The following is a 57,671-nucleotide window of genomic DNA, read 5'->3' on the forward strand; positions in this document are numbered from 1 at the left end:
TCGTCGATCGATGCTCGCGCGTTCCAGGATGCTTGGGGAAGTGACGTGAGCATGCACGGGAGCAATAGCCTGATTGGGCGACTGGGGGTAGCCGCGAACTATACGAACTCGTGGAAGGACAGTCAGAGGCGCTCCATGAACGCGTCGTTCTACGGCATTTTGAACGTCTATCAGGAGATGCTCGGTGGGTCGTCGGTGAATGTGGCGGGTGTGAACTTTGACACGAGGACTGACAGAACGTGGATGGGCGCGGGCGTGGGTGGTTCGTATTCGTGGGCGGATAACAAGTACACGGTGTACGGCGAGAGCTCGGTGAACACGTCGGTCAATCACTTTGGTGGTAACTACAACGTGAAGGCCAATCTCGGCTTCAGAATGAAGTTCTAACTCGCGAAGGATAGCGACAACACGAACAGGCTCCCAGCTAACGCTGCGAGCCTGTTGTTCATCTAGACAAGCAACGCAACGCGCGACGGTACAGCTCGATTCGCAGTCGAATGTGGGCAACGTATTCGACTGAAGATGCATTGAGTGAATGCGATGGCCGCCAGTGCAATTGACTGCCCCTCGTCTCCCGTGCCTTCATTAAGATGGGGACCGCATGTGGACGCATCGCGGTGTGTGGGATTCTTCGCATCATCCTGAGTCGCCGCTGCAACGAGGTTTCGTGTGCAATGGAATATTCCGCGATTGGATGCGCTGCGGGCAGATGTATGTGGATAAACCCGCAAAAATGCGGGGTATACGCGCGGTGTGATGCAACGCACCAGCGGCATGATCTGACCCCAATCTAGAACTCTGTGCGTACCGGAGGTCAACGGGCAGATCCATACCTGCCGTCGTGGGAATCCGCTTTGTGCAAAAGGGATCCGCGGGTTCTAATATCTCAATACTGAAGACATAGGGTACTGCCGGAGAAAATTCCGCCTGTGCCATTCGGTTTACGCTAGAGAAGAGTAGTCAATGTCAACGAAGAAGAGTCATCGATCGGTTCAAATGCGCTCGTCCGGGGGGCGATCCAGCGCGCTACTTTTACCGATGCCGAGGAGGGAGGCAGAACGGATCGTCCTTCGCGTGAGGCTTTCACTGGAGCGCCTGCGCAGTGGGGAGGCTAGTCGTCAGTTGATAAATGCTCTGGCTGAAGTCATCTTGATTGCCACGTTCGTTACGGAGGCCGGTCACGGAGAGCTTCATAGCGACATTCTCGAAAGGACGGAGCGCGATCTCGCATCTGTGTTGCTTGTCGCCAATTCGAAAGGGGAATGGGCTGTACCCAGCGAGCTCATGGATGATCTGACGAGAGTGGTTAACGAATACGATCGACAACTAGCGAAGGTTCGGCTTGGAGTGATCGCCGATGCCTGCAAGCGACTTGAGCAGTTGATGGTGGAAAACGCAGCCTAGCCTTCGGTCGTTCGATTCGAGCCATCGTGGGAGCGGTGACTTCGTGAACAGGATCAGCAATCAACAAGCTCGACCGAGGACGTGATAGTAGGTCGATAGCATATCGGAGGGGGATCTTCCCCATTGTCTCCGCTACTGCGTATCATAGGGCTTTCGGGCCAGTTGAAGAAAGCCCAGATTCTTATTCGAGCGGGGCTTTCGTATTCAGATCAGCGCTGACGCAGTGGTTCGGCCTAGCTTCGCCACGAGTACATCGCTCCGCATCCAAGCGAAACCGCCTGCGCGGCCGATTTCCTTATCGAGGTAGCCTTCGTCCTTGAGCGTGCTGAAAAGCCACCACTCATGACAACGCGCAGAATCGCGGAGGCACATCAGGCGGCGTTATCTGACGCTATTCCAGAAAGCAAAATGCCCCGGCCGGGGAAGAGTGGCCGGGGCTTTTGCAGTTCCCACTTCTTTGGATCACATCGCCAATGATCCGAGGCAGATATTGCGCGCGGCATCATGTGCCCGTGTGCTCTTTGCGCAAAAGATGAGAAATACCGTCCGCGAATCAAACGGGGCGGGTGTATATATAGACAGAGGAAATTATCATGAACAACATGTTCAATCCGCCGCATCCCGGTGAGATTTTGCGCGAAGATGTTTTGCCGGCGCTAAGACTTACCGTGAGTCAGGCTGCTGAGCAGTTAGGCGTGAGTCGCGTTGCGTTGTCGCGAGTCCTGAATGGGCATGCCGGCATCTCGATCGACATGGCATTGCGTCTAGAGTTGTGGCTTGGCGTCGAGAATGGAGGTAGAGCCTCTGCGTGGATCGCGCAGCAGTCCGATCATGATCTGCGGCAAGTGCGTGAATACGGTGCGCCCAAGGTGGCTCCGGCCCGTCTTCCGAAGGAGCTTGCGCACGCTTGATATGCGCAATACGCGGTAGCGTGAGCCGCGCATTCATCAACCCGTTCGTTTGTCACGTATTTTGCCCCGCCGTTTGGCGGGGTTTTTTATTTCAACGGACAGATACTGTTGAACTCCAATAGAACCGCTGGGAGTTCTGATCCGGAGTGGCGGAGCGCGGTCAAAGTACGCGGTGTCGCCTTGGCGCGCGAAGGCGCGGCCCAGAACTGTCGCTGCTCAGTATGTATATTACTGAATGTCAATGTCCTGAAGAATAGTGCGTGGCGAGTGACAACTACGGCGTCGCAGAAATGTTCCGCTTCATATCGGGATGGTTTGCCAAGGTTGGGGCATCGGATGTGCGCGCGAGGAACGCCCCCAAATTGAGCGACGTGATCCGAAGGCAGTGCCATATCGAGCCACCTTGCGACGCGTACACGAGTGTCGGCCGAATTTATGAGGAAATTCGTGGAAACCGTCGAGCGCGGCTCTGTTTTTGTTCGTCACGTTGTTACGCTGACTGCGCGTAGGTCTGGTTCTTCCTTTTTGACTCGATTCGGTGTATCAGCCTTGGTCGACTGCAGAAAGGGTAATTTGGAGAAATGCGTGGGCACTGATGCTGAACACTTACTTAGCGAGCGGTTTGCGCTCATTTTGCGAGGGGCGCTTTCGGCGGTCTACGTGATGGTGTTGATCTTGGGGGATCCTGCTAAAGGAGCTCCCACAACGCGATGGGCTATGGCCACTGAATACCCCGAATCGACAGTCTCTGGGGAGGGTCTCTCCGCGTTTGCACGTCTCGTCAAAGAAAAATCCCACGGCGAGATTGAGGTCATACCGTCATTTGGCTCAGACATTTCTTCCGCTCAGTTGATCGCGTCGATTAAGCGCAATGAGACAACTGGGGGAGATGCATTGACGAGTGCGTTAGACGGTTCCAGCTCCATTTTTGAGCTCCCGGCACTGCCGTTCATTACGCAGTCAACGGAGGATGCAGTTCATCTGAATGAACGCGCGCGCCCACTATACGAGGCCGAGTTGCGCAAACGCGGCATAACATTGCTCTACCTCTCAATTTGGCCTGCCACTGGTCTTTGGTCGAAGCGACCAATACGAGCGCCCGAAGGCCTCTCCACGCTTTCCATAAGAACGTATGATCAAACTTCCGAGAGTGTGATGCGACAAGCGGGGGCTTTGGCAAAGCAGATGCCGCTCAAGAAAGTATTCCCATTGCTCGAAGACGGAGAGTTCAACGCTGTGATGTCGTCCGGTGACGGCGGTGCTGGTCAAAAATTGGCTGGCTACCTTTCCACATTCACCGCGATCCGCTACGCGTGCCCGGTTTCCATTGCCATGATCCGGACGTCTAGTCTGACGGCACTTCCAGCCAGGCTGCGACATGCGGTATTGGACGCGGCGGCGGAAACAGAACGTCTGCAACGCGCATCGGCGGTCTCCCGCACGGAAGCCAATTATGCAATGATGCGAGCGCACGATGTGACCGTCGTCGATCCCCCTGATAGTGACCTAAGCGAACTGCTCCGCTTCGCAGCTAAGGATGCGATAGAGGAGTGGCAAGCCAAGGCATCGAAAGATGCTTGGGCGATCTTCCAAGCGTTTTCCAACCGACAGTCGACGAAGGACGAGCGTCAACGGTGATTCCTCTCGCGGAATCGATGATTTGAGGGCGAAATGACCTGCCCGGCAGGGTTTCCTATCCGAAGGGTCGTAATTGAAACTGGTCTGCACTCTGTGCCATGGGGGGGCATCCGTTGATGCCATTCTGGTAAGAGATTTTGGATTGCATGGAAAGCGTTCGATATCGTTACATTGGCATGCGCGCATGCGATCCGGTAGTCTCGACTGAGCCATTTCGCGATACCCGATTTGGCGCCTAAATGTCACATTCGGGTGGGCCGAATTTCCTGTGCAGCCTGTTACATAGGGATAAGGCGCCAGGGGCGCTGAGTAATGCGAGCAATGAGTGCCAAGGCCAATCGTAGGCGCCAAACGCGTTGCGGGTCGCGAACGTGATATAGGAAAGCGTAATAACCCACGCCAACAGTAATGCCGAAAGGGTGATTCCGCCTTTCCATTTCGCGAGGGCGGGAAATACTAGCGCAATGATTGCGCCCGCCAGGATTGCTGGAATGCCGCCGAAAAAATATGATCCAAACGCACAAAACAATGGGCCGAACGTGAGCGTAACGAAAACAGATTCGTGTGACTTCGTCAATACACTGACGGCGACGAAAAGGCCTAATACGCCCCCACCCATCGGCGGGCCTGCGATTCCAAGCCAGATAGCCCCATAGAGCGTGCGGGATAACGTCTTGCTAACCATGTTGACGAATCTTTTCACTACCGGCGAAGCGGGTCAAGAGAGTGGATTTGGTGCGGCTCTCTTTCGCGGAGAAAAGTGCGGTTGATGAGAGGTTTCTTGTCTTCCTTCTCCATCGAGTAAGAATTTGGAACTCGGTTGGCCGGGAGTCGTCGGCACGCGTTGGCTTGCTATAAGGGGGGGGCACGCTTGCTCGGGTGAAACAGATCGACAGGTTCGCTTGGCGCGTTAGGAGAATGTCAAACATGACTACCGCGGGAGGGGCCGGAGTGTTTCGTCCCGAAATGTTTGGCGCATCGTTGAGATGTCGTGTTCCAGCAAATATCGGTAATGCTTCCGAAAGATGGCGGCAAGCAGTGCATGATTGGGGCCAACGACGTCCATTCCGCGATCGTCGTAGGGAAGGGCCATGATCCGCTTTTCGAGATTGAAGAGGTAGACTTGGCAATATGGCTGAGGACGGATGTATCCGAACTGTGTGCTGAGGGCGCACCACAAGAGATTCGGAATCAGCGCAACCTCCGTGCGAAAGGCAACGTTGAGAATAACTTCCTCATCATTCGCATCAAGCCAGTCAATCGGCTCGATAGAGTCCGTCCAAATCGAGCGTTCGTCTGGGATGGTAATACCTGCTGCCAAAATCTCGGAGAGCGTCGCTCGATGTGACATAAGTCCCTCACTTTGACGTGTGGGGCGCCGTAGGCATGCAACGATGGTGTCCGTGGAGGGGAAGAGGTCGAGGCATATCTCGCGTGCTTTTCGCATCGCGGTGAGGAATTGTGGGATAGCTGAGCCACTTTCGGATAGCTCGAAGCGAAGGCCGCCCGGATAGGTGAAGAAAAGCGGTCGACAGAATGCCTTCGCATCGAAGATCGTCTCGATAGTGTCGCGAAGATCCAAATTTTCACCCCCGACTAATGCAGCAAGAGCCCCTCGCGAGCCCTAGTGAGGTAACAGCAGTGCAGCCACCGCATTGCGAAGGTGGCCTAGATGTTGTCAATTCAACAGATCCGAAGTTTCAAAAAATAGCCCCGGCTGGTTGGCGCAGCCGGGGCTTTGTCCTGCGAGATGAATCGCTTCCGTACGATTCAAGCCCGATCGTACTCGAGGGGTGCTGCGATGGATGTCAGCGTTCCGTGAAATGCGAAATGCCTCAACAGGAGGGCGATTTTTTGTGGAGTCCATGCCTGGGTTGAGTGATGCAGCACGTGCGCCGGACAAGGTATTACGATCCGCGCGCAGTTGCCCTTTGGGGCAATATTGGCTCCTTGGGATATCGACGCTGTTCAACGTCGGTGAGGTTGTTCTTGAAGTTTGCAGCAGCGAGGCCATGCCGATTTCGCTAACGCTATAGTGCAAGCGGGTGTGCGACGTTTGCGAGGGCGAGATGAATGCTGGTATTCGTGCCGAGTGACCGGTGACGGCAGGAGATGCTCACTTATGGATCAATCATTTGACAGTAAATCTTACGTGGGAACGGGCAGTCGAGTACTTCTATTCGATAAAGGGACGCAAACCGATTGCCCAACTCTTTGGACCTGGCGCGAGCATCGTGAGTCACAAGCTTGGCGTGATGTCCGTCGGGGAGTATGAGCGGCGGCTGGCGGATTCCGCCGATGAAGTCGATCTGATTCGAATCTGTCGCCGAGATTTCGCGGGGAGTCTCATGTCGCTCTACATCCAACTAGATTTCAAAGTTGGGGGTAAGTTTCAGTATGTTGACGTCTTCGAGTTTGATCGCTCGCTGCTGATCAAGCGTCTCTATCTCTGTAGGGTCTCGGACGCATCGTTTGATGGGGATGAATGCCTGTTGACGATATGAGCCACCGCAAGCATCAATGCTTGATGCTTCGAATTCTCCGGTTCACTAAATGGCTTTTTTCTGTCGTTATCTATGCGGGATAAGGTGTAGCGTAACGGCGAGATTAATTGCCGCCAAAATAGAGTGAGATCATGCGTGTGAGCAATCCACCTGCGTTGGGCGTTCCGGGCATGTCACTACGTCAACTTGACCGACGTGACATCGATGCGTGGTTTTCTTACCTTCGGTTGCCGGAGGTTGTCAAGCATACGAGTTGGGACGTTGAATCAGCTCGCGATCTATGTCCTCTATTCGAGGCGATTGAGTCCGACTGCAGTGATTCAATTGTTCGGCTAGCAATCGTGGATGATGCGTCGGGCGCGCTCGTGGGGACCGTCGGGTTCCACACGATTTCAACAGTGCATCTGACAGCCGAAGTTGCATACGATGTAGCCCCGTCGCATTGGGGGCGAGGCATAGGGCGGGCGGCATGTGAGGCAGTTACGAAGTGGGGATTTGGAATTGCTGGATGGGTGAGGATCCAGGCGGTTGTTCTGGAAACCAATGCGAAATCGATCGCTCTTCTCGAGTCTTGTCAGTTTCGGCGTGAGGGCTACTTGCGCTCGTACCGCATGGTTCGAGGTGTGCCGGGTAACTTTGTGATTTTTTCCCGCTTGCGTCAAGAGTTTGAGAGCTTCCACTGACGCGTATTGTTGATGCGGCGAAGGGGATGAAGAAAGACCTCGAGCCCCTTTCAAGGGGTGTGTTCTGCTATTCCCCGTACTTGATCACGCCGGTTTGCGACGCGAATCGGCGGCCTCGACTCGCTGCCGAAAAGGTGGACATGTGACGTTCCGAGCGGTGGACCGCGCGGGGAAAATTCGGTTTCGTTCGGGACAGGGAAGGAAGAAAGAAAACGCCCCGGACTGCGCGCACAGCCGGGGCCCTTTCGCATTCCAAAGATCCCGAACCATCGACCAAGAGGGCATCGGACATGGAAAATGAATCGGGTCAACGATTCAGGGGCTATTGTGGCCAAATGTTTGGGCTTTGGGCTGGGGCGCATGAGTAAACAAGAAGTACCTTGCCGATCATCGTGAGCTGACGCTGGGATTGACCTCGCTTTTGTGGTTCGACGACGACAATCTGAAGATTGGAGTCTGTCGGGAATGGGGCGTCTGTGTGACGATTCTTTCTGCGTAAGCTCGCGAGCCTTGCTCATTTTGATGGGCAACGGCCATTGCCAACGGAGTACCGTCGTCTAGGCCTGAAGAAGGTGTGCTGCGGAAATTCGCAAATTCGTTGGGGCGCGGAGATATGCTTCACAAAGCCGCGTTACGCTGTGCAAGCGTTATGTTGACTCCTGCCGACCTGACGTATTGTTCTGTTCGACCCCTCCATTGGCCTCTCAGGGGCAATGGATTAATGCCGCTTCCCCAAGGAGCGGCATTTTTTTGTGAGGCCATTGTTTGACATGATATCGATGCAGGGGTGTTCTTGTGCTTTGCGTGAGGTAGTTCGCGAAAGCATCTGGACCGTGGCTGAGGAAACGAGGCCTTGGTTATGATGAACGTGTGTCGTGCGCGCCTCTCCGTCCGCATGGCACCGTGTGCTCCAGTTGCCCTGACCTCCGGGGCAATGGCTTCTCGCCGCTCCCTTTGGGAGCGGTTTTTTTCGGCATGTTTGCTAGATGACCTAGTACTTTTGATGCTGTTGAAGAAACGAACGCCGCGATGACATTCAACTTGCGAACATAGGCGATGCCGGCCTAGTCTGAGATTGACTGCCGCGAAGCTCTGGCTTGAAGGGGCCAGAGTCAACGGGCAGTCGGCGGTGCACCTCCACCGCATCCCTCCCTGCCTTGGCCCCTCTGCGGCATGGAGATTAAGCCGCTCCCGCCAGGAGCGGCTTCTTTTTTATGGGCCGAGGAAAGTGCGATGTGAAAAAGCCACACTGGTGATTCGCTTGGGCGACTATTGCACGCCGGGCTTCAAACTCGGTGGGGTGGCGTTAACCGCTTACCGGGGCGGTCCGGCTCCTGCTGATTTTGGCCACAGACCTTTGCGGGAGATTCCGCTGCGCAAACGTCGCGGTTGTTAAGTTCCGCAATTCTCGTTTTGTCAGCTTCATCTTGTCGCCCCGCCGGTTGCGTACGTAATGCTAGGTCATCGTGACCGATGTGTGCCCGAGTTGTTTCTGAGCTTGCCAGATAGGGGGGGGGCGCGACGTTCAGAAACTATGGGGAAGATCAATCCCCCGACATTCCTGAGAGTCCAACCGGCATGGTCGACCCGGGCAAGGTCGATGCGAAGAGCGTGATGCGCCGTGGGACGGTCTCACACTAGCTGGAATTGCGCCTCCGGCTCGTCGATAGATTGCAGATGCAGAAGGGCTCTCAATCATAGGCCAGAAGTGCTTACGATCCCGGCAGCAGTCCACCTGAGAGAACGAAATGTCCGCCAACTAGGACGCATATTTTTGTGGAAAATCGCATTTTTGCGTGCGCTGCTGGTCGTGTGTGCGGCGCTTCGGCTAACCGAGAAGATCGACACATCGACGGCTGCGGGGAAGCTCATCACAAACGTTTTCGCCAGTCTGACCGAGTACGACAGGAATCTAACGCGAGAGCGGACGATGGCGGGCCTCAAAGCCGGCAGAGCGCGAGGGCGTAACGGGGGCCGTCCCCCGAAGATCGGCCCGAAGGAACTACGCGAAATAACGTGTTGCTGGCTGATCCGAGCATGACGGTCACCGATGTGGCGAATCGATACGGTGTTAGTCGCACGACTATCCATAAGCATGTGAAGGGAGGTGCGGATGCTGGCTAAGTTGTTGTGTGAGTTGATTTACAGCGCGCGAAATCCTGTTCGCATTGTGGCGAAGATCTACGCGTGGTGTACCGGCGTGCAGCTCGGCATTCTCTATATCTTGGCGAGCATTGCAGACGCACCGCTTACGACGTTGCTGCATCCCGCGTTGCGTGCTTTGACGGCGCTCGCGATTCTATTTTTGGTGCCACGGTTGTTCGACGCGGCTCTTAAATTTCTTTATGAGCACGCTTGATGCTGCGCGCTCTTCTTTCGGTCGTGTTGGCGGTCGCCGCCGCAAACTGTTCGGCCGTTCTAGCACAGGCACCCACGAACGAGAAACCGTGGTTGTCGCAGGTCAAGAGGTGGACTGCCAGAAACTCGGCAGCGCAAAGGGCGGCCCCGAGGATCATTTCAGGCCGCCGCTTTTGGCTACGGTTATCGGTGCTGGGCGAGCCTACTTATATTCCGCGCCCTCACCCGAGTGCATGACCAAACGCATATTCATTATTCCTGGCGACGGCGTCACGGTCTACAAGCCTTACAAGAATTGGTGCCAGGTCATGTATATCAACCGCAAAACCGACGAAGATTTCGAGGGCTGGATCGAGGGGCGCCGTCTGCGGTTGGGCGGCACGACAGGTGCTGAGAGCGATCAATAATCCAATAGTCGCGTCCACCGGGATTTCACTTCCAGCGATCGAACTTCCGCTTGCTATGAAAGCCGTGACGAGATACCACCTTGCCGACCAGAAAAAGCACCCCGTAGGGTGCTTTTTCACATTCTCCAATTTTATCGTGAGCCGAGTAGTAAATAGGCTCTGCCGACTGTGGGCACCGTGCTGCGCGGGGCAATCGAAATGGAGAATTCCATGCGCCTTTATATTCAAGAAACCATCATTAGCCAGTTTGCCGGCTGGTCGTCGTCCATGATGCCGCTGGTCACTCTGCAAATGCGTTGTGCAAAGAAAGGCATTAAAGCGGCTCAGTTTGAGGAGGCCATTGATGAACTGGTGAAGGCTGGCCGCTTAGAAAAACCGGCCTTCAACCGTATCAGGCTGCTGTAAGTCTCACCAACCAACAACAAAGGCCGGGAAACGTGCAGCTGTAAGCGGCAGCAGAAATGCGCTTGCCAGCGCGGCGCGTTTACTGCTGGCGGCGTGCGCGGCGATGGCACGCTATGAGGCGCGCCCGTTCTATGGCGAGGCCGGTTGATCTGCTGCGAGGCTTGCATCTCGAATGGCATGGACATCGGTTCGGTGCACATGCACGTCGTCAACAACGTGGACGGCTCCACCCGATCACCTGGACCTGTTATTGCTGCCCGCACGCCACAGGTGTCAGCACAGTAGTATTTCATTGGATTGTCCCTGTCCACTATGAGTCGGCGGGGCGGTCGTGGCCGCAGACCTGCCCCTCAAATTGACGATGCAACGGATCTACACAGGGAAGTCGCATTTCTTCCTGGTGGTCACTCGGCGTGCAATCGTTGTGCCTCACTCTAGGCGTCATCGAAATGATGGGAGACTCACGTGGCGATGTTCATAGAGACGATCGGCGGGCATGCGGTAGCAATCGACGTCGGTGAGCGACGTTGCACTGGCTGCTATGACTGGGAATATGTCGCTCGCCTTGGTGAAGACCTAGTGGCGGCTCGAAACTCCCATCAAGCGCTTTCTACTGAGAGGCGAGCTTTGGAAGAGGCTCGACATCACTTTGCACTGCGCGTTGGCGTAAAGTTGGAGTAGCCGAAGGCCGTGCCAGTATAGGAGAGTGGGCATTTCGCTTCAGGCGCGGCGAAGGGGGGGGCGCAGGGTGTGAGCGGTGTTTGTCGAGATGGATGTCGGCGGCGCTGCGCCATTCAAGAGCAGCGGCTATGGCGATGAATTTTTGTCCTCAGCGCTTGCTGTCCTCGTCGAGAAGACGATCGGCGAAGAATTCGCCGACGAACGGGGTGATAGCGGGAGTATTTGGGCTGGGGCAGGGCGACTAAAACCAGATGTAGGAGAGAAGTGCTAGGTCGAGAGTCGCATGGATTTCTTCGTCAGATAGCTCGTACCCGGTGCCGCAATGTTGGCACCTGACTTCCCTGATCTCCTGCTCGCAAACGGCGGCAAGCGACTGTGCGTTGAGGCGGTGACATGCGGGACATTCAGTGCTTATCGGAACGTCGAACAGGTATTCTGGTTTCAGCCGGTTCAGCAGTGTCTTTAGCACGTCTCAATCTCCAGAACGAGTTGGTGAACCCATGGCGCCGGCCTTGATCGCGGACATCGTCGTTGTTCGACGACAGATGCGCATAGATGGTCACCTAAGTCGCGAAGCCGTTAAATGCGGGAAATCGCAATCTATTCTCGTTCGTATTTGCATTCATGTTTTCAAAGAGCGCCGGCATGCAGAGGCGAGGACGCTCCAGAGGACCGCCATTGCGTCTACCAATAAGGTAGTAGCTTCGGGCGACCGATGGTGGGTAACTGGACCAAGTGAGCAAAGGCGCGGCGAGTATTTGACTCGTGCATGTGCTGAGCTGGTTACGTGTCGAACAGTTGTTCCTGCAAAGGCTTCCACTGCACAATATGATGAATCTGGCCGCTTGCGAACCACCTAGTTGCTTCCGTTGATATGGATGTGTGGTGCCGAGCTCACTCAGTGTGCTCGTGATTGACGGTAGTTCGGATGTGGTCTCGAAAACCTTTGGATAGGTGTTCGCCGAACGGGGGGGCATATATCACCAGTGCGCGACGTTTTCTTCGACGTCGTTGCGGTGCTGCGCATCGGTCTGTACGCAGAGGGCGATGGCGTTGGCCCCGTATTTTGTTAGTGAAAGCACGCAGGGATTCCCATGTTCGCTATTTCCGCGTCCCTTTGGCGGGGGGAGCTCGAGCACGGCGACGGCGCTCAGCCATCTGGCACCGGCGATCGTGTTAGTCCGTTGGCGGTAGGCCGGTAATGCGGAAAATCGCAAATCTGTTTGGGCGAAGAGTTGAACGAACATGCATGCGTTAACGTACGCCCCGCGCGCCTCCCCGGCCCCTCGGTGGTCGGCGCGTGTTGTGCTCTCCGTTTGTCTTCCCCGAGGCGAATGGCTTCATGCCGCTTCCCTGTGAAGCGGCATTTTTTTGTGCGTTTAAAAAATGCCGCTCCGCTGTTGGGGCGGTGCTAGAAGTGAACTCGACGCACGCTCAGTAGTTGCGAATGGTATTGGCGACGCCTATCCTGAAATCGGCCGACTTGCGGTTCTACCCGGGGGGGGGGGATTCGCGATCGGTCAATTGATAACTTAAGTGGTGTGCTGCGAGGATGCCGTCTTCCGGTGGATGGCATCCTCATTTTTTTGCTCTTCGTCCGCTGCGAGTCGTTGTATGACTGCACCAAATGTTGAGATGGCAGTGCGAGCACCTTGGTTCGAGGGCGCAATCTGTCGTATCGCGGCGGCGCTCAGTCTCTGTTTGCTGGCGAACGTGCCAGCGTCGTAGCAACTATTCAAAGCGCTTCGGGCGATTTGCAATTGAGCATTGCGAAAACTGTTGCGCGAGGCAATAGGCTGTCCGACGGTGCCGTACGAACAGTAGCAGCCGGACAATTGTGGGTCTCGAGAGTAGCTACGCGCAACGAACTGAACTTGGAATCGCGGGGGGGGGGGGGCATTGGTGACGAATATCCCAGGCGACTGAACGACTAGCCCTGTATTTCAATAATTTGTTCAAGGATTCGCGGAATCGAAAGCATGAGTAACTCTGTAAAAAAATACTCTTTCAAGTAGCCGTTTCGTTGGTTCCAGCGTTGGTTTCATGCGCCGCAATGGCCGCGGGTGTGCAACGCGATCCTGCGGTAGTGCTCAACGCGCTTAGGGGGCGCATATACTCTGTGGGAGAAACGACAGGCGAAGTCGACGACATGATCGCCGCCGAAGCAGATGCGGCCGAAGAGATCCTCCATTATGTTATCGGGGGCTCGACCGACGGCCTTCTTGCGCGTGAGAAAGGCAAGTCCCCGCTAGCGATAGCAGCCGAGATGGGCTACCCAAACGTTGTGGCGGCGTTGCTGACGTCCAGCCTTGTAAGGGCGCATATCAATGACGAGGATGAATGGGGAGTGACGCCGTGGATTGCCGCGAATTTGTCTTTGATGCAGAGTTCCTGGGTATGCAATCCTGCAGTTGTCGACGATCCATTCAGGTTCGTACCGATGTTAGTAGCACAGCCGTATTACACATCTAATCCAACCCCCCGAATGGGAAGGTGCGTGCAGTGCTCGAAGAGGCCGGAGCACTCGACGATTTGGCCAAGGCAAAAGATGTGTGGCTGACAAACTGCAAGAATCAATCAGAAGAGGTCAAGGCCGAGGTACAAGCCAGTACAGACCTGCAAAAAACAGTTCAGTCGCTTGGCGCAGCTGCATTGACGTCATCAAATCTCTTAAGAAGACCACAGAAGCGCTAGCAGAATAACAACAGGTCCGAGCCATAGCGACGATGCCGCTGAGCCAAGGCGACGATCTGCGCTCGCAGGGCCTGATTGCGATCCGGCGCCGGTTGATAACGGTAGGCGCTGGCGCTCATGCTGATTACCCGCAGGGCTCGGCGCTCGCTCAAGCCACTATCGGTCATATGGCGCACCAGCTCTTGGCGGGACGGTGCGCTCACCACTTTTTTCGCAACGCCTCGCGCGTCACCTCATTCTCCAGCAGCGATTCCGCTAGCAGTTTCTTCAACCGAGCGTTTTCGGTCTCCAGATCCTTCAGCCGCTTCGCGTCAGAGACATTCGTGCCGCCGAACTTACTGCGCCATAGGTAATAGCTGGCCTCTGAAAAGCCGTGCTGACGGCATAGTTCCTTGACCGGTATGCCCGTCTCGGCTTCCCTCAGGAAGCCGATGATTTGCTCGTCGGTGAATCTCTTCTTCATGTCCAATCTCCTGACTACATGATTGGACTCTAAATCGTCGCGCTACTCAAATTGGGGGAGACGTCGCACATCAATATCCCCGGATTTATGGCTTTCTACTTAGAACTCCATAATACGCCATCTGTATAACTGTTATAGCGAAGGCGGTAGTACCGACCGTTTGATTCTCGGCCTAGGTACCGCAAACTTGAATGCGGGCGCAATACGTAGTAGCGCGCCCGCCGGTCCTCGATCACGAGCTTTGCCTCGATGCAGTTGCGAAACTATTCCATCGCCAAGCATTCATCACGGAATATTCCGCATGCCGAGTCGAGCGCTGCAGCAACCTGCGAACGCATACTGCCGGTATGCGTTGCGAGATCTTAACGCATCGGACTGATGGCGGAGGGCTCACGGAATCTGCCTGGACCATCATCCTAAGGGCTGCATGCAGTTTGATGCGAAGTGCATGTGCCGCGCGCGCCTCGCCGCTTCTAGCCACCTGAATCAGCGTCATGCAGCCCAGCAGCTTGGCGGAGCTCGGAACGTATCGGACGATGCCGGATTGGGTGGGATTGAATAACTGTAGCCAGTGGGATACAATATCCCCATGATAGAACTGCGCAAAACCGATGAATTTGCCCGCTGGATTGACCGACTTCGCGACGTGTGCGCTCGCGCTCGCATCCAGGTACGTATTCAGCGGTTGGCCGACGGTAATCCTGGCTACGTGCGAGCGGTCGGCGAGGGTGTTAGTGAATTGAAAATCGACTACGGCCCTGGTTACCGGGTGTACTACACGCAGCGCCGCGGCGTTTTCATACTGCTGCTGTGTGGCGGCGACAAGAGCACGCAGGACAGCGACATCAAGCATGCATTGAGCCTTGCCCGAGAAATGGAGGATTGAGTCATGGCAACAACCACTACCCGTTACGACGTTGCTGGGCACCTGCGCACCGAAGAGGAAATGCAGGCGTACATCGAGGCTGCGTTCGAGGAAGCCGGCGACGATGCCGCCTTTATCGCCAAGGCACTCGGCGACGTTGCCCGAGCGCGCGGTATGACGCAGGTTGCCCGGGATGCCGGCTTGTCCCGCGAGAGCCTGTACAAGGCGCTTTCCGGCGAGCGTAGCCCCGACTTCTCGACGCTGCTCAAGGTCATGCGCGCCCTCGGTATGCGTCTGCACCCAGAGCCAGCCTGAAGCCATGTCTCGAGCCCATCCCCGACCACCACGACAGCGCAGGCCAAGGCGAGCACGTCGCCGCGTCACGGTGTCGATTCCGATTGATGTGAGCGTCATCGAGGCGTTTCGCGCGACCGGGTCCGGCTGGCGCAAGCGAATCAATGCAGCATTGGCCGACTGGCTCAAGAGCCGCAATCCTGAAGACGCGCCGGAGCAATCATGAGCCGTAGCAAACGCAAGACGCCGATTTGTGGCGTTACGAGTGCGGTCAGCGAAGCCGAAGACAAAGCGCTCTGGCATCGTGCTCACCGCCGAAGCGAGCGCGTTGCCCTTGAGCGTGATGGCATCGAGTACATCGCCAGCAACCGCCATGCTCACTCCTCGACATGGAGGATGGGCAAGGACGGCAAACACTTTTTCGACGCTGCCGAGTGGCCGACGGTGATGCGGAAATAAGTCCCACGTCGCCTCCATTGCGAGGCGGTTTTCATTTTGGAAACCCGCGCCAGTGCTAGGGGCCTAGTTTCTGGCGGACGAAATTCGCGTGTACGGGCGGAGGTGCTCTAAACCCACTATCCAACCTACCACAAAATTGCGATTTATTCGGATTGTATCAGACGGGGCCGGACGATTTATTTTCGCCGGTATCAGCGGAGACCCTTGTTGTGATTGGGTTTTCGCGATTGCTTCGGACTGTTTCGGATTGTTCCGAATAGATGATCTGGCGGAGGCGGTGAGATTCGAACTCACGGACGATTGCTCGTCGCCGGTTTTCAAGACCGGTGCCTTAAACCACTCGGCCACACTTCCGCGCTGGAGCGGGTGAAGGGGGGGGGGGGGGCGAGCCCTCGTCATAAGCTTGGAAGGCTTCTGCGCTACCAGACTGCGCTACGCTCCGTTTCAGTTCACGTCTTTCAAGAGCGAAAATGTACCATGTTGGGATGTGCGAAGAGTCGCATTTATGCTACCAGTCTCCATTGCGAACCTAAGCTTTGCTGTTGAATCACTGCGCTATCGTTCGGCTGCCAGCACTTCCAGCTTTTCATTTGTACGCGTGCTCCATATTCTGAATCCGACCGAGTTGTGTTCTTGTCTGAGGGGGCTCAGACCGCAACCGGTCGTGTCATGTCTCCTCTGTTTTGGGTTTGGGATGTCGTCTACGCATGGACGACATCCCTATTTTTTTCCGATTATTATCGAGTTGGATCGCCCCGATATTCGTGGTGACTCACCTTGCGCCCCCTGAAATCGAGCGCGTTGTAATACATCACACATGTGCCTCCGCGTTTGCCCATGCTTGACTCGCGCGGTGACCGTTCCCGACCCCAAAGCGTCCAATCGCGACGCCGCAATCCTTGTCGGATGGCCCTCAGTCAGTCGTATTCCGATTCGATGCATTATGACGGGCGACGCACCCCCTAAATCCGGCAGTGGTCGGGCAGGTCTCCTCCCAGGAAAAACAGATGAAGCTCTTGGCGATTTCTGGTAGCGCCCGCCGCGAATCCGTCAACACGGCGTTGCTAATAGCATTGAAGGTCGCGGCGCCTAAGGGTGTTGACGTATCTGTGTTCCATCGCCTTGATACCCTGCCTATCTTCTCTCCCGACCTGGAAGGGCCGCGAACGCCGGTCGAAGTTCTGGAATTTCTTGAGCTCGTGTCTGGCTGCCAGGGAACCCTTATCGCCAGCCCCGAGTACGTTCGAGCCATTCCGGGGGGGGCTTAAGAATGCCATTGATTGGATGGTCTCTCGATTCGAGGTCATGGGGAAACCCATCGCGTTAGCGCATGCATCTCATCGCGGTGAGGACATGCTCGACTCGCTTCGGCTTGTGCTATTCACTGTAAGCGATGGATTTATTGGCGATATTTTCCTGCGCGTCCCGTTGATTGGTAAGACGTAATTTGAAATCAAAACTATGCTGCAATTGCCCGAGTGGCAGTCGGAGATAAGTGCATTCCTGTCAGCTTTCGCAACTGCAGTCCACACACGAAAGACCCATGTGAGAGGCTGATGCTCTCCCTTGGTCGCTTCGCAACGGCGCGCAGGTATGCGATAGGTCAGGATTGGCCCTTTGGAGTTTCAATTGGAGTGGGCGTCCGACAAGACTAACCTCGGTGAATGTGACGCCTTGCGTGCCGGCGGTTTCTAGAGGCAATGCCGTGCGGACCGCCAACTGCGTGTCGAGGGGGGGCATCCCAATGCGGAGCCTTTGCGGGCTGTGGTCTAGTCCATCACCGCCCATGCCATGTTTCCCACAGGTCGCGCCAGAATGCGTTAGTGTTGCGACGTGCTCGCCAGCGCAGATCTGGCAACGCAACGCCAAGCCACTGTGCCGCGGCATCGATGCGGCGCTCGCCGAATCGCTCGGGCGCGTCGAATAGATCGAGGTAGGCCTGACGGTAGTGACCGACCATCGTGGCGTCGTCATAGTAAGTTTCCATCCACTTACGTGATGCCGCGCCGATTTCCGCGCGCAACGCTGCGTCCGTCAGTAACTCGACTAGCGGAGCCTCTGCTGCTTCAAGTGGAACGTCGACCCAGGGTAGTTCGCACGCCCCTGTGAGTCGCCGCAATTGCGATTGCACACGATTATCGAGATGTCCCAACGTTGGCTTCCCTTGCGATAGCGATTCAAGCCCAGAGAGGTGATAGTTGCCGGTCACGCATTCGTCGAGTGCAATGGCTGCACGCTGCTTGAGCCGTAGGCAGTCATCGTGTGGCGTGCCGGTGATAAGCCTGACTTCACACAGGCCCCGGCGTTCAAGCTTTCGCAGCAGCCGTAACGTCTGCGGCGCGCCTTTCGTCTCCCATCGCTTGCGCCAGCCGGACGAACGGCCGCTCGGAGAGAACACGACCATCGGGCTTCCCGTCTCGCCCGCGCACTCCGGATGCGGCAAATAAAGCGCGTTGTCTATTGGCACGATGTTGGGGACCACGCGGGCGAAGGGGTAGAAGCGCTCCGGTCCTTGCGCAATCACTAGTTGTGGCAGCGGGTCGTTGACGATTTGCTCGCGCATCACAGCGTCGTCGCGAGACCAGAGTTCGGGAGCGGAGTGAAACTGTCGGATCAGTTTTTTGTCGCCGAAGCGTTTCGGCAGGTCAGCGCCGAACGTTGTTTCCATCGGAAAAACCTGATGGATGTGGATGACGTCTGCAGCTGCAATGGCGTCCAGCGCCTCTTCGCGCTGACGTTGCCAGTCGAGATCGACGGCGAACGTGCGCGACGCATACGCCGCAGCGTTGTAGACAATGTGCCGCGCCGCAATGTCGGTGTGCCGGTTCAATGCGGCGACAATGTTGCCCGGGCTACCCGCGACGGGCGTGTGGGAGAGGTGGACGACCTTCATGCGGAGGGAGTTTAGCCCGACGCACGGCAAATGAGTTTAGGTGGAGCGTCGGGCCAGTTTACGCCGCGTTACAGCTGTAACGCCTCCACGTCAGCATTTCGTCAGTGGCGGGGCGGTGCGCGATCGCCGTCAAAGGTTGCCGTGGCGCGAAATGCTTGGGTAATATTCGATCTGAGCGAGGTCCCTTCACTCCAGTCGAAAGCATTATCGACTGAAAAATTTGGTCGTCTTCATTGGCGCAAACGGGTTGGGCGCCTAGCTTCGGTTTCTGTCGGAAAGGAGGAGTGGGGTGGAGTCGAGGATCAAAATGGGGGGGGCAGTGCATAAACTACATTGGCAGATATGCTCGCAGCGTCGTTAAGCATCCGCCCAACTGACACCCTCACAGCTCATGAATGCGAAACAACAGGACGCCGCCGGCGCTCACCAACTGTCCCCTATTTCGCTTGCCTTGGGAAGGCGAATCAAGCAATGTAGGCACCTGGCGGAGAAAACACAGGAAGCTTTGGCGTTTGAGGCACGTGTAGATCGTACCTATATCTCCGCAATCGAGCGTGGCGTGGCGAACCCGTCGATTGAGACAATCGCGAACGTGTGCCACGTGTTGGGTATGACGCTCGCTGAATTGTTCGGGCCCCTCGGTAACGTATCCCTAGCTGCTACTGGTCTGCGTCGCAGGAATGCTGCGACTCCACCAAGAATCAAGCGTCAGCGTTTGCGCTAACGATTTTGTCGGTCAAGCAACCTGACACCCGCAAAGGATCGCTATGGGCAGGCAACGCACCCGACTGGCAACCCGCTGCCATGTGCTTTTCGCCCGGGCCGACCGCCCATCCCCTGTCGGTTGTCGGGGAAAGGTTATTTCTCAGGCTGATCGAAGAGCACGATGAGTTGGCCTCGTCGTTCGACGGCACTACTACGATACTAGGTCGTAGTAGTACCGCTATCCCATGCATCTCGAGGCCTTATAGAAGGCGAATGGCTGCTGGTTCGAACCGCTATCAATGGCTCGGAATTGTCTTCTGGCTGGGACGCCACGCCTTGCCCCACTGGATGCGACATACTCGTGCGCTGGCCCGTGGTGCTGGCCGGGCGGCCGTTTTCGATAGCCTACTGCACGCGTCGGTCGTCCCTCCCAGGACCTATCTACAAAGCGAGGAAGTTAAACGTTTTCTCCAGATTATTCAGGCCTTCGCCGCCCGGTAGTTACGCCGTGGGCCGGGCGCTAACCCTCAGCGTACAGTATCCGCTTTCTGCGCCAGACTGAGCACGCAACCTACTGAGGTTTCAGCACCATCAGGAAATATATGATGACCATTGCGGCAAACGCAGGGTAGCCCAGAAGCTCCCAGCGGCGAGCATAATGCCAGTAGTGCGCGGGAAGCGTAGATTTCTTCTCATCAGCCGATGCGGCTATGCGGCTCATCCGGATCTGGATCCAGACAACTGGAAGCCAGCAGGCGGCAGCCAGCGCGTATAGTCCCGCGGATGCGACGAGCCATGCAGAATTCAACGGATACCCAGCGAGATGCAGCATATAGGCACCTGAGAGGGGCTGGATGATCACGGTGGGCGTGGTGAACCACCAGTCTGCTCGCACGACCAGGCGAGACACGACGGCGATGGTCTCGACGGAGCCGGATCGATTTGCGAAGAAGAGATAGAACGCAGAGCCAAGTCCTGTGCCAACCATCAGCACTGAGGAGAGGATGTGGATGACTTTGACGACAAGGTATTCCATGGGCGTTACTCGGTCAAGAGAATGAACAGGATGGCAAGGATTGGTATGTTCTTTAGTAGCGGACCGAAAGGGTGAGTGAGGAAGCGCGGCATGGCGACCGCGATAATGATGGAATATCCGAGTACCAGCGCGCCTTGTATTGCCCATAGGGCCCGGCTCGGCCTTGCGAGGCAGGCGATCCCCATGCTCAGGTCAAGCAGCGCAGCTCCATACAGTGCGATTTTGGCCATCTCCCCCGTAAGTCCCACCTCGTTCAGGAGTCCGAGGCTCTCACTTGTCGGATACACGCACAGACTAATGAATGCTGTCAAGATCCACACGACCGCTAACGCTCCACGCAACAATGGGAGCCGCCATGCGGCATGGGCGCGGTGCCGAAGAAGCTCCGCTTCGTCCGGGGCGATGAAGTCATCTATTGCCAATGGTGCGCGGTCTAGCAGGGCGCTCAAGTGCTTCGTGTCGCCGACATTGCCTTGCCGAAGCATGCGCAAGGTTTCCGGGGTGAGCTTGGCCCCCGGAATCAGGGTGCCGATTTTCGCGGCAAGTGCCATCAGTGGTGCAGGAATTGTCAGCCATCGCGGCGGCGGCAAGTGCATTCCCTGCCGATAGCAGTCGAGCATATCTTTGTAGTTGATTCGACTTGCCCCTACGCATTCGATACGCTGCCTTGGCGGCGTTGCCGGACTAATTGCGCTTTCAACTGCTTCGGTAAGGTCGTCAATGTGGATAGGCCGGTACTCCACCCCCACGAGTGCTGGCACCGGAATCACCGGGAGGCTGGCTAGGGCTCTGAACATCGACGCGGATACGCCATTCTGTCCATAGACCAGAGACGGGTATAGGATCTGCCATTCCACAGGCAATCGCATCAAAACCTCATCCGCTGCGCGTTTGCTGCGGAAGTAGGCAGTATCGCCGGTGTCGGCGCCCAGTGATGATATCTGGATGATTCGCTGGACGCCTGCTTTGGCGCAAGCCTCGAACAGCGCGGTCGGTGCGCGAAAATGCACATCTTCGAAACGGGCCGCGTGGCTCTCCGTAATGATGCCAACAGCATTGATGACGATATCGATGCCCCGAACCCGCGGCAGCCAACCCTCAACGGCGGTGTCGACACGGAAGTCGATGGCAACATCATTGCTGAATACCGGCACGCGTACTCCCCTTACCACCTCGTGGCCAGCACGGGTCAGTCGCTCACAGATCGCGCGGCCAATGAAGCCTGATGCACCGCAGACAAGGATCTTCATGAGAATCAAGCCTTGATTACCGGCTGGGACGGGATCGGGATGCTCTTCATGATGGCCCCTGCCATCGCACTAACCGAGACCACAATCCCTGCGGTCGCCATCAGGAGCGCGCGGCGGGCGATTTCGCCCAGCGTGATTGTCGCGTTGCTATTGCCGAACGCCAGAGCAAGTAGTAGCGGTCCGGCAATGAGCATGATGGTCGTTGCGCGGACCCAGAAGGCTGCGCGATTCTCGGTACCGCACAGATCTCCCAGCAACCGTAGCGTTACCCCCTTCAGGTACAGGCTAACAAGCAAACCAAGCGCCAATGGAACTGCGCTCTGAGCGACAAGTCCTGGGGTTTCCATAATCCCCTAAATTTACAGTTGTTTCTGTAAATGCAGAAATAACTTCTTAAAAAGAAGCGGGCGATCGCCCGCAACAGTGGCGCGCATCAGGCGCGTTTGCGTATAGCCCTACTAAGCTTAGCTGTGACGCCGAGTGTTTTCATCAACGTCTCGGGCCTGATGCGCAGCATTTCATCAGCAAGCGTGCTCATGATTTCAATGAATTTCAATGTTTCCTCGATACGTTGGTGGGTGCCGGGATCTTCGGCCGCAATCGCCGGGTTATCGAGACACTCTCGCAGGGCGACGGCTGTCGGCGCAATTTCCCGCTGGCGGCGACCAGCTACAATCAGCTTGAATAGTTCCCAAACGTCAGTTGACGTTTCGAAGTGGTCGCGGCGATCGCCCTTCATACGGACCACCTTGACCAGGTTCCACGACTGCAACTCCTTCAGGCTGTTGCTCACGTTGGAGCGGGCCACCCCTAGTGTTTCTGTAATCTCCTCGGCGTCCATGGGACGTGCCGCCAAATATAGCAAGGCGTGGACTTGGGCCACAGTTCGGTTCACCCCCCACCTCGAGCCCATCTCGCCCCAGTGAAGCACGAATCTCTCGGCAATCGGTTTCAGTTCCATGCAGGGTAGTCTATATATTCCTTAATTTCTGTCAAGACGGAAATTTCGATGTGCTGAGACCTGGGGAGTGGACGAACCTATGGGGCTGAGAGACCCGCGAAGCGATGTGCGAGGTGGGCTGCAGATACCACCCCTGCATCTTGGGGGGGGGGGGGCTTGGTGTGCAATATTCTCCGTTTTCTGAAGTGCAGTTCTTGAGGCTTTTCGTATTCCTGCCCCTCGTGTCGCGCCATTGTCAGCGGTATGCGTTATAGATATGAGTTCTCGTCGTAAGCTCGGGCTTGCTAAGGGCTCGATTTGTGACATTGCGTCGAAGGCGTCCTCTTTCGAGGCTCTGCATATTCAATCAGCAAACGGGGACATCAGGCGAGGCATAGTCGGCCATTGATGAGTCCCCTACTCTCGCTTTGATATGGTTAAACAACCGGCTTCCCTGGCGGTTGCGGCTTGGTTCATGATTGCTATGGGCACTTTTTCGCTCGTCAGAATGCCGCAGACGTTGTTGCACCCATCAGCCTTTGACGCCGAATTCCTCCGTCATCTGCGATTTCCCAGTTGGGCCTCTTGGGGAGCCGATATCGTCGGCGCGATTTCTCAACTGATTATTGGATGGGCGCTCTTGACCGGCAGGGCGTGGGCGCGAAAGACGTTCGTCGCGACTACCAGCCTCGGTTTCGCCACGGACCTGATCGATATGTCGCTCCCTATGTGGGGGATGCTGGTCCCGCAAATGCTAGTGGCCACATTGCTCGCCGCCGTTCTCTATCAGCCCTCCGTGACCGCATATTTCGCCTCTAAGGATAGTCTGACTCAGGATACTTTCAGCGGACATTTCCTACGAAAAATGTTAGCAGTTGGCCTCTTCATCATATCGGGATTCTGCTTTTCGTTAGTGATGCTCAGTCAACAACTCGCCTACATCTCCCAAACCATCGTGTGGGGAAAGTTCCTGGTCGGGGTCGCAGGGCTTCTTGCCCTATCTGGAGCCGCGACGGCCTTGGGGGCGGTTGTTTGTGGAGTCAACGCCGGTGCCCGATCCGCAGGCATAGCCGTAATTGCGACTGTCGGAAGTGTGACGTACGTCGGAATTTCGTTGGCAGTAATGCAGTGCTCATCTGGGGTCTGGGCGGCGACGTTGCGCCAACGGTTTCCTTTGGCGGTAGCCATGAACCACTTCTGGCCCGCTACCGCTGTTCTGATTCCATATCTGCTGTTCGGCGTATGGCTTGTCCGCCGCAACTGAAGAGGAGCCTGCCGCCATCGGCGCTTGGTACCTATCATCAAGAAGGTCGATTTTTTGGGAAATTCCCATACGTTTCTTGGCTCGGGGGGGGGGCAGTATGCCGTGCGTCGCCGGTTCATGTGCTTGATTCGAAGCACAGTTCATTTTTAGGCAACGGTATGGAGATGACGCCACGGCACAAGGTCGACGCAGCGCGACAAAAGTCATTTGAATCGTCGGCGAGAGAAGTTGGTGAGTCCTACGCCGTCTTGCGCCTCGTCGGTTCGTCGAGATTGCTTATTTTTCAGAATATCTAATGTCAAAGATTGTCAAGGCAAGTGAATTTCCTGGGGGATATCTGACAGGCATGGGGCGAGGCGGCTCAATTTCGAATTCTCCGTGCTCATTCTTCCTCCCATGCAGGGGATCCGACGTGGGCAATTCATCGATAAATTCAGATGTTGCTGTTGTCTGCTTGCAAGGCGCTTCAATAAGAAGAGTGGGTGGAAATCACGGAAACGATGATTCCAATATTAAGGTAATTTGCTGTGCGAGAGAAAAGGATCTGATTTTCATGGGGTCTTGCCATAGAGATCAATTTGATTCAAGTGGTGGCACGATTTCATACGCCAAACTACGGGGTGGGGAACTCTCTTGTAATGTGAAGATTGAATCGCCTGGCGTGCTTGAAGATCTGATTGATTTCACCCAATCTGTGTACGATGAAGTCAATGGTGAAGTATATTTCGGTGTTTATTCTTCAGATTTTGCGGGGTATGTGGTTGTTGATGTGGGGTCGAGGAAGTTCAGAAGGATGATTGACTTGTCTGGGAGTGTTTGCAGCGTAATAGACATGCCGCCCGCCGTCACTAAGGATAGGAAGATCTATCTCCCGGATGGTGATGTGTTTTCTACAAATATTATTTGTTTCGATGGTTGTGCTGGTTCGTTAATTTCCTCGATTTCTTTGGGGGAAATGAATGGATATGGGCATATAGTTGCTGGTATTGCTGTAGATAACGATAGCGATATGATCTACGTGCTATCAAATTACGATAAGCCAAATGGTTTGTCGCACAAAAATTATTTGCATCGGATTGACTCGAAGAGCAATGCTTACATAGGCTGGGTCTGTGTTCGCGATGACCGTAACTACTGTGCGAGTCCGGTACTTGATCGGAGGCGCAGAATTATGTACTGCGGCTTTGGTGAAAGTGGAGTTATTGGCATTGATGTCGCGTCGGGCAGCGTAGTTAACACGATTTCTCTCCCGGAGGATCAGATTGTCGCCGACCTTCACTACAATGATCTCAATAACTGCCTCGTCGCGACGACTAGGGACGGGGCCGGGTCCAATAAAGTTGGCATCTACATGATTTATGATCCCGATGTGAGGTAAGAGTGATTGGGTTCTGATTCGATGAGGTGGGAATTTGTAAGGTGAGCGTCGGAGAATGCTTGTTAGCTACATGGAAATTCCGGGATCTCCTGGTGCTGTTCATGAGTTTTTTCAAGCCCAATTATGTCCCTTCATGAAATCAAGTTCGGGCGATCCTTACGATAATCAGGTACTAGGGACGAGATTTAGTGGATCAGAATAAGGCAATGATTGCGCCGGCAGTCGCATGTCTGGTTGGTTCTTGAGCGTTACGCGGATTCGAGATTGAGGCGGTGAGATGGGCCACGTGAGCGCAAGAGGTTTGGCATCGACGACGACGTACGGTGATGTCTGCGGGGTTGATTCGGATGACCGATATACCGTTGCTCGACACGATCGTCGCCGGACCGTGGTGGTGAGTTCTGCGTCGAGCGGTGATGAGATTGCAAGCATGCGCGCGGGTCACCACCCCGTAGATGCTCAGGAGAACCTTAAATGATTCGCAGCAGACGCGCCCCTCGGGGCAAGAGGGGCTGCAAGCTCCTGGTGGTTGTGGCAATGACAATGGCAATGGCTGTTGCGAGCTACGCCAAAGGAGTGCCGGAGAAGAATTGGGTTGACCGGCCTTTGTCGCCAGATGAGCAAGCAGCGGTGCAGGGGTGCGTTGTCGCGCTGTATCCCGAAGGGGAGCCTGGTGTAACGCCGGAGGCTCGCGCAACGATCTCTGCTTGCGCCAAGCGTACTCAAGAGCGGATGGATGGATACGAGTTGTACGTCCTGCATGTGGCGAAGTTGGGGCGGATACCCACAAATTCGGACGGGCTGCGAACTTTCGCGGTCGAGGCCTGCGCAACCGGCCTCACGATGCGTGCAAGGCCCGATGACATGGCCGCGATCTTCCAGTGCGGCGAAGACGTTGAGCACCGATACCCAGAGTTCTGGGAAAAGTTGCACTGATGACTGTGGCTACGCGGGGTCCGCGGCGTCGTGTGAGGTCGGGAGTATTCCTATTTGCTGTGACCTTGGCGGTAGCTCTTTTTACGGCGTCGTTCGGGTGCTACGCCAAGGGAGGACATCACGCCGGCGGGCATCATGGAGGCGGGAGCGGCTGGTCACATGCGAATGCTCTGCATCGAAGTAGCCGACCCCATCCTTCGAATGAGGAGGTGTCGAGCCGACGCACTTGGACTTGGTATTGGGCGGGAGGTGACAGCCTCTTTGATGAGGAAATTTGCGCCCTGTTTTTGCTGATGGTGATTGTTGCACTGGTGGTCCGTCTTAGGGCGTGGATCATTTGCAGGATGTCAGCCCTCTCAGCTGGGACGCGGATCGAAGAGGGAAGGGGGAATAGCAAATCCCACCGGCCAGACTGACCGCGATTGTTGTACGCAGGGATGTGGGCGGAGGATGGATGTGACAAAGGGAGTTGCAAAGACTATCGCACATGGCGTTTACTCCATAAACCAGTCCCCTTATGAAGGGCAGGGCGCTGGTGTTTCGCCTCTCCGTCATACCAAGAAATGACCAAACTGGTTGTCGTCATGGAGCCTTTGGGTATTTGCGTGAGACGCGGTGCCGATAGAGGTTTTGTGATTCTAGCGTCCGTTTTTGTGAGACTTGCTTGGTGGCGTGCTTTCAAACGAATTTCGCGATGACAAAACGCGGAGTCTTGGAGGATCGGCTATTTTGATTGAGTTGCAGTTCCAGCGGCCCAGATTGACTTTCAATACATGATTCGAAAAATCTCCGCATCGATCCTTGCGTTTGCAGGTTCGTTCATATTTTCTGCATCTTCGAACGCCGCCAGCATTGTCGGTGTGAGCCCGCAGGGCGAAGTCGCGAGTGTGAATCAGGTCGTCGTCAAATTCGACGAAGCGATGGTGCCCGCAGGCGATCCCCGGGCGACAGCGCCCGCTGCGGTGCGGTGTACGGATGCGTCGCTGACCGGCGACGGCCACTGGCTCGAACCCAAGATCTGGGTCTTCGACTTCAAGAGCGACTTGCCACCGGGTGCGAAGTGTTCAGTCGAGATGCGCAGCGGCCTGTCCGCCGTCTCGGGCACGGCACTCTCCGGCACCACGAAATACGCCTTCAACACGGGCGGCCCAGCCGTCTCGTCCATCCGTCCGTCGTACGGTCCTATCGACGAAAACCAGATTTTCATTCTCACCCTCAACGGGGCGGCAACGCCTGCCAGTGTGCGTCAGAACGCCTGGTGCGAAACCGAAGGCGTGGGCGAGCGTATCGGCGTGAAGTGGATCGAGGGCGACACGCGCACGGCGTTGCTCAAGCGCTTCAATCTCGACAAGCAGTCGGCGCGCGTCGTCATGTTGCAATGCAATCGCACGCTTGCGGCCGGTGCGAAGATGCATCTGGTCTGGGGGGCGGGGATTGCCACGCCGTCCGGGGTGCCGACCAAACAGGCGCGCCGTTTCGAATACGACGTGCGTGAGCCGTTCACGGCGAGCTTCAGTTGCGAGCGCGAGAATGCCAATGCGCCGTGCACGCCGTTGCGTCCGCTTCGTCTGACGTTCAATTCACCCGTAGCGCGTGACATGGCCGCGAAGATTCGCGTGCAGGGGGCAGGGGCCGAGCGGTCGCCGAAGGCCAGCGATTCAGACCGCTCGTCGAGCGTGACGGATGTCACCTTCGATGCGCCGTTCCCGGAGAAGGCGGAACTCACGATCACGCTGCCGAAAGGCTTTACGGACGACAGTGGCCGCGCGCTCGACAACGCGAACGAATTTCCGTTGAAGACGAAGACGGCAACGATGCCGCCGCTGGCCAAGTTTGCTGCGGCGCCCTTCGGCATCGTGGAGCGATTCGCCGAGCCGGGCATGCCGCCGATGTTGCCGGTGACGTTGCGCAAGGTCGAGCCGGCGCTGCAAATCAACGGTCTCGGCGTCGCGGGCGAAGCGGCGAAGGCTGCGGGCGCTGGTGAAGCCGGACGGACGTTGCAATTGCGTGTCGACGATGACGCCGAGGTGCTGACGTGGATGTCGCGCGTGCGTCGCTTCGACGAGACAACGATGACGCGCAAGCAGATCGCGCAGGAAATGCCGTCGATCCTGACGGTACCGGCGGCGAAGGAAGCGTTCGGACCCAACGCGGCGGCCATCGTCGAAGAGAAGGTCACGCGATACGACACTCGCAGTCTGTCCCTGCTCTCGGGGCTGCAGGGTGTTCAGGCCCTGACGCTGCCCGTGCCGAAGGAGAAGGATCCCAGGCCGTTCGAAGTCGTCGGTATTCCGTTCCAGAAGCCCGGTTTCTATGTCGTGGAACTGGCGTCTCCCTCCCTCGGGGCGGCACTGCTCGGCAAGTCGTTGCCGATGTACGTGCGCACCACGGTGCTGGTGACCAATCTGGGCGTGCACTTCAAGATGGGCCGCGAGAATGCGGTCGCATGGGTCACGACGCTCGACAAGGGACAGCCGGTCGCCAATGCAAAGGTGCGCGTGCTCGACTGTGACGGCAGCGAAGTCGCGACGGCCGTCACCGACAAGACGGGCGTCGCGAAGATCGACAAGGCCCTCGAACGTTACAGGTACTGCCAGAAGACCGGCCGCTCGGGTTACTTCGTGGTGGCTCGCACGCAGGGCAACGATCCGGACATGGCGTTCGTGTCGTCCGATTGGGATCGTGGCATCGAGCCGTGGCGTTTCCACGTACCGACCGACGGTGGCAACAGCCCGACCGTGCGCGCGCAGACGGTGTTCGATCGCATGCTGTTCCGTGTGGGCGAGACGGTGTCGATGAAGCACTTCATCCGTCAGGAGACGATGCAGGGGCTGGCATTACCGGCGAGCCTGCCGTCGCAAATGACGATCACGCACGAGGGTTCCGGACAGACCTACACACAACCTCTCACGTGGCGTAACGGACGGCTCGCCGAAAACACGTTCCAGATTCCGCAGGGCGCGAAGCTGGGCGAATACGCGGTGACGCTGAACTACACGGACAACGATTCGCGGCCGAAGACCTATCCGCAGTCGCTCGACGCCGGGCATTTCCGCGTGGAGGCATTCCGCCTGCCGGTGCTGGCCGGATCGATCGGCGTGCGCGATGCCGTGAAGTCACCGCTGATCAACAAGACCGAAGCGACGGTAAATGTGCAGGCGAACTACGTCGCGGGAGGTCCGGCGGGCAATTTGCCAGTGCGCGTGTCGGCATTGATGCGCGTGCGCGATCTCACGTTCGACGGGTACGACGACTACAGCTTCACGCCCTATCGCCCGCCGTCTGCCCAAGCGGGGGGCGATGATGACGATCAGGGTAACGACGAAAGTTCGGGATCGAGCGACCAGAAGCTGGTGGCCGACAAGCAACGGCTCGTGCTCGACCGCAATGGGGCGGGCACGCTGACGCTCAAGGATCTGCCGAAGGTCGACCGTCCGAGCGATCTGGTGCTCGAAGCGAGCTTCGCCGACCCGAACGGCGAGATTCAGACGCTTCGCGGTAACGCCACCTTGTGGCCGGCCAATCTGATCACCGGCGTGCGCAGCGAAAGCTGGGTGTCGGTGACCAACAAGCTGCCGGTCAAGGCGCTGGCGCTGGATTTGCAGGGCAAGCCGAAGTCCGGCGTGGCGATGGAGGTACGCGCGGAGGCGCGTATCACCACGAGCAGCCGTAAGCGGATGGTGGGCGGCTTCTATGCCTACGACAACCGCACCGAGGTCAAGGATCTCGGCAAGGTGTGCAGCGGCAAGACGGATGAGCGTGGCGAGTTGTCGTGCGACGTATCGCTTTCTCAGTCGGGCGAGATCACGCTGGTCGCGCAGGCGAAGGACGACAAGGGCAACCTGAGTACGTCGACGACCGGTGTGTGGGTCACGGGCCGGGGCGAAGTCTGGTTCGGCGGTGACAACACCGACCGGATGGACGTGCTGCCGGAGCGTCGCGCTTACGAGCCGGGAGAGACGGCCAAGTTGCAGGTGCGCATGCCGTTCCGTTCGGCAACGGCGCTGGTGGCCATCGAACGCGAAGGTGTGATGGAGACGCGCACGGTGGAGATTTCGGGCAAGGATCCGAACATCTCCCTGAAGGTCGATCCGAAGTGGGGGCCGAACGTCTACGTCTCGGTGCTCGCGGTACGTGGGCGCATCCACGAAGTGCCCTGGTACTCCTTCTTCCAGTGGGGGTGGAAACAGCCCCTGGAGTGGTTCCGCGCGTTCTGGTACGAGGGCCGTGAATATCAGGCCCCGACCGGTCTGGTCGATCTGGGCAAGCCGGCGTACCGGTTCGGTCTGACCGAGTTGCGTGTGGGGACGGCGGGCCAGCGCCTTGCCGTGGAAGTGAAACCTGACGCGGCGACCTATCCTGTGCGTGGTCACGCGAAGGTCCGCATCAAGGTCACACAGCCGGACGGCAAGCCCGTCGCTGCAGGGTCCGAGGTCGCGGTCGCCGCAGTGGACGAAGCCCTGCTCGAACTCGCACCCAACACAAGCTGGAATCTGCTCGATGCCATGTGGCAGCGTCGCAGCTACACCGTCACGACGGCGACGGCGCAAATGGAGATCATTGGTCGTCGTCACTACGGGCGCAAGGCGGTGCCTGCCGGTGGCGGCGGGGGTAAGAGTCCGACGCGGGAGCTCTTCGACACGCTGTTGCTGTGGCAGCCGCGCGTGGTGCTCGACGACAAGGGCGAGGCGACGGTCGACGTGCCGCTCAACGATTCGCTGTCGAGTTTCCGGATCGTGGCAGTGGCGGATGACGGCAAGCCCGGCACGCAGGCGCTCGGCTGGTTCGGTACCGGCTCGGCGACGATCCGCTCGACGCAGGATCTGCAACTGGTCTCGGGATTGCCGCCGCTCGTTCGCGAAGGCGACAACTACCGAGCCCAGTTCACCGTGCGTAATACGACGCAGCACGCCATGCAGGTGCAACTGACCGCGCGTGCAACGCAACTCACGCTCGCACCGCAACGCATCGACGTGCCGGCCGGGGAGTCGCGTGAGGTGACGTGGGAAGTCACTGCACCGACGGGGCTGGCCGACACGCGTGCGCAGCGGGTGCTGTGGGAGGTCAGTGCGCAGGCACCGGCAGCAGGCGGTGCGCCTGCCGCGAGTGACGCCATCAAGGTCGGGCAGGACATTCAGCCGTCTCTGCCGGCGACGGTACAGCAGTCGGTGCTCACGCAGGTCGAAGGCAGCCTCACGTTGCCGATGGTGCCGCCTGCGGGGGCGGTGGCGGACAGCACGGGCAAGCTGCGGGGTGGCGTGCGCGTCAACATGCAGCCACGCCTGTCGCAGGGGCTGCCGGGGGTGAAGCGCTGGTTCGAGCTATATCCGTATGCGTGTCTGGAGCAGCAGGCGTCCAAGGCGCTCGGCTTGCGCGATGTTGCGCAGTGGAAGCGCGTGATGGGCACGTTGCCGTCGTATCTCGACGAAGATGGCCTCGCGAGCTACTTCCCGCCGCAGGAGGGTTTCGCCAATCAGGGCAGCGATACGCTGACGGCCTATCTGCTCGCGATGAGCAATGAAGCGAAGGCGCTGGACCCCGCCTACGGTTTGCCTGACGACGCGCTCGCTCGCATGGAGGACGGACTGACGGCCTTCGTGGAAGGCCGCCTCACGCGCCGCTTCTGGGCACCACGCGACGACCTGACGCTACGCAAGCTCAGTGCGATCGAAGCGCTCTCGCGCTACGGTCGCGCCAACGCCCGCATGCTCGGTTCGTTGACGATTGCCCCGAACGACTGGCCGACGTCGGCCGTGATCGACTGGTACGCAATCCTGCAACGTCTGCCCGATGCGCCGCAACGGGCAGAGCGCATGGCGCAGGCCGAGCAGATTTTGCGGGCGCGCCTGTCGTATCAGGGCACGCGGGTGGGCTTTTCGACGCAGGGCACCGACGGCCTTTGGTGGCTCATGGTCGGTCCGGAGACCAACGCGGCGCGGCTCGCGTTGCTGATGAACGCGAACCCGGCATGGAAGGACGATATGCCACGTCTCGTGATCGGCTTGCTGGGTCTTCAGTCGCGCGGTGCGTGGTCGACAACGACGGCCAACGTCTGGGGCGGACTGGCGGTGGACCGCTTCTCGGCGCGCTTCGAACGCGATACGCCGACGGGGCAGACCACGGTCCAGTGGCAGCGCGACAACCAGACGAGCGGCGGGGTGCAGAGCGTCGACTGGGACAAGCTCAAGGCAGGCACCGTCCCGCCGACCGTATCGCTGCCGTGGCTGAGCAACGCGGCCGCCGGCACCGACAACGCGCGCGATGTGTTGCGACTTGAGCAGTCCGGTGCGGGCAAACCGTGGGCGACGATTCAGAGTGTCGCGGCGGTTCCGCTCAAAGCGCCGTTTGCGGCGGGTTATCGCGTCACGCGCAGCGTTCAGGTGCAGGATGCGGCGGACAAATCCGGCGACAGCTTCGTGCGGGGTGCCGTGTTGCGCGTGCGACTCGATATCGATGCGCAGGCCGACATGCGCTGGGTCGTGGTGAGCGATCCGCTGCCGGGCGGGGCGACGGTACTGGGCGGTGGGCTCGAACGCGACTCGGTCATTGCGACGCAAGGCGAGAAGAGCGAAGGCGCGATGCCCGCGTTCGAAGAGCGCGCGCAGGACGCCTATCGCGCGTACTACGACTATCTGCCGAAGGGGCAGCATCGCATCGAGTACACCGTGCGGCTGAACAACGTCGGTAAGTTCGCCACGCCGCCCACGCGCGTCGAAGCGATGTACGAACCGGCGATGTATGGCGAGACGCCGAACGCGCCGGTGCAGGTGGTGCCGGCGAAGCAATGATGACGGGGAAAGTGTGCTGGCCTTGCTGCGCCGCGGATAAATCTGAGGCGCCTACAAGGAGGGAGGGATACCGAGAAAGGAACGAAATGGGTGCGGCGACTCCAACGGTTGTATGGAGTACCCGTTGGGCTCGTTCTTTGCTGGTGACTTTGATGTGGGTCGGGAGTATCTCACTGGCGCACGCAGTGCCATCGTTTGACGAGGTGCGTCAGGACTGGCGTGCGTCGGACTGGATTCTGCTCGACCGCCATGGCGAGCCGTTGCAACGTCTGCGGGCTGACATGCAGGCGCAGCGCGGCGACTGGGTCACGCTTGCCGATGTCTCACCGGCATTTCGTCAGGCGTTGATCGTCTCGGAGGACAAGCGCTTCTACGAGCACAGTGGCGTCGACTGGCGCGGCGTGGCCGCTGCTGCCTGGGGCAATCTCTGGCATTCGCGCACGCGGGGTGCGTCGACACTCACGATGCAATTGGCGGGGCTGCTGGACGACGATCTGCGCCCCAGCGCACGCAATCGTTCCGTGACGCAAAAGATCGGTCAGGCAGCGACGGCCATGTGGCTGGAACAGCGCTGGCGCAAGGATCAGATTCTCGAGGCGTATCTGAACCTCGTGCCGTTTCGCGGCGAACTCGTAGGCATTTCCGCCGTCTCGCAAACGCTCTTCGGCAAGTTGCCCATCGGTCTGGATGCCCGCGAGTCGGCACTGGCGGTTGCGTTATTGCGCGCACCCAACGCGGCGGCGGCGCGTGTCTCGCAACGCGCGTGCGGCATGCTTCGCGACATGGGGCAGGCGTCGGAATGCAACGGTCTCGAGGGCTACGCGCAACTCGTATTCTCTCGACCGGCCAGCGTGATGACGACGCGCGACGCTGTCAATCTCGCACCGCATTTCGCCCGTCGTGTCTTCGGCGAAAGCCGTCCACCTGCGGGGACCCGTATCACCAGCACGCTGGACGTGAATCTCCAGCGCATGGCCGTGACGACGCTGCAGCAGACGTTGCGGGAGTTGGGCACGCCGGGGCGCTCTCGCAACGTGCAGGACGGCGCGATCGTCGTGATCGACAATGCGAGCGGCGACATCCTGGCATGGGTCGGATCGTCGGGCCCGCTGTCGTCGGCTGCGCAGGTGGACAGTGTGATGTCTGCGCGTCAGGCAGGTTCGACGCTCAAGCCGTTCCTCTACGCACAGGCGATTGCCGAGCAGCGATTGACGGCGGCGTCGCTACTCGACGATTCCCCGATCGATCTGCCCACGGGGGGCGGTCTGTACATTCCCCAGAACTACGATCGGCATTTCAAGGGTTGGGTCAGTGCGCGCACGGCGCTAGGGTCGTCGCTGAATGTGCCCGCCGTGCGCACGCTCGTGATGGTCACGCCGCGCCGCGCCGCTTCGCGCAGACACTCGTCGCGCTGGGGCTACCCCTCACGCAAAGCGGCGACTACTACGGCTTCAGCCTTGCGCTCGGCAGTGCGGACGTGACGTTGCTGTCGCTCGCGAACGCCTATCGCGCGCTCGCCAATGGTGGCGTCGCCAGTGGCGTGAACGAGCGGATGCCACCGCCGCTTCAAAACGCAAACGCGCGCGTCGCTGGGCAATCAAAGGGCGCCACGCGCAACGCACAGCGCACGACCGTGTTCTCGCCGCAGGTGAGTTTCATCGTGTCGGACATGATCGCGGACCGCCAGGCGCGCACGCGCACATTCGGCCTCGACAGCCCGCTCTCGACGCGTTACTGGACGGCGGTGAAAACCGGGACGAGCAAGGACATGCGCGACAACTGGGCGGTCGGCTATTCGCGTCGCTACACGGTCGGCGTGTGGGTCGGCAACGCCGACGGTGCGCCGATGTGGGACGTCTCCGGCGTGTCGGGCGCCGCGCCGATCTGGCACCGTGTCATGGACTATCTGCATCGTCGCACGGCGAGTCTGCCGCCTCCGGCACCGCCGGGTCTGGAGCATGTCGCGGTGCAGTACGCCGAGCACGTAGAACCCTTACGCGAGGAATGGTTTTTGCCCGGCACGTCGCAGAGCACGATTGCACTGTCCGCACTGGCGACCAAAGCGCCAAGCGGACCGCTGTGGCGCATCGCGGGACCGACCGACGGGACCATCGTGGCGCTGGATCCCGACATCCCGCCTGCCAATCAGCGGTTGTGGTTCCAGGTGGCTGCGGCGTGGCCCAAGGGCGCGGCATGGCGGCTCGACGGCAAACCGCTGGCGGGCACGGCTCGGGTCGGATGGTTGCCGTGGCCCGGACGTCACGTACTTGCGTTGGTTGACGCACGGGGGGAAGTGCAGGACGAGGTGCGATTCGAAGTGAGAGGCGCTACAGAAAAGGACGGCGAGAATATGCGCAGTAAGTGGCGAACTGGAACTGAGCCAAATCGGAGAGTTCAATGAGGACGCGGCGATTGGGGACCTGGAAAGATCGGGCATCCACGCTCGCATTGGGGGGCACCGCTGTCAAGTTCATGCGGCGCATGTGGATGAAGAAATAGGGGGCGCATTGACTGGGCGATATGACTGGAACCCGATGCCTCATCTTTTGGACATTAAGTGCCCGCGATGTGGTCGACTTGCCGAGTTCGAGTTTGCGGAGGTCCGCGAAATCGTGCGGCGGCGCGATATCGACTTCTTTCAACGAAGTGATCTGTTTGAGTACCGCAAGTTTCAAAAAACAATCGGCCAATCGTGGCACGGGGCACTCTACCACCAAGGGCTTCACGGTAACCCCGAAAGCTCGATAAAAAACTTGCCAACAGGCTATAAAGCATCAGAATGGTCGCATCCGAAATGCTTTCGAGATCGGCGCGGCGAGGGTGAGGGTGCAATCGCCTGTGCTCAATGTCACCTCAGGAGGAAGCACCTCCTGTTGTGGCCAAACGATGCGTATTTCTCTATTCACTACCGGGCGCACACGCTTTGGGCATTCAATGTGGACTCTGCAATAGAGTTGTTGGACTTCCTTTCAGCAAAAGAGCGTGATCAAGACAGATACAGGTGGAGAGGATTTCTCACGCATGTCCCCACCGTTTTCAAGACGAAGAAGGCGCGTGAGGTGGTGTGTAGGAGGCTGTCGCGACTCCTCGATGGTTGCTTCGGGGAGCGCTAACTATTTGTCGCATTGGCCGACGCCTTCCGGAATGAGTGCAGCCCCTCGTCCTGGGGGGCAAGCCGGAGCCCCATAAAACTCCGTTATTCCGCGGTCTTGAACTCCATTGGCATGGGGGCGCGAATAGGGGGCGACAATGGCACAAAAATTCTCATCTTCTCAAACGATCATTATGTTCATCCGCGTCTTCTTCGCTTGTATTGCCACCGCGTCGTCAGCCCTCGTGGTTGCGGCCCCATCAGCACCTATCGCAGTGAAGACGATCACGTACAAGGGCTCGCTGCAAGGCTCGTTGCCATACGCCCAATCCGGTGATACCAGGCGTGACGCTCGCATCAACAATCTCATCTTCCTCGACATGGTCGAGGGGCCGGCCCCAGCCAGGTATTCCGACGAAATAATACTGACGAAGGATGCGGACGGCACCTCGCAAGGTAGCTCTGAATTCGGCTTCTCGGTGTTTCGCAACGACGATCGAATCTTGGCGCTCGAAGTCGAAGCCGAGGGCTGCGGTGCCTATTGCGAGCATTACGGGAGGCAGTACAACTTCGATGCAACCACAGGGCGGGTGATCTTCGCGTCCGACATATTCACACCGTCAGGCGGCGCGAAGCTCCTACAGAAGAACTCAACGAAACGCACGCTTGAGTACAGGAGAGCCATCGAGAGTCTAAACAAGACCGCAGTCGCCAACCGCAAGCTGAAAGGCGTCGCGACACCTTGGCCGAAGCCTCGCCAAAACAACAGACAGGACGATGAAGAGGAGCGCATTGCGTCAACCATCGGCATGTATGAGAGCTGCCTAGAGTCAATTCCAGATTATGGAAAATACTACAAATTGGCCGATGCAACTCTAAAAATAGAAGGTGAGTCCATCACCTTTCTGTATGAGCGCTGCAGCAACCACGCGATGCGTGCGTTGGACGATGTCGGCAACCAGAAGGTCACTTACAAAATCGCTGATCTCGCGCCGTATTTTACTGCTTACGGCAAGTACCTACTAATGAGTGGCCCGAAGGTTGCGCCACAAGTCGATCCGTATGGACAGATTTTGCAAGGCCGTGTGGGGAAGGCCGCCATCACACTGTATTTGTCCCGGCGCTACAACGACGACTCGCTGGACGGCAGCTACTTCTATGACAAGTACCGCACGCCTATCTCGCTGAGCGGAAAGGTGATTGGCAACGTCGTAGAGTTGAGCGAATTCGACAGCGGCGATACGCCCAAACCGCTGATTCGAGCCGAGGTCAAAGGTGACGAGTTAGAGGGCCAATGGCTCGGCAAGAAGTCCCTCGACTTTTGGGCTGCGCCTTGACGTACCTTGAGCTGGGTTGCCAACCAGTAGCTTGCTGAACGGGGCGCGAACAGCCTATTGTGGGGTAGACGCACATGTGCGTGCCACCGGTCAGCGGCAGATTTCATCGATTGTTCTGCCCGGACATGTTCTTACAATCCTTTCGACGAATACTTAGGTCGTCAGTCTCGGAACCCAAGTCGCCTCACGTGTTAATTAACGCATATTGCACTGTTTCTGAGCCGCCAGACCTTCCGTTTACCCACAAACTGATTTCGTGCCGAACTTTGGTCGCCCCTGAGTTTGCACCGCATCTCGACGATGTCGTTGGCCTCTTGTATTCGAGGCGTGGTGCCGTTATGACGTCGAAGCTATATCAGTGCATTCGGCATGTGCAACGCACACAGGTGCACCTGTGTGCGAACATCGAAACGTCTGAATTTCGTTCTTTCTCCGAATGGGCAAGGGGCGCAAATGCGATCGTCATCTGGCCGGATTCTACCGTTAGGGATCCGATCGGTCGATTGCTCGTCTCCGCAACTACTGGGGATTCTCTGGGTACGGATGGAGAGGTCCCGTTTCCTGAAGAGGCGCAGGCTCGACGTGAGCGGGTACTCGAGGGACTTGCGAAGTGCGGATTGCATGTGCCACGAACTCTGCCTCCAGTCGTATCTGTGCGGGAATTGACGCTTTTCGTTCCGCGCGTGAGGTCGCATTGCGCGCACAAGCCCTTTTGATAGTGGCGTTGCAAGGTGAAGCGCTAGCCACGAAAGGGAATCCGCTTATTGATCGGCTTCGCATGGAATTCCCGGCGGGATTTGATGCACTCAGCCCACTTGAGGCGGAATTCTTACGGACGGCTGCCCCGGAGGAGCAATTACTGATTAATTTTGTTTGGCGCTACGAAGCCCTCCAAGTGCTTGCGTGGGTCTTGGAATTGGTCGAAACGTTGCCGGAACCAGTCCACGTTTGCGACGCGGAGGCTCTCGTTCGTGTTGTTCAAAGTGGAGCAAGAATCAACACCCGCTCTAGGCCGAGATTACGGCAACCTGCAGAAATTCTCGACGTTTTAGATGAACATTTCTGCTTGCACTGGTTGGCTGTGCAGGCGCGGCAGAAGGGAATGAGCCCACCGAATGGCATACACGAAGGCATCATTCGCGAGCGGCATCACGCATTGAACTGGCTGGCATCGTTCCTCCGGGCTGCGTGGGACGATGTCCAAACCCCAACGTGAAAGAACTCCTCGGTTCGCCAGCGAGGTGAACTGCGGGACGGCTCCAGCGACATCCTTTTCACACCCGCATACCGCATGCAAGGATTGTCTCATTCGAGACGCCGTTGAAGGGTGCTATACGTCATGATTGCCTACGGTGGGCTGAGAGCGTATCGAAATCTCTCACATTTGAGCGGACATAGCGGGTGCTGATGGGAGGGCGGAGTGAGGGGAAAGAGCAAGGCGAGCTTTGCGCTGGTCGTGGTCCTGTTAATTGTCTCGAGATTGTCGAGTGCAAATGAGTGCGAACCCAAGGAAATTTCTCGGGTCACGGACGACCGAACCAGAATCACGATGACTAGCGGCGAGATCTATCGTGTGGCGGCCGGCGGTAAGAGAACTGCCATGTTGTGGGCTGTGCACGACGAAGTAGACGTGTGCCCGGGGTTCGAAGACGACACGCTAGTGAACAAGGAGAAGCGAGAAGCTGTAGAGGCTTCGCTTGAAGATTGATGATTGCCAATGCCTGGAGAATTGTCATCGCGGTTTTCGCAATCGGTTACGGCATTGTCGAGACAGTGCTAATACTAAGCGATGCGTGGGATCGATGCGCTTCCTACCGAAAGGTGGAAGGCGATGCCGTAACGGCAAGAGACGGCGGGTGAATAGGTCAAAGCCGGATGTAGGCGACGATCTTATCGTCTTTGCTGCTAAACGGCCGAGCGAAGACGGGAAAGTGATCTATGGCCGGTGCCGTACGGGTTGTTCAGGACGACTTGTTGCCAGTTTTCAAATAATCATGAGAATTCTTCGAACTGTTGCAACCTTAGTTGCGCTCACTCCGCTAATGTTGCCGTTTGCCTGCGCAGCCGGTAAGGCGCACTCGATCGACGGTGCGCGAAGTGAGTTCAGTACCCCAGAGGCAAAGGCGGCCTTCGACTTCGAGATGTCGGGCGAAGCACGCGATGACGGCCTTGGGATTCATTTGCCGGACGGTTTTACTGCGAGCTTGCTGCAGTCGGCATTGGTTCCTGGAAGCGATCCTGCTCGTTTGGTACTGGCCGGTGCCAAGCCGTGGTCAGCACGGCCAGATTCTTTTGTTGCCATTGTCTGCTTGGCACACTCAGGTGAAGAAGCTGCGCACATGCGCAAGAGCGATGAGTGTCGGACCGAAAGTGCGCAGGCTTGGTTCGGCGTTTTCGAGCGTGTCAGCGGAGGGAGTCCGCGCCTGATTGCGAGAACTTTCGCACCAATCGAAACGCCGACAGATTGGGTCGATAGTGATATTGACGTTCCGCATGCTGACGATGACGATGCTGTTCTGCCTGACAATTGGTTGCGGTTTGATCTCGCGGCATTTCGCATCAAAGATGACGAGCCGGCCTTCGGTGTTCGCGCTGGCTGGAGCGACGGCTACGCGGGCGGAAGCGCTTCGTTTGAGGCTCTGTATCTGTTTCGCATCGACAGCAATGAATTGAAAGTGGTGTTTGCGGCGCCCATGATGTACTTCGAGATGATTGCTGGGGACTGGAACCCAGACGGTACACGCAATCACGACATGTATGACGCGAGCAACGTTTTGAACGTTTTGGCGGCGAAAACCGAGGGCTTTCACGATCTGCAACTGCGCCAGAGAAAGGGGGCGTGGCGAAAGACATATCGCTGGTCCGAGCACGACGGCCGCTACCTGCCAAAGTAGCCCCAATTAGCCTCGAAATCTGCTGACAGTTCGTTTGCTCGACGTCGGTCCGGAATCCTTGGTCATCCACTCATTTGTGTCCCCTTATCTGGATAATCCCCCTACCCCACAGGGACATCGAGGATTGCGTGTCTGCTGAGCGGTTTTGATGCCGATACGCGGCTCACGTCCGAACCCTGTCGCGGGGCATGGTTTGCGTGCACCGTCGAAGTGATGATGGCTAAGACCCCGGTTTCAACCTCCAGATGTTGGTTCATCAACGCCTGACCGAATCTCGGACAACGCCATCGAGCCGCGGAGGGGCCTATCCGCGACGCTATTGACCCTGTCGGCGATTCGTTTACGGTTCACTTCTCCGGCATGCGCCAACTCCGGTGAAATGCGAGTCTGCCGGCCTCAGGGCCGCACACCCGGTCATCTGCTCTTCGCAATATCTGCGAAAGATCTCGTTTGGGAGGTTTGCAAGGAGTGTTATATCTTCTCATTGCTATCCAAACAATTGCACGGAGTGTGAGCAGGAAAGGATATGTCAACAAATTGGAGAGCACGAGTGCGGCGGTTGCGCTCGCTAATGCAAGCGTCGCTTCTGGAGATAGCGATCTCTCTAGCGGTGATAGCTGTTGTTCTTGCGGTAGCCGCACTGGCTGCCCTGATGTTCTGAGTCACGGTCTATGAAGGACTCAAGATGAAGGCGCCGCTCATCGTGTCGGGGCTGACCCAAGGATGTGTTTCGGGCCGGAAATGTGGGTAAAAGGAATTTCTCGCAGTTCGCAATAGAGCGGTTGGGGTGCAGCGGAGGCAAAGCGGAAGGTGATGATCGCGGCATCGCCACGCCGTGGCAGTGCACGACAGGATGTCGATTTTAGACGAAGTGGATTGTTTGCTCCGGCGGGTGGGTGCAGAGGACGAGAAAACCCGTGACGGCAATAAGAGGATAGGGATGAATACTGATAATTTGGGTACGATTCTTGTGACGATTGTGGTTGGCTATGGCTGCATTGAATTCATGGTGTTGCTCTGCGATGTGCTGTACGGGCAAATGGAGTCGAGTGACATGGCTGAAAACGTTGGACGTGCCGTAGAAAGTGAGTGAAATGAGTACCTGTTTTTCCTTTGGTTCAAGATCGTGCGTAATGCTTGTTTTTATCGCATCCATGCCGATTCCGTTGGCGATTCCCATCGTTTGCCATGTGAAGGGTGGATATTCCGGAGCACGGCGAACGACCAACCCTCACAAGGGCGGGGCTCACTTCGATGTGAGATCAAGCAAATGCTGCGGGAAGCGGTGATGACGGCGACTATGCAGAATATTGTCGGCCTTGTTGGGTCCCTTTCAGTTTTTGTTGTCGTTGTCTGGATGATCCTACTCGCACTGGATGCATATGATCGGCCTGCGCGACGCGAGGATGACTGCGAATAACGTCTTTGGGCAAAAAGGGCTACGCGCCCAAATACCGCAAACACCTCGCGAAGGCCGTTCGCAATGCGGCGCGTATGTGAGGCATGATTAGATATCAGGCGCCCTCGGGTTCGCTGGTTTGCAATCAGCCTCTGGATAGGCGTGCGGGTTGATTGCGTTGAGCTTGCTCGTGCCGATCAACCTTCACATGGCGGTTGCGCGCTCCCCCGCCGCTATCGGCGTCGGCGAAAAGGAGGTTCTTGCGCCCTGGACTCACGCAGCGCATCGCGTTTTCGGCCAGAGCGTTGCTGATCTCGGCGTAGCCTTCTCCGAAGTACGGCGCGAGGGCATCCCACCGGCAAATCGCGGATCGCTCTGGCCAAACCGGATTTCTTCGACAGCGTGACGAGTTCGTCAGTCACCCACATCTAGATGGTCGTCACCTGCGGCATGAGTTTCTCCTGCCGCACGCGCAGTCGCTGCGCGGCGGGTTTGCCGCGGATGTCCGCCTCGATGTCGTAGAGCCCGCCGATGAGTTCGATCACCTGCCGGGGCGCTGCGGGAGGCGTTTGGACATGCTCGTCGCATATGTTCACCTCGTGTGGTTCCAGCATGCCGCCTCGCGAATCTTGCCGCTCTCATACCGTTCGTCAAAAGCGGTGTTAGCGTCGGCCTGCAAGATACCCTCGAATTCGGCCAATGGGGTTGGGGGGGGGCGGATGCTCTTGCGGTCGGGTGCGTAAACAAATAACACTGCGGTCGGTTCGGTGGAGCCCGAACGGGTGTCGTCGCGCACATACACCCATAGGCCGCCCCGTCTTCCGTCTTCTTGCCGGGCTAAAGTGCCGGGATTGGTGTGTCATCCGCGTGTAGCTTCGGCGGTGCCCTCGAGTAGCGGCGCCATGCCTCGGTCAGCGCGTCGCAAAGGGGTCGTACTGGTCGCCACAGCGGCCCATGCTTGCCGGGGCGAGTTGCACACCGTCGCGCGCGGCAATCTGCTATTGTTGATACAAGGGGGCGTGGTCCGCGTACTTCGGAGGAGGATGTCGGCCATCAGGATCGGATGGGCGATGTCGCACGTTATCGGCAGGCTGGGGCATTGGTGGCTGCGAGAAATGGTCGCCGCATGGACAAACCGGTTTGCGCCGGATCGTACGAGTCACCTTGAATATTGCCGCGACCCGGGCGAGTTGCTCGGCCACGTCTTCTCCGACGGACTGCATCGCGCTGCCGCGATTTGGACATGCTGAGTCAGCCTCCAGCACGCGTTCTTCGCGTGGCAGATGCGGTGGTAGCGCTTCTTTCAGAGATGCGGCGCTCCCAGTGTGCCCGCGCGTGATTGGCGGGCGCGCTGAACATCAGTGACGCCGCGCTTGCCCGTCAAGTCCTCAAGCCAACCTCCCGGTCCAAGTGCTCGGATTGGCGCCCGAATTGCATACGCCTGAGCTTGTCGAGTTGCGTATTGACCTGCTCGACCTCTAGATCCCGCTCAGCAAGCTGAGCACGAGCCTTGAGTAGCAACGCTTGCAAAGTTTCAACATCGTCAAGAAGTTCGGCGCATGTTCGACATGCGGCGCAGTTTACGAGCCCCTGCTCTGTGTGTCTGGGCACTCCTGGGGCACGCGCGCGAGTTCCGATCCGACAACGTTGTCAGTGTAAGCCCTTCATCCGGACCGTCTGTTCATGGTACGGAGTCTTGGGTGATCTGATTCCCGTCAGAAGTAGGTTTACACCTATGCTCCTCCTTCACCAGGCCCTTGGTAGACGTCGTTACTGGACCGCTCACAATCAAGAATGGGCGACTGGACTGCCCCGATGGCGAACTCACGTCCGTTGTCAACCAGTTCTGCAGCCTCGACTTCGACTACCCTCTGCCATTCATCTCTCTCGAATCCGCTGCCTTATTGCGATAGAACCTTGTTGTCGGCATTTCAGTTGACTTGTGCGGTAACCGCGCGACCGCGCACGAGCCCTTCGGCCCGTTCGTAGAAGCGCTCGCGTTCTTCTGCCGGCACCAGCGAGCCGCCCGTGGACCAGATCACATGTGTTGCCTGATCCGTGGCGATGTCGTGCGCACGGAGGTACGCCCGGCCCTCGGCCGAGTTGAGTACCCAGTCCGGGCCGCTCAGACCTGCCGCGGCGGAGGGCTCGACCTCCACGTCGAGGCAAGACTTTAGGGTGTGCAGGTTCACGAAGAGTTCGTCGTCGGCCACCGTGAACACGCCGGAAAGCTGCGAGACCATGAGCGGAGCGACAAGATGCGACGCCTCGCCTACCGCCAGCCCATCGGCGTCGGTCCGGTTGTCGAGCCCGATGTCGTAGACGGACACGGGCGTCTCACGCCCGGACGTGAGTTGCACCAGCATGCAGGGCGAAGCCACCGGCTCCGCGAAGAAGCAGTGCAAGTGAGGTCCGAACAGCGTTTTCAGCCCGAAGGTGATGCCCCCCGGCGCGCCGCCGACACCGCACGGGAGGTAGACGAAGAGCGGATGCTGCGCGTCGACGGTCCGGCCCGCTGCGGCGAGTTGCGACGCGAGATGTCGCGCGCTCGCGGCGTAGCCGTAGAAGAGGAGCGACGATTGCTCATCGTCCACGAAATGACTGTGCTCGAGCGCTTCGGCCTGCGCCCGGCCGCCCGCGACGGCGTGCGCGTAGTCGCCTTCATGCTCGACGACACGAACACCGCGATTGCGCAGCCGCGCCTTCTTCCACGCTTTCGCGTCGGCGGACATGTGGACAACCGAATCGAAGCCCAGCGCCGCCGCCATTACGCCAATGCTCAGCCCCAAATTGCCCGTGCTGCCGACCGCAACGGTGTACTGCGCGAACACGTCACGCGCTGCCGGCGAGGCCAGCGCTCGACGGTCGTCGTCTGCAGCGATCACACCGCGTTCGAGCGAGATGCGCTCGGCAACGGCCAGCACTTCGTGAAAGCCGCCCCGGGCCTTGATGGACCCCGCGACCGGCAATGCGTCGTCCCGCTTGAGAAACCAAGCACTGTTATCGTTGACCGGACCGCCCGCGCAGGCCAGTTTTAACGCATCCGCGGACATCAATGCCGACTCGATTTCCCCGCCCGTCGTGGCCAGCTCCGGGAATAACTCGGCCAGAAGCGGTGCGCAGCGCCGCATGCGTGCCTCGGCCTCAAGGATCTCGGTGGTCGAGCCCGTCGACGTGCGAAGCGTGCTGCCGAGTCGGTCGTTCAGCCACAGTGTCGGGGTTCGGGATTGAAGTCTAGTCAATACGAGTCCAGGTGGAAGCAAAGGGAACATAGTTGGCAGATTTTCCTGAGTTCTTTAATACCTCATGGAATCCTAGCGCCTGATGCCGCTCAAAAACAGCGTTGACTTCTGATGAGTACATTAACTGGACTAATGCTTATGCAGTTGGACTCGTCGATTTTGGGCGCACTACGGCATTTCGAGGCGGCGGCGCGATTGTCGAGCTTTACCCGGGCGGCACGGGAGCTGAACTTGACGCAGAGCGCCGTCAGTCAGAAAATCCGGTATCTGGAGGACCGGTTGGGCTACGTGCTGTTCGTGCGGCAGGCCAGAAGCCTAAAACTCACCGAGAACGGCGAGGCGCTGTTCGATGTCACCGTGCGCGCCTTGGGCGATATTGCGGTGACGCTGCAACGGCTGGGTATTTCGAACGCACCGTTGCAGGTCAGTTGCCTGCCCTCCTTCGCGCTGCAATGGCTGATGCCGAGACTGACTGACTTCCATCGGCAGGAGCCCGGCGTCTCGGTCAGGCTGAAGGCGGAATTCCAGAGTATCGACCGGCAGTCGATGCGCGCCGACGACATTGACGTCGCCGTGCGATATGACCCGACGCAATACTCGGAAGTGAAAGCCGCTGTGCTGCTCGACGAGTTTCTGGTGGCCGTGGCCACGCCGGCATATGTCGCCGCGCACCCGGGGCTAACGGATGACGGGGCGTTTCGCGATGTCGTGTTCCTGCACGACGCTTCGCCATGGGACGGCGCGACGGAGTTCGTTGAATGGCGCACGTGGATGGACGCGAACCATCCGGGCACCACGCAGGACATCGACGGCCCGCAGTTCAACCTCTCAAGTCTTGCGCTGACTGCGGCGCTGAACCATCAGGGCGTCGCCATCGGACGGACCGCCCTGATACACGACGACATCCGGAGCGGTCGTCTTGTGCCGATTTCCGGCAAGCCGGTGAAGTCGCCCGCGCGATATGTGTTGCTTTCACGAGATCCCTTAGACCGGCGTACGGCCATCTTCTCCGAGTGGATTCAACAGGAATGCAGGCGCTTCGACCACGACCGCCTGAGCACGCTTGGTGGCTAGGTGACTGGGCTCACATCAGCGAGTAATTGGGGCGTGCGGTGAGCGCGCTTGGCCCCGCGTTGCAAAGGCATTCAGATGGCGCGAACAGCACGTTCAAAACGAACGTGCGTGGGGAAGTACATCGGCAGATCGAGGGCGGTGTAAATATCGATGGCTGGTTGGACGCTTTTTGCTACGGCGATGATGCGTGAACAGGCAGAGGTGGCCGCGCGAATTCAGGCAGTGCGCTAAGTGGAATGTCCGGGCCCTGACGTGTTCCCGGAAAGTGGACATTCCAAAACTGGAGAGAGGTTGCCTCTCTGGGTCTTACTGATCATTTTTGGACGAACTGTCTTGGGGGGCAGACGGCCGAGCGCGCAGTTTTTCACCGTTGAACGGCGGTGTCACGAAGCCGGCAAGGCTAATTGTCCATGCGCGCCGCCGGAAATTACAGGCGTCACTTGAACGGCAGGGGAGCGTTGATGTCGTTGGCTCGAGCTATCAGCGCAGTCGATGCGCCCGACTCGTATGACTGCTCAACGAAGCGTTGCTTGAGGGCGGCCGGAAGGTTCGGCTGTTGGTATCCCGCGATGGTCCGGCGCTCGTCTGATGTGCTGTCCATTGTGGTATTCACCAGAATTGGTGGGTACCAAATTAACCAACGACCATCCTGACGGTTGTCGCGAGGCGTTCACCAAGTGCCCGAGGTCTTCGGGCCCATTCTGGGGGGGGGGCTGAGCTCGCCGAAAATCGAAAAATTCCCCTTGACTCGCACGAACTGCGTCCGGCTGTGCGATTTCGGTCACTCTCCTAAAAGTAAACCCCGCCGGAGCGGGGCTCCTGTACGCTATGGATGGCGTTAAGCCAAGTATTTTGGCTTCAGATCATACGGCGCAGTGTCTCATCACGGTAGAAGTAGTGGTGCACGAGTGCGGCAAGTGTGTGAAGTCCAATCACCCAATAGAAGAGATTGCCGACGGTCTCGTGAATTCCTTTAATCGATCTAGCTAGCGCTGCGTTCGGCGCCACCAAGGCAGGTAAGCTAACACCGAGAGAAGGAATGTCGACCGTGTAACCCGCGGCGTTGTTCGCGAGATAACCGAGTATGGGCTGTGCGAAAATAAAAGCGTAGAGCATGAGGTGCGCCATCGTCGCGGCGGTTCGCACGGACCGACTTTGACCGGGGAGTGCGGGCGGTGCACCGAAGACCAAACGCCACAACAGGCGCGGAACCGCCAAAGTTAGCACGCCGACGCCCAGCCACATGTGCAATGACATTGCCCAATCCCTTTGGGCCGAGCCGCGCGGCAATTGACCTTTTGCGATGATCGCCGCGTAAGCGAACACGATGAGGAGTGCGACGGCCCAATGAAAGAAAATCGCGGGTGGAGCGAAGCGTGTTACCTCGGCACTTTCGGCCGATGAGCTCGTGCTTTGCATAGGAAATACCTTTTCACGTTGACCAGATGCTGATAGTAAGCGTCAACATTCGCTCGACTCCGCTTTCGCATGGATTGTGCGAATTCCCTCTATGCCACGGCTTGGCCGTTGCCGATCAGCATGCATATTGAAACGAGTGTTTGGTAATTTCGGGTAATCCACGATTCTTGTGGGAATTGTGCTGCGTAGACTATCGTGACCGAATTGTGCTGATGTGCCCCCTAGTGCTAGCGGTTTTTCGGCCCATCTGCATTGATGGGCTTTTTTCGTCGTGGCCATGTTGATGGTCCACGCTAGGCGTTTTGGGAACACGGGAGAAATAACAGGATGGGCACCGGGCTCACGCGTTCGTACACGTATAGAGGGCTGCAAATATCGATTCAGGCTCGGCAAGAGGAACCCCGCGGGAAGTGGGCGGTATTCGTTGCTGTGGGCGAGGCCTGCGGCGCTACGCTATATGAGAGCAATCGACATGGTAATGATTTTGCGTCAATGGCACTGGCCCATCTTGCGGGCTCGACGCTCGGAGAGGAATTTGTCGATGAATGGATCGACGGAAATGCAACTGGCACCTAAATTCGGCCAAGCTCCCAAGCTCGTCCGTGTATGCACGTCAGCCTGTCGGCATGTATTGCTTTGAGCCCGCCACGCAAGGTTGATGCTTCTGACGATACTGCCCCCGAACTGCTTTGACCAAACGGCGACAAATATCGATGTCCGAGCGAGGAGTGCGTACCCCTCATTTTTTCGAATTGGTGGCCCTTACCCTCAAGGGAGAAGCTCGACGAAGCGATCCATCTGATAGAGGGAATGCAGGAGTTTTGCGTCGCCTAGCCGACGTGTCGAGCCGCTCGCTTGAAGGAGATGATGAGCGAATTCAAGATAAACCGCAGATCATATTGTCTCATAAGGCGGGAGCGAGTTTCCGCACGATAATGCGCGGCCGGTTGATGTTCGGGCCGGTGTTCATAAACTACACGGAAAGGATTGTTTAATGGAAAAATCGCATAGCGCTCCTAAGTGTCCTGATTGCGGGGTGCTTGGCATTCAACACATTGTGAGTACGCCGAGCGAGCAACAGAGCTCGGCGGGTGACACGTGGTTCGAGGTGGCGCACTGCAACTCATGTGGGCACGTCTACGGCGCATTCGCAAAAGTCGTCAACCGCCCGACGCCTATTGTGCGAACGAAAAGTCTTGCGATGTATTAGTAAGAGGCAGTCAGCCAGGCGTGCAAGATTTGTGAGTTTTCCGAGCTTGTCGCCCCTTCAGCACATCTAGTATCGGCACAATGCGCCGAAATGCGATTCAGCGCAAGTTCACCCGCACGATGTTTGAACGTCGGTGCGGGGCCCCTTTCATGTGTGGACATCAACTCGTCCGCTTTGAACGATCCCACAGGTTTCATCCATCGGTGTGCCGCTACTTACTGCACGCGACTCCGGGAAACCGCGCGACCCGATGTGCGGTGGTTGATGACCCCCAATGGATGGTGGACCCCAATGGATGCATCGGATAGGGTTCCGGAGTCATTCCCGCGCGACTTGTGAATTATGGCGTTCTGTATTTGATATCCCGAGGTTTGGGGTGAGCGCTTCGGCGAGCCACTTGTTTGCCCTATGTCGCAGAGATTAGTGTGCGAGCGTACCTATCTCCCAACTTCCAATGCAGGGGAGACAGTCTGAACCATTCCCGGCAAATGGAGTGCATATTTGCCCGAATGGCAAGGTCAACTCATCAGGACGTGAGATGTATCTCAGATTATTCAAAACATGCGCGTTCACGGTAGTCTTTGGTCTCTCGCTTCTGCCTCACGTGTCGAGCGCATCGCCAACGTTTCTGATTCGTGGCCACTCCGGAGGTGCGCTATACGTCGTCAATGACGGCGAGGCTAGGAAACCGATGCTCATCGGCGAGTCGATGACGGGGGGAGTTGATCTTAATTCACATTCTGGCGTCGCTTGTGGCTGGGAACAGGGGCAGCTGGGGGGCGAGCACTTCTGGGTTGAGGACCTTATCACGGGCCGAACTCGACTAATGTTTGGTGTCCGTCCTGCTGCCGATGCACCCGCCGCTGCGTCTATCGTCGCGACGAACGGGGGGCATTGCCTTGCTTATCGAGCGCATAGCGTATACAGCTTCTCAACCGAGAACGAGCCTGTTGTCATCCGCATTGGGCGAGACGACGCGCAAGTGCCTGACGAGGTTCGTGGTTTGTTCTTTAGCGATAGCAGAGACGAAACCCTCGTTCTATATTCGGCATCATTTGCCATCGTTAGCGGGAATGGATCTGCCGGGGGTAGGTCGATTCGTATATCGAAAGATATGGTCTCGGGATTGACGCTCCGATCGTTTGGACATTATGCGCAATTGACGGAGGACGGCGCATATGTGTACGCGAATGCATACCTAACTAATAGCGAAGACGAAGAGCTGGTCGCCTTGGTACGACTCGATGCAAAAACGGGGCGTTTTCTCAACATCGTGACGAGTGCGCTTTATCCTAAAGCTGCATCACTGGCCGGCGGTCCGTTTGAATTCAACGACGAGCCGTTTCTGTTTCTGAAAAACGGTTCGGAGCTCATCGGCAGTTTTGGGGGGAATCACTACCTATTTTCACGAACATGTCAGGAGGCATATCGCGGATGCCAAGGCAGTGCTCGCATGTTGTCGATTCGAGACCAACAGCCTGTCATGTTTGGAAATCGTACTGGACGTCGGGAAAGCCGAGTTATCGTACGCCCGTCGGATTCCCACATCTTGGCAGTGTTGGAGCATGATGGTTTGCTGCCTTTCGCACCGGACACTGTCGCGGCTCCTCTGGGGGACCTCATTGCTATTGCTCACGGTAACCGAACCTCGGGCACGTACATCGCACCAAAACTGCGATCGCCCTCGAGCATCGGGGAGTCCGCGATTATCTCAGGACGCTATGCAGTCTGCGAGGACCTAGACGGAAAACCTGACAAGCGGCGGTGTGGTACGCCAGCGTTTGGCACGAAGGTGACGGTCGTCGGTATCCTGGCCGCGGAGAGCGTTGGCGATGGGCCGGACGGCATGTCAGTCGAGATTCCAATGAAGGTCGCTGCGACGAAGCAGTGCAACGGCCCGTGTGAAGTTTGGACTATCAAATCGAATTTACAACTGCAAAGTTCTGATGACTCGGTCGTAGGCATTGGCGTATTGCTCAAAGAGTCTCAAGACCATCATGGGGCTGAAGTAAGTGGCGTTATTCCTGGATCGCCTGCAGATAAGGCATCACTGATGGCCGGCGATCGAATCACTGAAGTGGACGGCACGCCAGTCATGTTGCTCTCGCTGCCAGAAGTTGTCTTCCTCGTACGAGGACGTCCCAATTCGTGGGTTACGTTGGCTGTCAAGCGCGCGGCGCGCCACATAACAGTCAATGTGGAACGAGTTCCGTTGGAAGGGGCGCCGTAAATCCTGTCGGAGACTCTATCTGGACCTGCGGCTTTTCCAGATGCTTACTCCTAGCGCCATTCACGTTGAACCGAAGGCGCGCACTCATCGGAGTTGAGTGATGGGCATGTGGGTAACTGAGAGGACTGGGTCAACATAGAAAGAGGCGATGGTTTGCCGGAATGCGCATCGAATGACCTCTACTTCGCGGCGTGGCTGACGGTCGCAAACTTCAACTCTATTTGCCAATTTCCTGGTATTGGAACAATAGATGAACAAAGTCGTTTTCTGGAAACTGATCGATGACGCTCGTCGAGAGGCTAGCCCATCCGCTGCGGTTGCCGCGCTATTGGTGGACAAGCTTGCCGGTATGAGCGTTGGCGAGATCATGCGCTGAAAGCACATCTTCACCGAGTATCAAAAACTATCGTGCAAGAGCAAGCTTTGGGCTGCCGCCTACGTGATCAATGGCGGCTGTAGCGACGACGGCTTTGATTACTTCCGTGGCTGGCTCATCGCCCAGGGGAAAAGAGTGTTCATGCTGGCCCTCGCCGAACCAGACAGTCTGGCGGAGGTCGATGTCGAGATGGATGATGCTTACAACCAAGAGATGCTTGCTGTGGGCTACGACGCTTATTTCAAAAAGATGGGTATGGCTCAGCGCAACTATGCGACGGCACGGAATGCAGGCTCGGAGTATGAGTTGAGCGAGGACGAGCGACGGGCGCTGAGGGAGGAGATCCACTACGCGTCTGATATCAATCGCACTTGGGACGAAGTCAGTGTAGGTGCGATGGTACCTAAGCTTTTTTCAAAATTCAGTTGATTCGGGGATGGTCTGCGATCGAGGATGTACGTTGATCGCGTTGACCACCTTACGTGAAAGCTCCACTGGTACGCTACCGGCGAGCGCGAGATCTTTTGATTTTAGCTATGTGCGCACGTGAAAATATCGTTGGTCGCTGGAAAATCGTGGCTTGGGAGCAGTTTTATGATGATGGTCGGCACATCTTCCCTCTGGGCAAGGATGTCGAAGGGTACATCCAATATGATCCGGACAATCGCATGGCGTGCATGCTGTTTAGTGCGAGTCGGCAGAAATTCAGTTCGATCGGGCCGTGGGATGCCTCCGCCGAGGAGCGGGCTGCTGCGTTTGGTTCGATGATCGCGTACGCGGGATCATTTTCTGTCAATGGCGACGTAGTCAGCCATCACGTCGAACTAAGCGCATTTCCCAATTGGAAAGAAAGCACGCTCAAGCGGCGCATAGAGGTTTCCGGCGGGCAAAATTTGGTGCTAGTCGCACGGATGGAAGAGGGGACGACGGAGGCGAGAACTGCGCGACTGACCTGGAGGCGAAGCTGACCCCATCGTTCATTGCGCGGCTGCACGGCGGCGTTCTTGCTGGACGTCTTGGCCGGATGAGCGCGTTATGTGTGTAATTCACAGGTGAAGACCGGCGAGCCGGGTTCTCCATCATGGTCCTGTGATTTGGTTCTGGCGTCAGTTGTAATCGAACGCGTTGCGCTAAAACTGGGGCGCGTGAACGGGCACGCCGAGCGCGCGTGCCGTGTCCATAAAGCAATTGTAGGTTGCCTCCGTATCTCGGTCGCCGCGCATAATCATAATTCCTTCGCCTGCCTCGCATCCGTACAGGACGCCTTCCCTCGTTATAGCGACATCGGACGGGTCCGGGTTAGTCGGAAAAATCTTCTGCCCATGTTTTTGGAACGCTTCGCGCTGGACGTGGGCGGTCTGGAGGCACTCCTGGACCCGCTTTCCCACCTCCGGGGTATTTGGCGGTTCGCCCTTCGGATACAGCGATGAAGCACAGCCGGCGTTTATTCCCCTATCCAGAGCGGGCGCCTCTCGGTTAGCACCTACCGCGCATGCGGTCAGCGCAACAGTCACGGCCATTGCGGCCGGTAGCATCAACAATTTACGCATCAGTCTTTACCTTCAATTTCTCGCTCCACCTCGGCCAACTGCGCATGCCATTCTTCATTATCCGTCGCAGCCAGTTGGATACCTTCCACCGCAATATTCGCGGAGGGGGGGCAGTGAATGCGGCGTGGCGTTCTCCTGCGGTCTTGGTGGTGGCGCTGGGAATAGGTAGCAGTATGCAATGACGCCAGCGGCCATCACCAAAATGATGGCCAAGAACGCAGACCATTGCCGGCGCGTCGAGGGCAGGTCCACAAGTCCGCCAGATAGGATGATGACGACGATTTCCGCAACTACCATCGTGCCTTTGGCTAACCATCGAAAACCGACTTCTGCGAATCTTGTCGCAAGGCAGCGACTGCGGAAGATGCGCCGCGACGGCGGGATTGACTCGTCAAAATTGTCCATCTTCTCCTCTTCGTGGGCACGGGACCCAACGAGCGAGCTGGTAGTTTCTCTGCAACGCAGACAAAGTCCACCGTCAGCAGGTCGTAAATGCGGCAATTCCCCGTATTTGGGGTGATTTCGGAGGGAGGGGGCGGCTGGAGGTGAAAATGTCAAATTGGGTGTTCTGGGGCATGCGGCGTGGTCTGGCGACTAGCTCGATTGTGAGTCGGTGTGCTGTCGGTCGCCGGCATTGAGATGCTAGACGCGAGTTCATCCCCATGAAATGGGTGCGGGCACTTGCCTAAATCGAGTGGTTCGGCCAAGTGATCTCTACGTGGACGTTGTTGAAATTCGGATCGTTTTCGTCGCCTTGATGCACGCAGACCATGCCTTCAGGTAGCGTCTGCATGTCGATCTCCTGCTTCTCTGGTATGAGACCGCCGTGCGCTTGGAACGTGATAAGGCGATTGAACAATTCCACTGCTGCTGCTCGGTATCGAGCGGGCACACTGTGCAGACTTAGGTCTGGTCTGCCGTATTTGAGTAAGCCTCGGGTGTGGAACCACTGAAACCCATCCCGTTCTTCGGATACCAAGATGACCACGTGCTCGTGTGGTGATGGTAGAGCAGGCTCGAAAATTTTGGCCTTCCACTCAGAAGGTGACCACCAGGTAACGCTTAGTGGGTCATAAATCGCAGTACCACCGTTATCTATTAGACACGTCAGCAACCCTACGACATCGCGGAAATAATTGAGCGTAGTTTCGTCCGCAAATATGCCTCGCAAAACAACGCATTCCATCTGGGCGGCGATTTGGCCTGCTAATACTGGATCTTCGGCTGTCAACTTGTCCCAGGCGGTCCCGTCGCAGAACGAGTCCAGTACTTCTGGGTGCTGATCACGACCATATGAAAAAAGTTCGACGCCGTCCGGGATGCCTTGGCATCGATACTTTGAGCGTGATAGAGCAAGATTCTCGACGTTGGTCCCAAACACCACGTAGAGGAGATGGGCTTTCGCATCGCTCGCTTGATGAAAATCGCGCTTCCAGTCTGGTAAGGGGGGCATCATTGAGGTTCTCGTGGCACCGTCAATATTCTTTGCCATGGGTAGCAAGCTAATCCGGTGAAAAGTCATGTATGGCACTTCCACCACGCTCATTATGAGGCAGGTTGTCAGTTAGGAAAGCTAAACCGAATAGTCGAAAACAACGACCCCATCGAGGAACGGGGTCACGTAGTCCTTGAACTGATCGTGTTGCAGATCAATGAACTGGGCATCTTGCACAAACGGTCGGCCGACGTAAAAGTTGCGGTCACCTTCTGAGCGGAAGGTGACAACGAAAGCTTGCTGAAGACCATGATCCGCCTGCTCACCACTCGTTTGTGTGCCAGTTTCTATAGACACAATATATTCGCGGCCATTCCTCAATGATCGCTGCAAGGCTACGAAGCGCTGGGTGACCTCGTTCCTCTGAGAGTCTCGGACCTCGTCCTTATAGCGAAAAAGGACGATATGACGAATGATGCCTGGTTTATATCCCGATGAGACGAACTGTTCCGTTCCAACGTCTCTGATTTCCGCGTTCAGGCGTTCCGTTGCCGACGGAGAGCGGTTGCCTGCATTCGCCGCAGTGTGGGCCATTTGACGTCCTTTGAGTGGTGCCGCTATCTGTGCCGCGGCGTCAATTAATGATCAAAACGACGTCCCGTGTTCAATGAATTTGAGCCCGAGCATCGTTCGCTATCGAAGCACTATTCACGGAATTTTAGCCACACGCTGCGGACCTCACATTCCGTACGGCTGGAAGCACCGAGAAAGCGCCAGCTTTCAATAACCGTGCGTACAAATGGGGCGCAACAGCGTTTGAGATTTGGTCGATGTCTTAACTTCGACTCTCAATGGTCTGTCAACCCAAGCTCGGTAAGCAGATCATTGAGTCGCCGTGGTGGCCAACGAACTGACGCAGAGAGTAATCGACGGTCTTGGCCAAAGGGCGTTATACGCTGGAGCGGCGGACGAGTTTCCGACATGGAGGAAGTGACGTGTAGGAGCTAAGAGCGTCGCGCTGAGCGTCGTCATTTGCGGCACATCGCCATGACCTTGTTGAAGCAAGGTCGCGCGGCAAAGATCGGGCTTAAGAAGCACTGTCTAGATCCCCGGGGAGGCACCAATACTTAACGTAACTCCACGGCCGGTGAGCTTCCCGTCTGACTCGATACTTCGATCGACAGCCACGGACAAGCTTCAAGGGGTATAGCGAGAAATTAGATTTTGCTTATGGTGCTCGTCGGGCACTCATGATTTACTACGCCACTTTTGGCCCATGTTCAAGCTCCAACGGGAATTGACCGCGGTGCCTTTTCGTCCTGCTCCGGTCCAGCGCCGCGCGGGCTTCCGGGGCATGCATGCCGTTGATCGTTTGCTCGTGGCGAAATTCTCTCATCTTGAGATCGTCATATTCCGATCGCCAGTCTTTGGTCAAGAACCCAAGCTGCACGAGGAGACGAAATTCGTTCTAGGGAACTGGGGCGTAGGGCGCGGCCATACTGTTGGTGCTCGCCGCTTCCGACGTAATAGAAGTATTTCGCCGGACGTTGCCAAGAGGTGTGGGAGCGCAACTTTCGAACTCGATCATCGGTTCATAGAGGCAGTGTCAGTTCAACGTAGTAGACAACGAAATGAATGCCAAAAACTCATCGTCGGACAAGGCCAACTGTGGCAAGGTGACGCTTCGGTATTTTGCGTACCGCGTCTTCAGTAGTGCATCGAAGCTGACGAAGGCCAACGGTCCGCTGAAGGTAGGGCAAGGACTGATCGCCACCATTTTTGCATTGGTTCTCGCTTCGCTGAGTCTACTCGGCGTGATCGCCTTCCATTACCCGCAATATCTAACCACGCCGGAGTTGCGTCATGTGTACTCCGTTGGCACGCTTCGGCACATGCTATTTGGTGCGCTCCTTGCGGCCGGTGGTTTGGCTCTGACCAGTTGCGTGCTCGGAAACCGCCGTCGCCTCAACGGATTGGCATTCGTGATTGTTCTCGCGTCCATTGCGTTGGGTGGGGCAAATGTTCCAGTCGGTGACTTCCCAGACCATACGCCTTACGTCGGGCTTGATTGGTTCATTCTCGACCTGCTTGGGTCAACGACCATCTTCGTCATGATTGAAAAGGCGTTTCCACTCAACCGTAGTCAAGCTGTTTTTCGCTTTGAATGGCAAACCGATATGGTGCATTTTTCCGTTAATCATCTAGTAGTCGGATTGGTGCTTCTGGTTGTCAATCTCCTGGTTCACGGTGTGTTTGGCTGGCTGGCCAGTGCCAAGCTTCAGTTGCTCGTACGGCACCTGTGGTTCATTCCGCAGTTGCTCCTTTGCATGCTAGTGGCGGACATGATGGAGTACCTTGTGCACCGGGCCTATCACGAGGTACCGATTCTATGGAGATTCCATGCTGTACATCACAGCGTCAGATCAATGGATTGGCTCGCCGGCTCGCGACAGCATATTCTTGAGGTAGTTGCGACGCGTGTGGCTGTGCTCGGTCCGCTTTTCGTCATTGGCTTCAGCAAGTCTGTGGTTGACGTCTACATTATCATCGTGGGATTTCAGGCGGTGTTCAACCACACTAACGTGCGCCTCCCGTGGGGGCCACTCAAATACGTCTTCGTTACCCCGGATTTTCATCATTGGCATCATTCGTCGGAGGACGAGGCTATTGACAAAAACTACGCAGCACACTTTGCCTTTATCGATCGCATTTTCGGAACCGCGGTGAAATCGAAAGCCGCGTTCCCAAGGAAGTACGGCGTTGTCGGGGATTATGTGCCGGATGGCTTCCTCGCGCAGCAAGCGTTTCCATTTTTCGGTAGCAAACGGTCGCAATGATCGAGGTCGTTTCCGACGGGTTGCTGAAGGTTTTCAGGGCATTCGAGAAAGTTGTTGATGCATTTGACACTCGCTCCCCCGCCGCTACGAAATGCTCCCAGCTACCTATGCAGCGCACTGCGTGGCTGGCTGTGCATGGGCAAACCAAAGCCGGTGTAAGCGATTCACATCCTGATATTCGTGTCTTTCTCGCATGTGGCAGCAACAAGCAACGCCCTCACCGATACGGAACGAACGGCATGGTTTGTCCGGTAGGTGGGGAATCGAATCGCGCCGGACACGCCATTCTCGAGGACCTGCGCATCGACGAGTAAGTGTTAGCTTGACGCAGAGGCCGATGATGAGGCTGCGACCATCGTCAAGAGTAGGAAAGGACGCGTTAGCTTACTCAGAGCCGGTCTTAGCCATATCTATGCATATCCCTGCTCTACGGGCCAAGGCGAGTGCTGCGTCTGCATCGGTAACGCTCGACGCGCAGGGATCGTCCCAGTCGGTTCCGGATTGCGCAAGCCATTCGAGAACGTCCTCGCCGATTTGCAGAGCGCGGTTCGAAGCGATAGGAGGACAAGTGAAGATCTACGGTTATTCCTTTGGCGGCGATGCTGAGCTTTCCGAGTTGCA

Annotated in this window: 52 protein-coding genes, 1 tRNA gene and 2 pseudogenes (1 of these 55 running past the window's edge); 35 read left to right on the forward strand and 20 right to left on the reverse strand. The window is 57.3% G+C overall.

Features of this window, described 5'->3' with window-relative positions; genetic code table 11:
* The 4 genes from PAN31117_RS25930 to dctP form a co-directional block, all read left to right on the forward strand.
* Nucleotides 1-387, forward strand: a 387-nt coding sequence (locus PAN31117_RS25930) for an autotransporter outer membrane beta-barrel domain-containing protein (protein WP_150740732.1), incomplete at its 5' end; no start/stop codon positions are given.
* Between the two features lie 576 nt (nt 388-963).
* Entirely contained in the window at nt 964-1,404 is a 441-nt protein-coding gene (locus PAN31117_RS25935; RefSeq protein ID WP_150792120.1) for a hypothetical protein, read from the forward strand.
* Between the two features lie 593 nt (nt 1,405-1,997).
* A complete protein-coding gene (locus PAN31117_RS25940; RefSeq protein WP_150740734.1) occupies nt 1,998-2,315 on the forward strand; it encodes a HigA family addiction module antitoxin in 318 nt (105 codons plus the stop codon).
* A gap of 447 nt (nt 2,316-2,762) precedes the next feature.
* Nucleotides 2,763-3,953 (forward strand): TRAP transporter substrate-binding protein DctP, encoded by a 1,191-nt coding sequence (gene dctP, locus PAN31117_RS25945; RefSeq protein WP_174991137.1) that lies wholly within the window; start codon nt 2,763-2,765, stop codon nt 3,951-3,953.
* 931 nt (nt 3,954-4,884) lie between these two features.
* Here dctP and PAN31117_RS25950 read toward each other — a convergent pair.
* Complete coding sequence (locus PAN31117_RS25950; RefSeq protein WP_150740736.1) at nt 4,885-5,535, reverse strand: DUF3885 domain-containing protein; 651 nt, start codon at nt 5,533-5,535, stop codon at nt 4,885-4,887.
* A 96-nt stretch (nt 5,536-5,631) separates the two neighbouring features.
* Nucleotides 5,632-5,967, reverse strand: a complete 336-nt coding sequence (locus tag PAN31117_RS25955) for a hypothetical protein (RefSeq protein ID WP_150740737.1) — start codon at nt 5,965-5,967, stop codon at nt 5,632-5,634.
* Nucleotides 5,968-6,052: 85 nt separating this feature from the next.
* On the opposite strand from PAN31117_RS25955, the gene PAN31117_RS25960 reads away from it, so the two are divergent.
* From PAN31117_RS25960 to PAN31117_RS25985, 7 genes are all read left to right on the forward strand, one after another.
* On the forward strand, nt 6,053-6,457 hold the full coding sequence (locus PAN31117_RS25960; RefSeq protein WP_150740738.1) for a hypothetical protein: 405 nt from the start codon (nt 6,053-6,055) through the stop codon (nt 6,455-6,457).
* Nucleotides 6,458-6,588: 131 nt separating this feature from the next.
* Nucleotides 6,589-7,140, forward strand: a complete 552-nt coding sequence (locus PAN31117_RS25965) for a GNAT family N-acetyltransferase (protein ID WP_150740739.1) — start codon at nt 6,589-6,591, stop codon at nt 7,138-7,140.
* Between the two features lie 1,810 nt (nt 7,141-8,950).
* Complete coding sequence (locus PAN31117_RS27610; protein ID WP_246185899.1) at nt 8,951-9,181, forward strand: recombinase family protein; 231 nt, start codon at nt 8,951-8,953, stop codon at nt 9,179-9,181.
* Nucleotides 9,178-9,264, forward strand: a complete 87-nt coding sequence (locus PAN31117_RS27305; protein ID WP_246185898.1) for a helix-turn-helix domain-containing protein — start codon at nt 9,178-9,180, stop codon at nt 9,262-9,264. The genes PAN31117_RS27610 and PAN31117_RS27305 overlap by 4 nt, the downstream gene beginning before the upstream one ends.
* Nucleotides 9,254-9,499, forward strand: a complete 246-nt coding sequence (locus tag PAN31117_RS25975; RefSeq protein ID WP_150740740.1) for a hypothetical protein — start codon at nt 9,254-9,256, stop codon at nt 9,497-9,499. Before PAN31117_RS27305 ends, PAN31117_RS25975 begins: the two co-directional genes overlap by 11 nt.
* The gene (locus PAN31117_RS25980; RefSeq protein ID WP_150740741.1) at nt 9,486-9,905 is read left to right on the forward strand and encodes a hypothetical protein; all 420 of its coding nucleotides are present in this window, start codon (nt 9,486-9,488) and stop codon (nt 9,903-9,905) included. Before PAN31117_RS25975 ends, PAN31117_RS25980 begins: the two co-directional genes overlap by 14 nt.
* 168 nt (nt 9,906-10,073) lie before the next feature.
* Nucleotides 10,074-10,310 (forward strand): hypothetical protein, encoded by a 237-nt coding sequence (locus PAN31117_RS25985; RefSeq protein WP_150740742.1) that lies wholly within the window; start codon nt 10,074-10,076, stop codon nt 10,308-10,310.
* A 1,661-nt stretch (nt 10,311-11,971) separates the two neighbouring features.
* Here the strand turns inward: PAN31117_RS25985 and PAN31117_RS25990 are convergent.
* Nucleotides 11,972-12,238 carry a hypothetical protein gene (locus PAN31117_RS25990; RefSeq protein ID WP_150740743.1) on the reverse strand — a complete coding sequence of 89 codons (267 nt, stop codon included), beginning with the start codon at nt 12,236-12,238 and terminating at the stop codon, nt 11,972-11,974.
* A 1,246-nt stretch (nt 12,239-13,484) separates the two neighbouring features.
* Between PAN31117_RS25990 and PAN31117_RS27615 the strand changes: the two genes are divergently transcribed.
* Nucleotides 13,485-13,685, forward strand: coding sequence for a hypothetical protein (locus tag PAN31117_RS27615; protein WP_246189262.1), 201 nt, complete (start codon nt 13,485-13,487; stop codon nt 13,683-13,685).
* A gap of 8 nt (nt 13,686-13,693) precedes the next feature.
* On the opposite strand, the pseudogene PAN31117_RS26000 reads toward PAN31117_RS27615, so the two are convergent.
* Nucleotides 13,694-14,148: pseudogene (locus PAN31117_RS26000) on the reverse strand (transposase); the annotation flags it as partial.
* Nucleotides 14,149-14,737: 589 nt separating this feature from the next.
* Between PAN31117_RS26000 and PAN31117_RS26005 the strand changes: the two are divergent.
* From PAN31117_RS26005 to PAN31117_RS26020, 4 genes are read left to right on the forward strand one after another with little or no spacing between them, the layout of a single operon-like run.
* Nucleotides 14,738-15,034, forward strand: coding sequence for a type II toxin-antitoxin system RelE/ParE family toxin (locus PAN31117_RS26005; protein WP_150740744.1), 297 nt, complete (start codon nt 14,738-14,740; stop codon nt 15,032-15,034).
* Nucleotides 15,035-15,037: 3 nt separating this feature from the next.
* Nucleotides 15,038-15,328, forward strand: coding sequence for an addiction module antidote protein (locus tag PAN31117_RS26010; RefSeq protein WP_150740745.1), 291 nt, complete (start codon nt 15,038-15,040; stop codon nt 15,326-15,328).
* A gap of 4 nt (nt 15,329-15,332) precedes the next feature.
* Nucleotides 15,333-15,533, forward strand: coding sequence for a BrnA antitoxin family protein (locus PAN31117_RS26015; protein WP_150740746.1), 201 nt, complete (start codon nt 15,333-15,335; stop codon nt 15,531-15,533).
* A complete protein-coding gene (locus tag PAN31117_RS26020) occupies nt 15,530-15,766 on the forward strand; it encodes a hypothetical protein (RefSeq protein WP_150740747.1) in 237 nt (78 codons plus the stop codon). The genes PAN31117_RS26015 and PAN31117_RS26020 overlap by 4 nt, the downstream gene beginning before the upstream one ends.
* A gap of 266 nt (nt 15,767-16,032) precedes the next feature.
* Here PAN31117_RS26020 and PAN31117_RS26025 read toward each other — a convergent pair.
* Nucleotides 16,033-16,120 (reverse strand) — tRNA-Ser (locus PAN31117_RS26025).
* A gap of 653 nt (nt 16,121-16,773) precedes the next feature.
* Here PAN31117_RS26025 and PAN31117_RS27620 point away from each other — a divergent pair.
* Nucleotides 16,774-17,034: an NADPH-dependent FMN reductase gene (locus tag PAN31117_RS27620; RefSeq protein WP_246185894.1), complete on the forward strand. Its 261-nt coding sequence runs from the start codon at nt 16,774-16,776 to the stop codon at nt 17,032-17,034.
* 509 nt (nt 17,035-17,543) lie between these two features.
* Here the strand turns inward: PAN31117_RS27620 and PAN31117_RS26035 are convergent.
* Nucleotides 17,544-18,659 carry a hypothetical protein gene (locus PAN31117_RS26035; RefSeq protein WP_150740748.1) on the reverse strand — a complete coding sequence of 372 codons (1,116 nt, stop codon included), beginning with the start codon at nt 18,657-18,659 and terminating at the stop codon, nt 17,544-17,546.
* A gap of 391 nt (nt 18,660-19,050) precedes the next feature.
* Between PAN31117_RS26035 and PAN31117_RS26040 the strand changes: the two genes are divergently transcribed.
* Entirely contained in the window at nt 19,051-19,383 is a 333-nt protein-coding gene (locus PAN31117_RS26040) for a helix-turn-helix transcriptional regulator (protein WP_150740749.1), read from the forward strand.
* Nucleotides 19,384-19,935: 552 nt separating this feature from the next.
* Here the strand turns inward: PAN31117_RS26040 and PAN31117_RS26045 are convergent.
* The 4 genes from PAN31117_RS26045 to PAN31117_RS26060 form a co-directional block, all read right to left on the reverse strand.
* Complete coding sequence (locus PAN31117_RS26045; RefSeq protein ID WP_150740750.1) at nt 19,936-20,400, reverse strand: DUF2269 family protein; 465 nt, start codon at nt 20,398-20,400, stop codon at nt 19,936-19,938.
* 5 nt (nt 20,401-20,405) lie between these two features.
* The gene (locus PAN31117_RS26050; protein WP_150740751.1) at nt 20,406-21,650 is read right to left on the reverse strand and encodes an SDR family oxidoreductase; all 1,245 of its coding nucleotides are present in this window, start codon (nt 21,648-21,650) and stop codon (nt 20,406-20,408) included.
* A 5-nt stretch (nt 21,651-21,655) separates the two neighbouring features.
* A complete protein-coding gene (locus PAN31117_RS26055) occupies nt 21,656-21,946 on the reverse strand; it encodes a hypothetical protein (RefSeq protein ID WP_246189263.1) in 291 nt (96 codons plus the stop codon).
* Nucleotides 21,947-22,083: 137 nt separating this feature from the next.
* The gene (locus PAN31117_RS26060) at nt 22,084-22,611 is read right to left on the reverse strand and encodes a GbsR/MarR family transcriptional regulator (RefSeq protein WP_150740753.1); all 528 of its coding nucleotides are present in this window, start codon (nt 22,609-22,611) and stop codon (nt 22,084-22,086) included.
* Between the two features lie 412 nt (nt 22,612-23,023).
* Between PAN31117_RS26060 and PAN31117_RS26065 the strand changes: the two genes are divergently transcribed.
* The 9 genes and pseudogenes from PAN31117_RS26065 to PAN31117_RS26100 all read left to right on the forward strand — a co-directional run bounded on the left by PAN31117_RS26065 (nt 23,024) and on the right by PAN31117_RS26100 (nt 40,278).
* The gene (locus PAN31117_RS26065) at nt 23,024-23,854 is read left to right on the forward strand and encodes a hypothetical protein (protein ID WP_150740754.1); all 831 of its coding nucleotides are present in this window, start codon (nt 23,024-23,026) and stop codon (nt 23,852-23,854) included.
* 295 nt (nt 23,855-24,149) lie between these two features.
* Nucleotides 24,150-25,232: a hypothetical protein gene (locus PAN31117_RS26070; RefSeq protein WP_150740755.1), complete on the forward strand. Its 1,083-nt coding sequence runs from the start codon at nt 24,150-24,152 to the stop codon at nt 25,230-25,232.
* 474 nt (nt 25,233-25,706) lie between these two features.
* Nucleotides 25,707-26,168: a hypothetical protein gene (locus PAN31117_RS26075; protein ID WP_150740756.1), complete on the forward strand. Its 462-nt coding sequence runs from the start codon at nt 25,707-25,709 to the stop codon at nt 26,166-26,168.
* A gap of 773 nt (nt 26,169-26,941) precedes the next feature.
* Nucleotides 26,942-32,956 carry an alpha-2-macroglobulin family protein gene (locus PAN31117_RS26080; RefSeq protein ID WP_150740757.1) on the forward strand — a complete coding sequence of 2,005 codons (6,015 nt, stop codon included), beginning with the start codon at nt 26,942-26,944 and terminating at the stop codon, nt 32,954-32,956.
* Between the two features lie 152 nt (nt 32,957-33,108).
* Nucleotides 33,109-35,357: pseudogene (gene pbpC, locus PAN31117_RS26085) on the forward strand (penicillin-binding protein 1C).
* An 848-nt stretch (nt 35,358-36,205) separates the two neighbouring features.
* Complete coding sequence (locus PAN31117_RS26090) at nt 36,206-37,384, forward strand: hypothetical protein (RefSeq protein ID WP_150740758.1); 1,179 nt, start codon at nt 36,206-36,208, stop codon at nt 37,382-37,384.
* 610 nt (nt 37,385-37,994) lie between these two features.
* Complete coding sequence (locus PAN31117_RS26095; RefSeq protein ID WP_150740759.1) at nt 37,995-38,600, forward strand: DUF4272 domain-containing protein; 606 nt, start codon at nt 37,995-37,997, stop codon at nt 38,598-38,600.
* Between the two features lie 333 nt (nt 38,601-38,933).
* Complete coding sequence (locus PAN31117_RS27310; protein ID WP_174991145.1) at nt 38,934-39,092, forward strand: hypothetical protein; 159 nt, start codon at nt 38,934-38,936, stop codon at nt 39,090-39,092.
* 286 nt (nt 39,093-39,378) lie between these two features.
* The gene (locus tag PAN31117_RS26100; protein ID WP_246185891.1) at nt 39,379-40,278 is read left to right on the forward strand and encodes a hypothetical protein; all 900 of its coding nucleotides are present in this window, start codon (nt 39,379-39,381) and stop codon (nt 40,276-40,278) included.
* An 862-nt stretch (nt 40,279-41,140) separates the two neighbouring features.
* On the opposite strand, the gene PAN31117_RS26105 is transcribed toward PAN31117_RS26100, so the two are convergent.
* The 6 genes from PAN31117_RS26105 to dsdA form a co-directional block, all read right to left on the reverse strand.
* On the reverse strand, nt 41,141-41,458 hold the full coding sequence (locus PAN31117_RS26105) for a hypothetical protein (RefSeq protein ID WP_150740760.1): 318 nt from the start codon (nt 41,456-41,458) through the stop codon (nt 41,141-41,143).
* A 364-nt stretch (nt 41,459-41,822) separates the two neighbouring features.
* Complete coding sequence (locus tag PAN31117_RS27770) at nt 41,823-42,095, reverse strand: IS66 family transposase (RefSeq protein WP_306440209.1); 273 nt, start codon at nt 42,093-42,095, stop codon at nt 41,823-41,825.
* A gap of 10 nt (nt 42,096-42,105) precedes the next feature.
* On the reverse strand, nt 42,106-42,291 hold the full coding sequence (locus PAN31117_RS27630; RefSeq protein ID WP_246185900.1) for a hypothetical protein: 186 nt from the start codon (nt 42,289-42,291) through the stop codon (nt 42,106-42,108).
* Nucleotides 42,270-42,479: an IS66 family transposase gene (locus tag PAN31117_RS27635; protein WP_306440208.1), complete on the reverse strand. Its 210-nt coding sequence runs from the start codon at nt 42,477-42,479 to the stop codon at nt 42,270-42,272. Before PAN31117_RS27635 ends, PAN31117_RS27630 begins: the two co-directional genes overlap by 22 nt.
* Before the next feature lie 196 nt (nt 42,480-42,675).
* Nucleotides 42,676-42,900 (reverse strand): IS66 family transposase zinc-finger binding domain-containing protein, encoded by a 225-nt coding sequence (locus tag PAN31117_RS27640; RefSeq protein ID WP_246185896.1) that lies wholly within the window; start codon nt 42,898-42,900, stop codon nt 42,676-42,678.
* A 708-nt stretch (nt 42,901-43,608) separates the two neighbouring features.
* Entirely contained in the window at nt 43,609-44,949 is a 1,341-nt protein-coding gene (dsdA, locus tag PAN31117_RS26115) for a D-serine ammonia-lyase (protein WP_150740761.1), read from the reverse strand.
* 102 nt (nt 44,950-45,051) lie between these two features.
* On the opposite strand from dsdA, the gene PAN31117_RS26120 reads away from it, so the two are divergent.
* Nucleotides 45,052-45,993, forward strand: a complete 942-nt coding sequence (locus tag PAN31117_RS26120) for a LysR substrate-binding domain-containing protein (RefSeq protein ID WP_246189264.1) — start codon at nt 45,052-45,054, stop codon at nt 45,991-45,993.
* Nucleotides 45,994-46,429: 436 nt separating this feature from the next.
* Here PAN31117_RS26120 and PAN31117_RS27315 read toward each other — a convergent pair whose 3' ends face one another.
* Together PAN31117_RS27315 and PAN31117_RS26125 are read right to left on the reverse strand one after the other, a co-directional pair.
* Nucleotides 46,430-46,594, reverse strand: coding sequence for a hypothetical protein (locus PAN31117_RS27315; protein ID WP_174991147.1), 165 nt, complete (start codon nt 46,592-46,594; stop codon nt 46,430-46,432).
* A gap of 257 nt (nt 46,595-46,851) precedes the next feature.
* Complete coding sequence (locus tag PAN31117_RS26125; RefSeq protein ID WP_150740763.1) at nt 46,852-47,412, reverse strand: cytochrome b; 561 nt, start codon at nt 47,410-47,412, stop codon at nt 46,852-46,854.
* 1,901 nt (nt 47,413-49,313) lie between these two features.
* Between PAN31117_RS26125 and PAN31117_RS26135 the strand changes: the two genes are divergently transcribed.
* From PAN31117_RS26135 to PAN31117_RS26145, 4 genes are all read left to right on the forward strand, one after another.
* Nucleotides 49,314-50,852, forward strand: a complete 1,539-nt coding sequence (locus PAN31117_RS26135) for a PDZ domain-containing protein (protein ID WP_174991149.1) — start codon at nt 49,314-49,316, stop codon at nt 50,850-50,852.
* Nucleotides 50,853-51,102: 250 nt separating this feature from the next.
* On the forward strand, nt 51,103-51,228 hold the full coding sequence (locus tag PAN31117_RS27385; RefSeq protein WP_217426854.1) for a DUF4240 domain-containing protein: 126 nt from the start codon (nt 51,103-51,105) through the stop codon (nt 51,226-51,228).
* A gap of 6 nt (nt 51,229-51,234) precedes the next feature.
* A complete protein-coding gene (locus PAN31117_RS26140; RefSeq protein ID WP_150740766.1) occupies nt 51,235-51,657 on the forward strand; it encodes a DUF4240 domain-containing protein in 423 nt (140 codons plus the stop codon).
* Nucleotides 51,658-51,710: 53 nt separating this feature from the next.
* Nucleotides 51,711-52,196 carry a lipocalin-like domain-containing protein gene (locus PAN31117_RS26145; RefSeq protein WP_217429738.1) on the forward strand — a complete coding sequence of 162 codons (486 nt, stop codon included), beginning with the start codon at nt 51,711-51,713 and terminating at the stop codon, nt 52,194-52,196.
* Between the two features lie 1,267 nt (nt 52,197-53,463).
* Here PAN31117_RS26145 and PAN31117_RS26150 read toward each other — a convergent pair.
* Both PAN31117_RS26150 and PAN31117_RS26155 read right to left on the reverse strand, forming a co-directional pair.
* Entirely contained in the window at nt 53,464-54,270 is an 807-nt protein-coding gene (locus tag PAN31117_RS26150) for a hypothetical protein (RefSeq protein ID WP_150740767.1), read from the reverse strand.
* 81 nt (nt 54,271-54,351) lie between these two features.
* Nucleotides 54,352-54,807 (reverse strand): Dabb family protein, encoded by a 456-nt coding sequence (locus tag PAN31117_RS26155; protein WP_150740768.1) that lies wholly within the window; start codon nt 54,805-54,807, stop codon nt 54,352-54,354.
* 1,037 nt (nt 54,808-55,844) lie between these two features.
* Here PAN31117_RS26155 and PAN31117_RS26160 point away from each other — a divergent pair.
* From PAN31117_RS26160 to PAN31117_RS26170, 3 genes are all read left to right on the forward strand, one after another.
* Nucleotides 55,845-57,050 carry a sterol desaturase family protein gene (locus PAN31117_RS26160; protein ID WP_150740769.1) on the forward strand — a complete coding sequence of 402 codons (1,206 nt, stop codon included), beginning with the start codon at nt 55,845-55,847 and terminating at the stop codon, nt 57,048-57,050.
* Entirely contained in the window at nt 57,047-57,364 is a 318-nt protein-coding gene (locus tag PAN31117_RS26165; protein ID WP_150740770.1) for a hypothetical protein, read from the forward strand. Before PAN31117_RS26160 ends, PAN31117_RS26165 begins: the two co-directional genes overlap by 4 nt.
* Nucleotides 57,365-57,618: 254 nt before the next feature.
* A protein-coding gene (locus PAN31117_RS26170) for an Imm32 family immunity protein (protein WP_150740771.1) crosses the window boundary here: on the forward strand, nt 57,619-57,671 show its 5' portion. The gene runs 181 nt beyond the window's last position; only the first 53 of its 234 coding nucleotides appear in the window; its start codon is at nt 57,619-57,621; the stop codon falls past the right edge of the window.

The organism is Pandoraea anapnoica (assembly GCF_902459765.1).
In the GTDB taxonomy this organism is placed as follows: Bacteria; Pseudomonadota; Gammaproteobacteria; order Burkholderiales; family Burkholderiaceae; genus Pandoraea; species Pandoraea anapnoica.

What these genes read in the sequence shown, in the direction of transcription:
- PAN31117_RS25940 (WP_150740734.1), top strand. Translation starts at nt 1,998, where the DNA reads ATGAACAACATGTTCAATCCGCCGCATCCCGGTGAGATTTTGCGCGAA.
- PAN31117_RS26080 (WP_150740757.1), top strand. Translation starts at nt 26,942, where the DNA reads ATGATTCGAAAAATCTCCGCATCGATCCTTGCGTTTGCAGGTTCGTTC.
- PAN31117_RS26150 (WP_150740767.1), bottom strand. Translation starts at nt 54,270, where the DNA reads ATGGCAAAGAATATTGACGGTGCCACGAGAACCTCAATGATGCCCCCC.
- PAN31117_RS25990 (WP_150740743.1), bottom strand. Translation starts at nt 12,238, where the DNA reads ATGTTCGTTCAACTCTTCGCCCAAACAGATTTGCGATTTTCCGCATTA.
- PAN31117_RS26090 (WP_150740758.1), top strand. Translation starts at nt 36,206, where the DNA reads ATGGCACAAAAATTCTCATCTTCTCAAACGATCATTATGTTCATCCGC.
- PAN31117_RS26045 (WP_150740750.1), bottom strand. Translation starts at nt 20,400, where the DNA reads ATGGAATACCTTGTCGTCAAAGTCATCCACATCCTCTCCTCAGTGCTG.
- PAN31117_RS27305 (WP_246185898.1), top strand. Translation starts at nt 9,178, where the DNA reads ATGACGGTCACCGATGTGGCGAATCGATACGGTGTTAGTCGCACGACT.
- PAN31117_RS26120 (WP_246189264.1), top strand. Translation starts at nt 45,052, where the DNA reads ATGCTTATGCAGTTGGACTCGTCGATTTTGGGCGCACTACGGCATTTC.
- PAN31117_RS26165 (WP_150740770.1), top strand. Translation starts at nt 57,047, where the DNA reads ATGATCGAGGTCGTTTCCGACGGGTTGCTGAAGGTTTTCAGGGCATTC.
- PAN31117_RS26070 (WP_150740755.1), top strand. Translation starts at nt 24,150, where the DNA reads ATGTCAAAGATTGTCAAGGCAAGTGAATTTCCTGGGGGATATCTGACA.
- PAN31117_RS26050 (WP_150740751.1), bottom strand. Translation starts at nt 21,650, where the DNA reads ATGAAGATCCTTGTCTGCGGTGCATCAGGCTTCATTGGCCGCGCGATC.
- PAN31117_RS27620 (WP_246185894.1), top strand. Translation starts at nt 16,774, where the DNA reads ATGAAGCTCTTGGCGATTTCTGGTAGCGCCCGCCGCGAATCCGTCAAC.
- PAN31117_RS26100 (WP_246185891.1), top strand. Translation starts at nt 39,379, where the DNA reads ATGAGAATTCTTCGAACTGTTGCAACCTTAGTTGCGCTCACTCCGCTA.
- PAN31117_RS25955 (WP_150740737.1), bottom strand. Translation starts at nt 5,967, where the DNA reads ATGGCCTCGCTGCTGCAAACTTCAAGAACAACCTCACCGACGTTGAAC.
- PAN31117_RS27630 (WP_246185900.1), bottom strand. Translation starts at nt 42,291, where the DNA reads ATGCTGGAACCACACGAGGTGAACATATGCGACGAGCATGTCCAAACG.
- PAN31117_RS26020 (WP_150740747.1), top strand. Translation starts at nt 15,530, where the DNA reads ATGAGCCGTAGCAAACGCAAGACGCCGATTTGTGGCGTTACGAGTGCG.
- PAN31117_RS26160 (WP_150740769.1), top strand. Translation starts at nt 55,845, where the DNA reads ATGAATGCCAAAAACTCATCGTCGGACAAGGCCAACTGTGGCAAGGTG.
- PAN31117_RS26005 (WP_150740744.1), top strand. Translation starts at nt 14,738, where the DNA reads ATGATAGAACTGCGCAAAACCGATGAATTTGCCCGCTGGATTGACCGA.
- PAN31117_RS27640 (WP_246185896.1), bottom strand. Translation starts at nt 42,900, where the DNA reads ATGCAGTCCGTCGGAGAAGACGTGGCCGAGCAACTCGCCCGGGTCGCG.
- PAN31117_RS25980 (WP_150740741.1), top strand. Translation starts at nt 9,486, where the DNA reads ATGAGCACGCTTGATGCTGCGCGCTCTTCTTTCGGTCGTGTTGGCGGT.
- PAN31117_RS25935 (WP_150792120.1), top strand. Translation starts at nt 964, where the DNA reads ATGTCAACGAAGAAGAGTCATCGATCGGTTCAAATGCGCTCGTCCGGG.
- PAN31117_RS25965 (WP_150740739.1), top strand. Translation starts at nt 6,589, where the DNA reads ATGCGTGTGAGCAATCCACCTGCGTTGGGCGTTCCGGGCATGTCACTA.
- PAN31117_RS26075 (WP_150740756.1), top strand. Translation starts at nt 25,707, where the DNA reads ATGATTCGCAGCAGACGCGCCCCTCGGGGCAAGAGGGGCTGCAAGCTC.
- PAN31117_RS26155 (WP_150740768.1), bottom strand. Translation starts at nt 54,807, where the DNA reads ATGGCCCACACTGCGGCGAATGCAGGCAACCGCTCTCCGTCGGCAACG.
- PAN31117_RS27315 (WP_174991147.1), bottom strand. Translation starts at nt 46,594, where the DNA reads ATGGACAGCACATCAGACGAGCGCCGGACCATCGCGGGATACCAACAG.
- PAN31117_RS27310 (WP_174991145.1), top strand. Translation starts at nt 38,934, where the DNA reads ATGACTAGCGGCGAGATCTATCGTGTGGCGGCCGGCGGTAAGAGAACT.
- PAN31117_RS26125 (WP_150740763.1), bottom strand. Translation starts at nt 47,412, where the DNA reads ATGCAAAGCACGAGCTCATCGGCCGAAAGTGCCGAGGTAACACGCTTC.
- PAN31117_RS25975 (WP_150740740.1), top strand. Translation starts at nt 9,254, where the DNA reads ATGCTGGCTAAGTTGTTGTGTGAGTTGATTTACAGCGCGCGAAATCCT.
- PAN31117_RS26035 (WP_150740748.1), bottom strand. Translation starts at nt 18,659, where the DNA reads ATGAAGGTCGTCCACCTCTCCCACACGCCCGTCGCGGGTAGCCCGGGC.
- PAN31117_RS26010 (WP_150740745.1), top strand. Translation starts at nt 15,038, where the DNA reads ATGGCAACAACCACTACCCGTTACGACGTTGCTGGGCACCTGCGCACC.
- PAN31117_RS26015 (WP_150740746.1), top strand. Translation starts at nt 15,333, where the DNA reads ATGTCTCGAGCCCATCCCCGACCACCACGACAGCGCAGGCCAAGGCGA.
- PAN31117_RS26105 (WP_150740760.1), bottom strand. Translation starts at nt 41,458, where the DNA reads ATGGGAATCGCCAACGGAATCGGCATGGATGCGATAAAAACAAGCATT.
- PAN31117_RS26040 (WP_150740749.1), top strand. Translation starts at nt 19,051, where the DNA reads ATGAATGCGAAACAACAGGACGCCGCCGGCGCTCACCAACTGTCCCCT.
- PAN31117_RS26060 (WP_150740753.1), bottom strand. Translation starts at nt 22,611, where the DNA reads ATGGAACTGAAACCGATTGCCGAGAGATTCGTGCTTCACTGGGGCGAG.
- PAN31117_RS26135 (WP_174991149.1), top strand. Translation starts at nt 49,314, where the DNA reads ATGCTCATCGGCGAGTCGATGACGGGGGGAGTTGATCTTAATTCACAT.
- PAN31117_RS27385 (WP_217426854.1), top strand. Translation starts at nt 51,103, where the DNA reads ATGAACAAAGTCGTTTTCTGGAAACTGATCGATGACGCTCGTCGAGAG.
- PAN31117_RS26065 (WP_150740754.1), top strand. Translation starts at nt 23,024, where the DNA reads ATGGTTAAACAACCGGCTTCCCTGGCGGTTGCGGCTTGGTTCATGATT.
- dsdA (WP_150740761.1), bottom strand. Translation starts at nt 44,949, where the DNA reads ATGTTCCCTTTGCTTCCACCTGGACTCGTATTGACTAGACTTCAATCC.